Source organism: Thermaerobacter litoralis (assembly GCF_054654595.1).
The window spans coordinates 230687-287262 of the sequence record NZ_BAAIES010000008.1; the positions used below are offsets into that span (position 1 = coordinate 230687).

The window sequence follows — 56576 nt, forward strand, 5'->3', positions numbered from 1 at the left end:
CCGGGCGGCCTCTTCCAGGTCGACCACCGCGGGCAGCGGCTCATACTCCACGTCGATCAGATCCAGGGCATCCTCCGCCACGTACCGGCTCTCGGCCACCACCAGGGCCACCGGCTCGCCCACGTGGCGCACCACCCCCGGCGCCAGGGCGTACTGGGTGCGGGCCCGCAGGGCCGGGTGGGGGATCAACAGGGGCAGCGGTCCGGCGAGGGGCCCCAGGTCCTGGTTCGTCCAGACGGCGTGGACCCCCGGCAGCGCCCGCGCCCGGGCGGTGTCGATGCGCCGGATGCGGGCGTGGGCATGGGGGCTGCGCAGGACGGCGGCGTGGAGCATGCCGGGCAGGTGGACGTCGTCCACGTAGAGCCCGCGGCCCGTCAGCAGCCGCGGGTCTTCGTTGCGCGGGATGGACTGGCCGAAGGTGCGGGTCGCCATCTCAGGCCCCCTCCCCCGCCGCCGGCTCGTACCGGGGCACGGCGGGCACGCCGGTCTCGGCCAGGAGCCGGGCGGCCCGCTGCACCGCGGCCACGATGTGCTGGTAACCCGTGCAGCGGCACAGGTTGCCCGACAGGGCGTCGCGGATGGCCGCCTCGTCGGGTTCGGGGTCCGGGTGGTCGCGGAGGAACGCGGCCACCGTCAGCAAGAACCCCGGGGTGCAGAACCCGCATTGCAGGCCGTGGGCCTGGCGGAAGGCCTCCTGGACCGGGTGGAGGGGGCCGTCAGGCGGGGCCAGGCCCTCCACCGTGATCAGGTGGGCGCCGTCGGCCTGGACAGCCAAGAGCAGGCAGGACCGCACCGGCTCCCCGTCCCAGAGCACCGTGCAGGCGCCGCAGACGCCGTGCTCGCAGCCCACGTGGGTGCCCGTCAGCCCCAGCTCGTGGCGCAGGAAGTCGGCCAGCAGCATCCGCACGGGAACCTGCCGCCGGTAGGGCCGGCCGTTGACCCAGACGGTGATCGCCCGCTGGGGCTCGTCGCTCGCGCCGGCCGGGGGCCACCCCGCCCCAACGGCAGGCGCAGGTTCCGGTGCGGTCCCTGCGGGCTTCGGCCCCGGAAGTGCACCCGCAGCGCCCGTCCCGGGCGCCGGGCCCTGGACGGCGTCCAAGGTGTGGCCGTGTTCGTCCCCCGTCATCGCCCCTCACCTCCGCGGCCTGCCGGGGCCGCCCGCCGGGCCGCCTGCTCCAGGGCCCGGCGGACCAGCACCCCCGCCAGCTGGCGCCGGTAGGCGGCGCTGGCGTGCAGGTCCGATTCCGGCTCGATCTCGTCCTCGACCAAGGCGGCCGCCTCCCGCCACGCCTCCTCGCCGGGCAGGCGGCCCGCCAGGCAGGCCTCCGCCCGGGTCGCCCGGAAGGGGACCGGCCCCACGCCCGCCAGCCCCAGCCGCGCCCCGGCGATGCGGCCGTCGGCATCCAGCGCCACCGTCGCGGCCACGGCGGCCAGGGCGAAGTCGCCGTGCCGGCGGGCCACCTCGACGAAGGCCCAGCCGGCTCCGGGCGGCAGGACGGGCAGGGAGGCGCCGACCACCAGCTCCTCCGGCGCCAGGGTCGTCGTGAAGTAGGTCAGGAAGAAGGCGCCGGCCGGGATCTCTCGCTCCCCCGCAGGGCCCCGGACCCGTAGGGTGCCATCCAGGGCCACCCAGACCGCCGGCAGCTCGGCGGCGGGATCGGCGTGGGCCAGGCTGCCGCACAGGGTCCCCCGCTGGCGGATGGCCGGGTGGCCTACCCACTCCACCGCCTCGGCCAGCAGCGGGCAGTGGCGCCGCACCGCGGGGGATCGCTCCACCTGGCGGTGGCGGACCAGGGCCCCCACCTCCAGCCGGTCGCCGGCGACCTGGAGGCCGTCGAGCCCCGGGATGCGGTTGATGTCGATCAGGGCGGCGGGCCGGGCCAGGCGGAAGTTGAGCAGGGGGACCAGCGACTGGCCGCCGGCCAGTACCTTGGCGTCGCCCCCGTAGCGGCCGAGGAGGGCGACGGCTTCGTCCACCGACCGGGGGTCGTGGTAAGCAAACCGCGGCGGTTTCATGGCGTGTCCCTCTTTCCTGTGCGGCCCGTTTTCCGTGCGGCCCGGGACCGGGACGGGCGCCCGGTGACGTCGCCGAGGACCCATGGGGCCGCGGCGCGTTCCTGCCGGCCGGCCCCGGGGTGGGGGCCCGATTCCGGGGTGCGGATCGGCTCCCGGGGTGCGGGTCCGCTCCGGGACCAACAAGGTACCCCAGGGTTCGTCCCGGCCGGGTGCCGCCCCTTTGGTGGGTTTTCCTAAAGACCCTGCGGCCTGTTTAGCGATTTTTTACGAGGGTGCCGGCTCCCGCGGCAGGAACCGTCGCACCGGCACGCCAATGACCGTGTTCATATGGGGGTGCGATGGGGTGGACCCGCGGGAGGGATGGGGATGACGGGATCGGAGGGAACGGCGCCGGCCCGCAGCACGCGGGCGGTGCCCGGCCATAGCCGGAGCGGCCCGGACCGGGTGGGCAGCCGTCCCCCGGGCCCCGGCCCGCAAGGGACCGGTGGGCCGGAGGGCGGCCCGGCGGGAGGGGCGGCGGCTGCCCGGCCGCCGGCGGCCTCGCCCCCGGCTACGGCAGGGGCCGGCAACGGCGACCCCGCCCCCGGGCCCACGGCGCCGGATGGCGTCACCGTGGCCGATATCCTGGAGCTCGAGCCCTTGCGGGAGGTCCGGGTGTTAGCGGGCCACCGCGCCCTGGGGCGGCCTGTCCGGCTGGTCAACGTCATCGAGGTGCCCGACATCGTCGACTGGGTGCTGGAAGGCGAGCTGCTGCTGACCACCGGCTTCACCTTCCGCGACGACCCGGCCCAGCTGGCGGCCCTGATCCCGGGCCTGGCCGCCAAGGGGGCGGCCGGCCTGGGCATCAAGCCCCGGCGCTACGTGGCGGAGATCCCCGCCGAGGCGGTGGCCCAGGCCGAGCGCCATGGCCTGCCCCTGTTGGAGATCCCCTATCACCTGTCCTTTGCCGAGATCATCGGCCCGGTGATGCAGGCCATCGCCCACCGGCAGGCGGCGGCCACCCTGGTCGCCGACCGCCTTCAGCGGGAGCTTTTGGACCTGGTCCTGCGCGACGCGGGGCTCGAGGCCCTCTGCACCGCCGTCGCCCGCCACCTGTACCGCCCGGTGTGGATCGAAGACGCCACCGGCGCGGTGGTGGCCGCGGCGGCACCCCCGGCGCCCCCACCCGAGGCGGCAGCCGCGGGCGCACCCCCGGCGTCCCCACCCGAGGCGGCCGCCTCGGGTGCCCCGCCTGTGCCGCCGCCAGGGCCCGCCTGGCGTGTCCCCGTGGCTTCGGGCGGCCGTTTCTTCGGGTCCCTGTGCGCAGCGTCGCCGGGCCGGGCGCCCTTGCCCTCGGAGACGGGCCTTCTGGAGCGGGGCGCGGCGATCGTCGCCCTGGAGTGGGGTAAACAAGCGGCGGTGACGGAGGTGCAGCGGCGGTACCGGACGGAGTTCCTGGACCGGCTTCTCGGCGGAACCCTTCAGGATCCGGCCGAGATCCTGGAGCGGTCCCGCACCCTGGGCTGGGCCCTCGACCGGCCCCACACCGTGGTGGTCTTCGGCACCGTGGACCGGGGCGGCTGGGGGTCCCTTCCCCCTTCGCCCCCGTCGGGCCCTGTCGCTCCTGGCCGCGCTCTGTCTCCGGGCCCCGCCGCCCCCTCCGCCGGCAGCCCGCCGCCTTCCGGACGCCCGCTGCCGCTGCTGCTGCGGACGGTGGAGATGGTGCTCTCCATGGAGGGCGGCGAGCCCGTGGTCGGGGTCCGGGACGGCCTGGTCGTGGCCCTGATCCCCGGCGACCCGGCGGATCCCGCCGGCCGCCACCGCATCCTGACCGTCGCGAAGGCGGTCCTTCGCTCCTATGCCTCCAGCGCCGGCACCGGCCGGGGGACCCGGGGTCCCCTGGCCGCGGCCGGGTGGCCTGCCTCGGGCCCGCTCCCGCCGGGGCCGGAGCGGGCGCCCGGGGGGCCAGGATCCGGCCGCCGGGCCCCCAGCGGCCGGGCCGGTTCGTCCGACCACCGGGCAAGTCCATCCGGTGGCCGGGCGGCGGCGTCCCCCGAGCGAGCCCCTTGGTCCGGCGGGCGGGTCGAACCCGGCCCGGCCGCGACCCCACCCGCCCCGGCGGTCGCCGCCGGGGTGGGGCGCGTCGCCGCCGCTCCCACCGGCCTGGCCCGCAGCTACCGGGAAGCCTACACCGCCTGGCAGGCGGCCCGGGCCATGGCGGCCGCCCGGGCAGCCGGCACCTGGAGGGCGGGGGCCGGCAAGCCGGGGGATTCCGCGGCTTCCGCGGGTTCCGGGCGTTCCGCGAGTCCCCGGGATTCCGCGGGTTCCGGGGGTGCCGCGGGTGCCGGGGGTTCCAGGGGCGCCGCGGGTGGCACCGGTTCGCCGGCGCGGGCCGGGGGTCGCCCCACCGGCACCGCCGCCCTGGGCGAGCCGGTGCAGTTCTTCGCCGACCTGGGCGTGCTGCGGCTGCTGCACCACCAGCCGCCCGCGGAGCTGGCCGCCTTCGTCGACGACCACCTGGGGCCCCTGCTGGCCTACGACCGCCGTCACGACGGCAAGTTGCTGGAGACCCTGGAGGCGTTCTTCCGCTTCGGCGGCAACATGAAGCGGATGGCCCGGGCCCTCTACACCCACTACAACACGGTGGCCTACCGGCTCCAGCGGATCCGGCAGATCACCGGCCTCGACCTCAAGGACCCCGACCACCTGCTGAGCCTGCAGGTGGCCCTGTGCGCCCTGCCGCTCTTAGACGGCCTCCCGCCCCGGGACGAACCGGCCGCCGACCGGGCCGGCGCCCGGGGCGCCACCGGTGGGGGCTCCGGCCCCTGAGCCCGGTTCTTCCCGAACGCCGGGCTGGGCGCCGCGCCCGCCCCGGCCCGTTCATCCCCGCGATCCATCGCGGACCCTGCGGTCAACCCAGGGTTCAAGACCGGCGCCCGTCGCCGCCCGGCGCCGGCGCGGCATCCGGTGGGGTCGCCCGCCGGGGGCCGTCGCCCGCCGCCCCGGCGGGGGCGCCCGGTGGGGCGGGCCGGCGGAAGCGGGGGGCCCGCTTCTCCAGGAACGCCTGGACGCCCTCCCGGAAGTCCTCCTCGTCGATGTAGTAGGGCACGGGATCGCCGGCCGGATCGGGCGGCGGCGCCGGCTGGGAGAGCAGCACCGACCGCTTGGCCGCCCGGATCGACGAGGGCGAGAGGCCGGCCATGTGCTCGGCCAGCCGCCGGGCGAAGGGATCGACCTCCTCGTGGGGCACCACGTGGGTCACCAGGCCCACGGCCCGGGCCTCGGCGGCGTTGAGCAGCCGGCCGGTGAAGAGCAGGTCCTTCGCCTGGTTGGGACCCATCAAGGCCACCAGCCGCTTGCTGAACTCGGGGCTGAGCATGATGCCCAGCCGCGCCACCGGCATGCCCACCTGGGCCCGCTCCGACGCCACCTGCAGGTCGCAGGCGCAGGCCAGCTCGAAGGCCGACCCCAGGGCGTAGCCGCCGATGGCGGCGATCACCGGGTAGGGCAGGCGCTCCACCTTGCTGATGGTCTGTTCCATGGTGAGGAAGCACCGCCGCACCTCGTCGATGGTCATGGCGGCGAACTCCTTGAGGTCCGACCCCGCCGAGAAGGCCCGCCCGCCCTCGCCCCGCAGGATCACCACCCGCAGGCCGTCGTAGCGGCGGGCCTCCTGGGCCAGTTCGTCCAGGATGGCGCCCAGTTCCCGCCACATGGCGAAGCTGATGGCGTTGTGCTGGTCGGGGCGGTCGATGGTGATGGTGACCACGGCGCCCGCCTCCTCGACCCGCAGAAAGCCCATGCCCTCGCCCCCTCTTCCCTGCGCTGGTCGCCGGCCAGGCCCCGATCCGCGGTCCCGGCCCGGCGTGCTTTCGCAGTCTTCCACGACGCCGAAGCAAGACCCTTGTGAGCCGTTCACAACGACCGGGGGCTGCGCCTCGGTAGGCCGCGGCGTGGCAGGATCTGGGGGGCGGCGCCCCGAATGGGCGCCCCAGGACGTGCGGACTCTCGGGGGACCGGGACCACCCCTCGGCCGGCCGGCGGCCAAGAGGCGCCACGGCCGCCGTGCCCGGCGGCCGGGCCCAGCCGGCCGCCAGCGGCCGCCGGCGACCGACCACGGCCGCCCAGCCGGCCCAGCCGGCCTTCCGCCGGCCCCGGGCCCGCGGCGGCAGGGGGCGCGGGCCGGTCCTCCGGCAGGGGGGAGCGTCATGGACGGGATGCCGGCCGGCCCGGCGGCGGCCGGGCTTGCAGGGCTCAACCCGCTGGTGTGGCGGCGGGTCGAAGAAGGACGGGAGGACTGGGAGGGGTTCTGGGCCCGGGAGGCCCGCCGGTTGCCGTGGTTCCGCCTGTGGGACCGGGTCTTCCAGCCCGAGCCGCCTTCCTTCCGCTGGTTCGTCGGGGGGTTGACGAACCTGGCCTACAACGCCCTGGACGTCCACCTGGAGCGGGACTGGGGCGGCCACGCGGCCCTCATCGCCCTGAACGAGCGGGGCGAGCGGCAGGTCTTCACCTATGCCCAGCTGGCGCACCAGGTCCGGCGGGTGGCGGCGGCCTTGCGGGGGCTGGGCGTCCAGCGGGGGGACCGGGTGGCCATCTACATGCCCACGATCCCGGAGGCCATCGCCACCATGCTGGCCTGCGCGCGGATCGGCGCCATCCACCTGGTCGTCTTCGCCGGGTTCGGCAGCGCGGCCCTGGCCCAGCGCCTCCAGCTGGCGGGGGCCCGGGTCCTGGTGACGGCCGACGTGACCTGGCGCAAGGGCCGGGCAGTCGACCTCTGGCAGCTGGCCCAGGCCGCCCTGGAAAGCCCCGGCTGCCCGGTGGAGCGGGCCGTGGTGCTGGCCCGCAGCGGCCGCCCCCTGCCCTTGCGAGCCGGCCGGGACATGACCTGGGAGGCGTTCCTCGCCTTCGCCGCCGACGGCTCGCCCGACGTGGAGGTCATGGAGGCCAACGAGCCCGCCTTCATCCTGGCCACCTCGGGCACCACGGCCCAGCCCAAGCTGGTGGTCCACAGCCAGGGGGCTTACCAGGTGGGCGTCTACAACGCGGCCACCATGGCCTTCGGCCTGCGGCCCGGCGACGTGTGGTGGTCGACCTCCGACATCGGCTGGATCGTGGGCCACGGCTACATCGTCTACGCGCCGCTCCTGGTGGGGTGCACCACCATCGCCTATGAGGGCGCCCTGGACTACCCCGGCCCCGAGACCTTCTACCGGATCCTGGAGGAGAACCGGGTGACGGGCCTCTTCACCGCCCCCACGGCGGTGCGGATGCTGATGGCCTATGGCGCCGAGCCGGCCCGCCGGTTCGACCTGGACGCGGTGGAACGGGTCTTCTGCGCCGGCGAGGTGCTGAACCCGCCGGCCTGGGACTGGCTGCAGAATCAGGTCTTCGGCGGCCGGGTGCCGGTGATCGACCACTGGTGGCAGACGGAGACGGGCGCCCCGGTGATCGGCAACCCCTACGGCCTTGGCCTGCTGCCCATCAAGCCGGGATCGGGCGGCATCGCCCTGCCCGGCCGCCAGGTGGAGGTGCGAACCCCCGACGGCGCACCGTGCGGCCCGGGGGAGAAGGGCGTGCTGGTGATCACCCGCCCCTTCCCGGGGCTCACGGCCACCCTGTGGGGGGACCCGGAGCGCTACGCGGGCGACTACTGGGGCCGGATCCCCGGCGTCTACTTCACCGGCGACGCGGCCGCCATGGACGAGGACGGGTACGTTTGGTTCAGCGGCCGCTCCGACGAGTTGATCAAGATCGCGGGCCACCGCATCGGCACCATCGAGGTGGAGACGGCCTTCCTGCGGCACCCGGCCGTGGCCGAGGCCGGGGTGACCGCCCGGCCCGATCCCGTGCGGGGTGAGGTGATCGTCGCCTTCATCGTGCTGAAGAAGGGGCACGACCCGTCGCCGGCCCTGCGGGAGGAGCTGGTGGCCACGGTCCGCCGCCATCTGGGCCCGGTGGCCGTCATCGGGGACGTCCACTTCGTGCCCCTCTTGCCCAAGACCCGCAGCGGCAAGATCATGCGCCGGGTGCTCAAGGCGGTGGTCCTGGATCGCGACCCCGGCGACATCTCGACCATCGAGGATGAGGGGGCGGTGGAACAGGCCCGCCAGGCCTGGCAGGCCATGCGGGCCAGTCTGGGCGGCCCGGCCGGCGGCGAGGGCGTGGGGTCCTGAGCCCGTCCCCCGCCCCCCGCGCCCTACCGGGCCGCCGGTCCCGTCGACCCGGCCGGCGGGGCCGGCCCGGCCGGCGCCGCCGGGCCGGCAGGCCCCTGCGTTTCCGCCGGCCCCGGGGATCCCGCCGGCACCGGCGACCTCCCCGGCAGCGGGGTGGGAGCCGGCGGGCGCTGCAGGGCGGTGCGGCCCGCCGCTTTCCGGCCTTCGCCGGCGCCGGCCCCGGGCCCGCGGGCCCGGCCTGCGCCGGTCCCGGCACGGAGGGCCCCCGCCCCGAAGACCACGGCCGCCACCACGCCCAGGGCGGCCATGGCGGGCCAGAGGAGCCAGGGGCCGCCGTACCCCAGAAGGGCCCCGCCCACGGCCGGCCCCAGGGTCCAACCCATGCCGAAGAGCAGGCTAGCCGCCGCCTGGTACCGGCCGCCCTGGCCCGGCGGCGCCATGGCCGCCACCCCCGCCTGCAACAGCGGCGTGAACACGATCTCCCCCGCCGTCAGGACGGCGAAGGCCACCAGGAAGGGGACGACGGGCTTGGCCACCAGGATCAGCAGGACCGCCGCGGCGTAGAGCAGCGCCGCCGCCACCCGCCGCGGGCGGGGGTCGTACCGCTGCAGCCAGCGGGTGGCCGGGTACTGCAGCAGGGCGATCATCGCCCCGTTCAGCGTCCACAGCCAGCCGTACCAGCTCACCGGGCCGAAGCGCCGGTTCAGGTCCAGGGGCAGGTTCGACCCCATCTGGCTGTAGATCAGGTTCATCGCCAGGGCGCCGGCCGCCAGCTGCCAGAAAGCCCGGTGGGACAGGGGCGGGAAGAAGGCGAAAAAGCCCCTCAGCGCCGAGCGGAGCAGCCTGCCGCCGGCCCGGGCCGGGTTCGTCCGGCGGGCCGCACCCTCCCGCGCGCCCGCGCCGGGGGATGCCGCCGGCCCCGCCGCCGGCCCCGCCGCCCCTTCCGCCCCCGCCTCCCGCAAGGCCGGTACCCACCGGGCCACGATGGCCGCAAAGGCCAGGAAGGAGAGGCCGTCCAGGAGGAAGATCAGCTGGATGTCCCGTTCCACCACGTACGTCCCCAGCACCGGCCCGATGGCGATGCCCGCGTTGGAGAGCAGGTTCAGGATGCTGTAGGCTTCCTCCCGGCGCCGCGCCGGCACCATCAGCCCCGCCCCGTGGAGCAGGGCGGGGAAGGATCCCCAGACCATGGCGCTCATCAGGGCGTAGCACAGGGCGAAGGCCCAGGGCCCCGGCGCCCATCCCGCCAGGATCACCGCCACCCCGGCACCCGCCAGGCCCGTCACCACCACCGGCTTGAAGCCAAAGCGGTCGGCAAACCAGCCCGACGGCATCCGGGCCGCCAGGGAGAACAGGCCGGCGGTGCTCATGATGAGACCCACCTGTTCGGGCGGAAGGCCGTGCACCCGCTGGAGGAACACCGCGATGAAGGGGAAGAAGAAGCCGTCGCCCAGGGCGCTGATGAACCGCCCCGCGGCGAGGGCCCAGAAGGCCGGGGTCAACACCCGCTCCGTCTCCTCTCCGCCGGCCCTGCCGCAACCGGTTCCGCCACCGGCGCGGACCCGGCCGGCTGTCTCCACCCCATGGTAGCCGAAGGGTTCCCCAGGACCAATGGGAGGCCCCACCCAGGCGTCCCCCTGGCAACCGCGCCGTCCGGCAGCCCCCCTGACGCCGGCCCCGGCCCGGCAGCCCCCCTGGCGGCCACCCCGGCCCGGCGGCGCCGCCGCGGGTATAAACACCCCCCGTTTCGGCATCCTGACCATTGCCACCGCATTGGGGAGGGTTGCCCATGTCCGCCGGTCACGACCAATCCCAGCATAACGGCCACGCGCTGGCCCGCCGGGCCGGTGCCGCCCTGGCCGCGGCGCCCCGGGGCCACGCCACCGGCGCGCCGGGGGCCCGGACGCTGGACATCAGCATCACCATCGGCGGCGACGCCGGCCAGGGGGTGGAGTCCAGCGGCGCCGGTTTCACCAAGGCCCTGGCGCGCAGCGGCCTGCACGTCTTCAGCATCACGGACTACCGGTCGCGGATCCGCGGCGGGCACAACTTCTATCAGATCCGGGTGGCCGACCGCCCCCTCTACTCCCACGCCGACCCGGTCCACGTCCTGATCGGCCTGACGGAGGAGACGATCAAGATCCACCTGGACAACCTGGCGCCCCACGCCGCGGTGATCTACGACGAGGAGTTCCGCCACGTGGACGCCGAGGAGCTGCGCCGGCACCACGTCCGGCCCGTGCCCCTGCCCCTCGGCGAGGTCGCCAAGAAGCACGGCAGCAAGGTGATGATGAACACCGCCGCCCTGGGCGCCGCGGCGGGCCTGATGAACTACAACGTCGAGTACCTGGAGTCGGTGATCAAGGAGAACTTCGCCAGCAAGGGCGACCGGGTGGTGGAGGCCAACCTCAAGGTCGTGCGGGAAGGGTGGAAGCTGGCCCGGGACGCGGCGGGCGACTTCCCCTACACCCTGCCCGACCCGGGCGGCCGCCCCCAGCGCATGGTGTTGCACGGCAACCACGCCTTCGCCCTGGGGGCCGTGGCCGCCGGTTGCCGGTTCGTCGCCGCCTACCCCATGACCCCCGGCACCAGCCTGTTCGAATGGATGGTGGCCCACGCCGACGAGCTGGGCATCGTCACCAAGCACGCCGAGGATGAGATCGCCGCCATCTGCATGGCCATCGGGGCCGGCCACGTGGGCGCCCGCAGCATGATCACCACCTCCGGCGGCGGCTTCTCCCTGATGGTCGAGGCCCTGGGCATGGCCGGGATGGTGGAGGTGCCGGTGGTGCTGGTGGTCTCCCAGCGCGGCGGCCCGTCCACGGGCCTGCCGACCCGCACCGAGCAGGGCGATTTGCTCTTCGCCATCCATGCCTCCCAGGGCGAGTTCCCCCGGATCGTCCTGGCGCCGGGGACCGTCGACCAGTGCTTCGAGGCGGCGGTGCGGGCCTTCAACTTCGCCGAGCACTACCAGACGCCGGTCATCGTCCTGCTGGACCAGTTCCTGTCGAACCACCTGCGCTCGGTGGACCTGGACACCTTCCGCTGGGACGACGTCCGCCACGACCGGGCCACCACCCTGACCCACGAGCAGCTGGACCGGCTGGACGGCCCCTACCTGCGTTACAAGGACACCGACGACGGCATCTCGCCCCGGGCGATCCCGGGCCACCCCAAGGCCGTCTACGCCATCACCACCGACGAGCACGACGAGGAGGGCCACATCAGCGAGGAGATCCGCAACCGGCGCCAGCAGATGGAGAAGCGCATGCGCAAGCTGGACACGGCCCAGACGGAGATGCGCGGGCCCACCTGGTACGGTCCGGACGACGCCGACCTGACCCTGATCTGCTGGGGTTCCACCTACGGGCCGTGCCGGGAGGCGGTGGACCTGTTCAACCGCGACAAGGGCGAGGGGGCCCGCCTCAACCTCCTGCACTTCAGCGATCTCTGGCCCTTCCCGGTGGAGCAGACCCTGGCCGAGCTGCCCAAGATCCGCCGGGCCGTGGCGGTCGAGCAGAACTACACGAGCCAGTTCGCCCGCTTGCTGCGGATGATGACGGGCTTCGAGGTCCACGCCACGGTGAACAAGTTCGACGGGCGGCCCATCGCGCCCCAGGAGATCCTGACCCAAATCGAAGGGGAGGTGCCCGTCCATGCCTGAGGACAACCGCCCCCGGGCCGGCGCCACGGGCCCGGCCCAGAACGACTTCCACGGCGCCGTGAAGCGACCCGCCTCGCCCCATGGGGCCGGGATGGGCAAGACCCAGCGGGTCGACCCGGACCAGGGCACCGGCCGGGACGGCGCCGCCACCGTCCAGGTGAACGGCGAGGCGGTGCCGGCCCGTGCCTTCCGCGGCGGGGAGGCCGGGGGCACCGGCGCCGGCCTGGGCGGTGCCCGGCCGGCGGCCGGCGGCGGCCGCACGGCGGCCCGCGCGGCCGTGGCGGACCGGGCGGAGAAGCTCTCCGTCAAGGCCTACGCCAGCGACCACCGGCCCACCTGGTGCCCCGGCTGCGGGGACTTCGGCATCCTCACGGCCATCAAGAAGGCACTGGTCGACCTGGAGATCTGGCCCCACGAGGTGATGATCGTCTCCGGCATCGGCTGCGGCTCCAAGCTGCCCGACTACATCAACGCCAACGGCTTCATGACGATCCACGGCCGGCCGCTGGCGGTGGCCACGGGCATCAAGCTGGCCAACCCCAAGCTCCACGTCATCGTGGTCCACGGGGACGGCGACGGCTACGGCATCGGCGGCAACCACTGGCTGCACACCATGCGCCGCAACGTGGACCTGGTGGACATCGTCGAGAACAACCAGATCTACGCCCTCACCAAGGGCCAGTACTCGCCCACCAGCCACCGGGGCTTCAAGACGACCACCTCGCCCACGGGCGCCCCCGAGGACCCGGTGCTGCCGACGCGGGTGGCCTTTGCCGCCGGGGCCAGCTTCATCGCCCGCGGCTTCGCAGGGCAGCCCAACCAGCTGGCGGACATCATCGCCGCCGCCATCCGCCACCGCGGCTACGCCCTGGTCGACGTGCTCCAGCCCTGCGTCACCTTCAACAAGCTGAACACCTACGACTGGTACGCCGAGCGGGCCTACTCGGTGGACGAGGAGGGCCACGACCCCACGGACCCCGAAGCGGCGTGGGCCAAGTGCAACGAGTGGGGCGACCGGATCCCCATCGGGATCCTCTGGCGCAACGACAAGTCCGAGCCCTATGAGGAGCGGGTGCCCGGCCTGGCCGGCCGCCCGCCCATCGTCGAGCGGCCCCTGGACGAACTGGGCGCCGAGGGGCTGGAACGGCTCAAGCAGGCCTTCGTCTGACCCGCAGACCTGCGTTTGCAGGCCTGCGTTTCAAGGGAAGGAGGTCATGGCCGTGCCCGGCGAGGCCGAGGCCATCTACCGCGACGTGCAGCAGCGGGGCCGCCTGGGCTCCCTGGACGAGGCGGCGACGGTCACCCGCATGACGTTGCAGAGCCTGGCGGAGGTCCTCGGGCAGGAGGGCGCCCGCGCCCTGGCCCGCGCCCTGCCGCCCGAGCTGGCCGCCGAACTGGGCCGGGCCCCCCAGCAGCCCGACCCGTTGATCGACCGGGAGGTGTTCGTCGGCCGGCTGGTCAACCGGATGGACACCGAGTACGGTTACGACCAGACCGTGGGCGGCCTCGACCTGGTGGCCGCCTACATGGACGACGACGCCGCCACCCGCATGCAAGCGGTCTTCGGGGCCCTCAAACACCACCTGGACCCCGCCACCGCCCAGCAGGTGGCGGCGGCGCTGCCGCCGGAGATCCGCGACTGGTGGGAGGCCGGTTGAGCGGCCGGCCGATCTCCCAGGCCGCGCCGGCCGCCCGGCCCCGGCCGGTTCATCCGCAGAAGATCCGCATGAGCCACGAGAAGAGCTTGTACTTGCGCCGGTACGGGTACCAGAGCAGCCGGGAGACCAGCTTGCCCGGCAGCCAGCCGGGTTCCACCAGCACGGCCGAGGGATAGGTGAAGGCCTCCAGCCCGGCCCGGCCGTGGTAGGCCCCCCATCCGCTCTCCTTCACCCCGCCGAAGGGCAGGGCGGGATGGGCGAAGTGGATGATCACGTCGTTGATGCACACGCCGCCGGCTTGCAGCCGGGAGGCCATCTCCCGCGCCAGCCGGCCGTTGCGGGTCCAGACGCTGGCCCCCAGGCCGAAGGGCGAGTCGTTGGCCAGCCGCAGCGCCTCGTCGGGCGAGCGGAATTCGGCCACCGCGATGACCGGCCCGAAGGTCTCCTCCCGCATGACCCGGGCGTCGGGGTCCACGTCGACCAGCACGATGGGCGGGACGAACCGGCCCTCGAAGGCGGGCACGGGCGTCAGGGCCCGGGCGCCCCGGGCCAGGGCGTCCTGCACGTGCTCCCGGACGATCTGCACCTGGCGCGGCGTGGTCATCAGGCCCAGGTCCAGGTCGGGGTCCATCGCCACCCGGGCGGGATCGTCCCCCACCCCCTCGGGCTCGGCCCGGCGCAGGCGGGCCAGTTCGTCCAGGACCAGCTGGAGGAACCGGTCCTTCACCGCGGCATGGACGTAGATCCGCTCCACGCCGATGCAGGTCTGCCCGCAGTTGGCCAGCGAGCCCCAGACCGCCGCCTGGGCCGCCCGGCGCAGGTCCGCGTCGGGGAAGACGATCATCGGGTCCTTGCCGCCCAGCTCCAGGACGCTGGGGGTCAGGCGCTGGGCGGCGGCCGTGGCGATGCGCCGGCCCGTGGCGGTGCTGCCGGTGAAGAAGATGAAATCGGGCCCCTCGTCCAGGAGGGCCTGGCCCACCTCCGGCCCGCCGTGGACGACCTGGATCACCCCCGGCGGGAAGCCGGCCATGAAGAAGGCCTCCTCGATGGCCCGGCTGACCTCGGGGGTCACCTCCGAGGGCTTCAGGATCACCGTGTTCCCGGCCAGCAGGGCCGTCGCCGCCGGGACGACCGCCAGGTTGAAGGGATAGTTCCAGGGGGCGACCACCAGCACGCAGCCGTAGGGCTTCCGCTCGACGTAGGGCACCTTGCCGAACAACAGCAGCGACATGGGCTGGCGCTGGCGGCGCAGCACCCGCGGCGCCAGCTTCTCCGCCGACTTGAGGGCGTCGGCCGTGGTGAGCAGGTCGTGGGTCAGGGCCTCCACCAGCGGCTTGCCCGTCCCGGTGCTGATCACCCGGGCCAGTTCGTCCCGGTGGCGCACGATGTACCGCCGCAGCCGCGCCACGCAGGCGGCCCGCTCCCGCACCGGCAGCTGGGCCCAGGCGGGGAAGGCCGCCCGGGCGCGGGCCACCACGGCCGGGATCTCCGACACCGGCGTCCACCCGGACGAACCCGGCTGGGCGCCGGCCGGCCTTTCGTCCTGGGGCCGCCCGGCGCCTGCGGCGGGCAGGGCCGCCGCGGCCGCACCGGAGCCGGCCGCCGTCCCTTGGGCGGAGGGCACCGCCCGGGCGGTCAGCCCGGCGGGCCCCCCTTCCGGTCCCCTTGCCTGCATACGCATCCCCCCATGCCCATAGCTGTTCGTACGCCGCGCCGCGGGTGGAGGGTGGCCGTGCCGGAACCGGGGCCTGCCGCGCCCGGCGCCACACGGCTCAGCGGAGCACGTAGGTCGCCAGCAGGCGCTGAACGTAGTAGATGTCCAGATCGCGGTGGAAGGTCTTGACCAGCGGCTCGCGGCTCCCGGCCAGCCAGATCTTCAGCTCCGCCTCCAGGTCCAGATGGCCCGCCGTCTCCACCGCAAACCGGTTGATGCTCCGGTACGGGATGGAGAGGTACTCCACCTTCTTGCCCGTCAGCCCCTGCTTGTCGACCAGGATGAGCCGCTTGTTGGTGAATAGGAAGAGATCCCGGATCACCTGGTACGCCGCCTCGATCCGCTCGCCTTCGGCCAGCAGGATCTGGTACTCCCGCTGGACGCGCTCCAGGTCCGCCTCGCCGGCATGGCCCATCATGCGGCCGATCCAGCTCACGGGTCATCCCCCCTGGCGGCCATCCTCGACGGACGTCCTCCCCCGGCGGTGCGGCGGCCGCGGCTCCGCCCGCCACCCGGCAGGCCGGTGGGCCGGCCGGTTGACCGGGCCCGACCGGCCGCAACCCGCGCCAACCCGGCCTGGCCGGACCCGGGATGGGTCCCGCCGGCCGCCTCCCTCGTGCCGGCCGGCAGGGGGACGGGACCCCGCCGGCAAAAGGGTCCGGGGGCGACAAGGAACCGGAAGGAACCGGTGGACCCCTGCGCCCGCGCCCCGGGTAACACGGCCGGGCGCTCGTCACCAAGGCCTGCGCGGTGGGACCCGTGGGCTCCAGCACCCGCCCCCGGGCAACAGCCCGCGGTCCGGGCAACACCGCGCAGCGCCGGCGACCCCGGGCACGAAGCGGTCCCAACGGGTCGCCCTGGCCCGCTACCAAACCTTATACGGCCGGGCGCCGCCGATGACGGCCGGCGCAGCCCGCGCCCAGGGGGCCATTGCCGGCGGGCCCAGCCAGGCGGAGCCCAGCGGGCGGCGGTCATGAAAGGAGGTCCTGCCCGTGACGATCCGGCCGGGTCAACGGGTCGCCCACCCCGACGACCCCAACCGGCGCGGCCTGGTGCTGGCCGTCCGCACCAACCCCGCTTGCCTGATGCCGGTGGTCGTCGTCCGCTGGGACGACGGCACCGTGGAGGAACTGGACGCCCTGCGCTGGGGACCGCTGGACGACGACCCCGGCCCCACCGGGGACCCCGCCGGGGATTGACGCCCCTCCCTGTGACGGCCGTCACCGCCGGCCGGCGCCGCCGTCGCCTACCCTAGAGGCGAGGTCGCGCCACAACGGCGCCGCGAGGGGAGGCATTCCCGATGGGCGTGCGCGTCTCCCGTTGGACCCTGGCCTACTTCACGGCCGCCCTGATCTCCTTCGCGGCGGCTCAGGCCATCCTGGCCGTGGGGTGGGCCGATCCGGTGCGGGCCGTCGCCGGCCCCACCACCCTGGCCGTGGTCCACCTCCTGACCATCGGCTGGCTGAGCTTGCTCATCCTCGGCGCCCTGCAGCAATTCGTGCCGGTCATCACCGAGCGCTCCCTGGCCAGCGACACGGCGGCCGCCTGGGCCCTGGGGCTGATCGTCACCGGGCTTGTGGGCATGGTGACCGGGTTCCTCGCGCTGGCCGGCGGGCCCCTGGCCACCGCCCTGGCCGGTGCCGCGGGCGGGCCGGGCGGCAGCAATGGGCCCCTGGCCGCGGCCCTCCCCGCGGGAGGCACCCTGGTCCTGGCCGGTTTCGCCACGGCGGCGGTCAACCTGGCCATCGGCCTCTGGCGGGCGCGGCCGCTGGTGCTGCCGGCCCGTTTCGTCGCCGCCGGCCTGGTCTTCCTGCTCCTGACCGGGGCCCTGGGGGTCACCCTGGCCCTGCTCCTGGCCTTCCCCGAGGCCGCCGGACGCCTGCCGCGATCCCTGATGGCCCAACTGCTGGGCCGGGGCCTCCCGCTGCACATGGCGGCGGGGATCGGCGGCTGGTTCACCCTGACCGCCATGGGGGTCGCCTACAAGCTGCTCAGCATGTTCACCCTGGCGCCGGAGGAACGCGGCCCCGTGGGCCGCTGGGTCCTGCGCCTGAGCGCAACGGGCCTGATCCTGGCCTGGTTTGCGGGGCTCGCCCACCTGCTGGTGGAGGGCACGGCCCCGCCGGCCGGGCCGGTCGACCCGTTGGCGCCGGCGGCGCCCGCCGCCTTGGGGGCGGGGAGCCGCCCCGCCGCAGTCCTGGCCCAGGTGGCGGCGGTGGGCTGGATCGCCGCCGGGGCGGGCGTGTTCCTCTACCTCTGGGACATGACCCGGCTCTATCGGCAGCGCCGGCGCCAGGGTCTCGAGCTCAACGCCCGCTACGCGCCCCTGGCCTTTGTGGCGCTGGGTGCCGGTGTCCTGCTGATGGCCGCCGGGGCGCTGACCGGCCGCCTGGCCGGTCTGGCCCCCACCCTGGCCTACCTGCTGCTCTTCGGCTGGCTGTCCGGCCTGGGCCTGACCCAGCTCTACAAGATCGTCCCCTTCCTCACCTGGCTGGAGAAGTTCGGCCCGCGGCTCGGGCGCGGCCCGGCCGTCCGGGTGCAGGACCTGGTCCACGAGCCGCGGGCGCAGCCCTGGTTCTGGCTGTACTTCGCCGCGGTGGCGGTGGCCACCGGGGCGCTCCTGGCCCGGGCGGGCGACCTCTGGCGGCTGATGACCGCCCTGACCTTGTTGAGCACGCTGGCCATCGCCCTGGAACTCTGGCGGGCGCGCCGGGCCGAGCCGAAGCCCCAGGTGGCGCCGGTTCCTCCCCCGTGGCTCAAGGCCCGCATGGCAGCCGGCACCGTGGCCGGCACCCCGGCCGGCCCGGCGGCTGGCAGCGCCACCGGCCCGGCGCCCGTGCAGGGGCCGATCCCTGCCCCGCCGGCCGGAGGCCGGGGGTCCGTGCCGGCCGCCGGCGCGCCCCGGCCCGCGGGGAAGGCCGGCGAAGAGGAGCGATCCCGCTGAGGGAGCGATCCCGAGGGAGGTGAACACCATGGCGGATCCCGTGGTCACCGAAGAGGACATCCGCGAGGCGCTCATGGACGTGATCGACCCCGAGCTGGGGTTCAACATCGTCGATCTGGGCCTGATCTACGGCATCACCGTGGACGACGGCAAGGTCGACATCGTGATGACCATGACGACCCCGGGCTGCCCGGCCACCAACTACCTGCAGGAGGGGACGCGGGAACGGGCCCTGGCGGTCCCCGGGGTCAAGGAGGTCGACGTGACCGTGGTCTGGTCGCCGCCCTGGACGCCGGACATGATGAGCGACCGGGCCAAGCGCTTCTTCGGGCTCCTGGAGGGCTGACGGCAAGGCGGTGCGAAGGCCAACGGAACGGCGGGCGCCCTGGCCCTTCCGGCCAGGGCGCCTGGCTTGTTCGCGCCGCCCACCGCCCGCCCATCGCCATCACGCGGGGCCCGGCACCGCCACCGGCACCCGGCGGCCGCCCCGGGCTCCATCGGGCCGGTCACCGGCCGCCTTCGGGCCGCCAGAAGATCACCCGCCAGGCGCCGTCGGGGTCCCGCTCCGCCCGGTGCTCGAAGCCCTTGCGCTTCATCACCCAGTAGAGGGGCACCGGCTCGAAGCCCACGATCAGCACGAAGGGCTGGCCCGGCTTCAGGCGCGCCACGTTGGCCATGATGTCCCGGAAGGGCTCCTGCCGCCGGGCGAAATAGGGCCGCACGTCCATGACCAGGGGCTCGACCGCCGCCGGTCCGGGAGGCGCCGCCGCCGGATCGGCCGGGGGCCGGGCCGCCGCGGCCGCCGCCGGTTCCTCCGTCTCCGTTTCGACGGCCGTTGCACCGGCCACGCCCGGGTCGCCGTCCCCGGCGGCCGGCCCCGCCTTCCCCTCGCCGGCGGGGGCCGCGGGACCCGCGCCATCGGCCGGCTTCCAGATGCGGATGATCACCGAGCCGTCGTCCTGATCGGCCATGGCGTACTGGTAGCCGCGTTCGTCCAGGTGGGGCAGCAAGAACATGGGACGCCGGTCGTTGTGGGCCTCCAGCACCTGCCCCGGCTGCAGCTGGTCCAGGGCGGAGAGGATCCGCACCATGGGCTCGGGGGGCTGCAGCCCCCGGTTGTCCAGCCGCAGCGACGGCTCGGCCGGCGCCGGCGGCAGGCGCCGCCCGGCCTCCCCGGCGCCGGTCCCTGCAGGCCGCGCCCCGGCGGTGCCGGGCGCCTGGCGGGCGCCGCCGGTCCCATCGCCCGGCCCGGATCCTCGCCCCTTGCGGAAGAACATGATCCCCACCTCCTCAGGGCGATGGTGCCCGACATGGGGCACCTGCCGCTGTGACCCCCGTCACCCGCCGGCCAGCCGCCCGTCAGGGCACCGGCCGCCACTGGTGACGGCCGTCACAGCCCGGGGCGCGGGAATGGATCACGGTAGGGGTGCAAGGTGTTACGGAGGTGACGGACGATGCCGCTCCCCACCCAGATCCCCGGAGCCGTCCGGCGCTCCGTCGAACCGCCCCGTCCCCCCGAAGGGGCGGGGGTCCCTGCCGCCCAGACCATCGGGACCGGCACCGGGCCGGCCGGGACCGGTGCGGCCGGCGCCACCCGTCGGACGCAGGACGGCGCGGGCGGCGGGATTCAGGACGCCGCGGGCGGCCGCTTTCAGAACGGTTCGGACGGCCGGCTGCCGCAGGGCGCCACCGGGATCCCGCCTGCAACCGGACCGTCCTCCCCGGGCAGCCCCCAGCCGGGACGAACCGGCCAGCCCGCGGTGCCGGCGGGCGGGCCGGCCGCCGCTGCTCCCGCCGGTGCGGGCAGCCGGCCGGAGGCGGCGGCCTCCACCGCGACGCCGGCGGCGGGCGCCGAGACGGCCGATTCGCTGCTGGCCCGGTACGTCAACCGCCGCTATCTTTTGCCGCGCGTCGCCCTGACGGTGATCAGCCTGGCGTCCCTGGTCGGCGTCTACCTGACCCTGCGCATGCAAGGGGTTCCGCCGTGGCTCGTCGTCCCCCGCTGGAGCGGCCTGGTGGGGCTCGGGATCCTGGCCGGCGGCTGCATGTGGTGGTCCCGGTTCGTCGTCCCCCAGGACACCCAGCCCGCGGCCGTGGCCCGGCTGGCCGCCGCCCAGGCGCGCCACTACCGGCCCCTGGCCGCCGGCGGCCTGGCGGTGGCCCTGGCGGGCGGCGGCGTCTGGACCGCCTGGATGGGACCCCTGGCGGCCACCCGCGGCTGGCTGGGCTTGTGGCTGGTGGTCGTGGCGCTGCACGCCGGCCTGGTCACCGCGACCCTGGCCCTGTTGAGCCGGCCCGACGGCGAGGCCGTCGCCGCGCGGCGGCAGGCCCTGGCCGTCCTGGCCACCGCCACCGGGCTTCTCGCCGGCATGGCTCTGCTGGACGCCGCCCTGACCTTCGGCCCCTGGTGGCCCGCCTGGGTCCTGCGCCCCCTCCACCTGGGAGCCTTCGGCCTCTGGCTGGGCGGCGCCGTGTGGAACATCTTCGTCGCCGTGCCGGCCGCCCGGGACGAGCTGGCCTTCGCCACCGTGGCCGCCTCGGCGACCCAGCTGGAGCGCTTCCGCCAGCGGGTGCGGGTCTTCTTGCCGCTGCTGATGTTGACCGGTATCGCCCAGGCCGCCGCCTACGCCGGGTGGAACCCTCTGGCCTGGACCGTCAACTTCGTCGGCCGGCTGGCCCTGGTGAAGCTCGGCCTGGTGGCGGCCCTGTTCGTCATCTTCATCACCTGTCCCCTCTGGCGCGCCTGCTCTCCCATCAAGGGGATGTGTGACCTGGAAGAACTGGCCGGTCCCGCTGCGGCAGCGGGCGGCCGCAGCCGGCGCCGGCGCACCGAACCGGCCCCGGCAACGGCGGGCGGATGGTCGCCTGCCACCGTCCCGTCCCCTGCCCCCAACCCGGCGCGGACCGTCGCCGCGGGCCGGCGGGGTGAAGCCGGTTCGACCACCCCGGGGGCCGTGCGGCGGCTGGACCGGCGCGGCAGTGGCTGCGCCGGGTTCGTCCATGTGGATGAGGCCCTGGCCGCCATGGCACCGGGGGAAGTGCTGGAGCTGCTGAGCTCGGACCCCATCTCCTGGTGGGAGCTTCCCGGGTGGCTCGAGGTCCACGGCCACCGGCTGCTGTTCCGGGAACGGCGCCGGATCTGGCCCTGGCGGTACTTCCGGTTCCTCATCCAGCGGGGCGGCGCGGGCACCGCGGGTTGAAGGGAGCGGGATCGCCATGGGGAGCGGGTTCGATGTGGGGGTGGATCGGTTGTTCTTCCAGGCTGGCGGGAACCGGCCGGCGGCGCCCGCCCCGTCCGGCCGGGGTGTGGAGGGGCCAACCCGCGAGGTCGACCCTGCGGTGGTGCCGCCGCTGGTCCGCCTGTTCGTCCAAGCCCTGCGGGAACTGGCGGCGGCCGGCGAGACGGAGCGGGCTTGCATGATGGCCGCCCAGGGGTGGTCCCTGCTGCGCCACGGGTATCCCCGGGAAGCCCAGCGGCTCAACGGTCTGCTGCACGCGCTGACGGGCGCCACCCACCGGCATCGGGACGGCGATGGCTGATACGGGAGGAACCCCCATGGGTCCACATCAGGCGTGGCAACGGCTGGCCCGGCGGCTGCGCCGTGCGGGGCAGCGGCCCACGGTCCAGCGGGTTGCCATCTACGAGGCTTTGCTGCGGGCGGCCAAACAGGGCGTCCACCCCACGGCCGAAGAGGTGTACGCCTCGTTGAAGCCGGGCTTGCCGACCTTGAGCCCGGCCACGACGCGCCGGGTGCTGGCCCACCTGGTCGAGGCGGGCCTGGCCCGGCGGGTGGTGATGCCGGGGGAGCCCGACCGCTTCGACGGCGATCCCGCCCCCCATGCCCACCTCTCGTGCGTGCGCTGTCACCGGCTGCAGGACGTGGCCGTTCCCGAACTGGACGAGATCATCCGCCAGATTCAGGCGCAGACGGGGTTTCTCATCGTCGGGGAGGCGCTGGTCCTGGAAGGCGTGTGCGGGCGGTGCCGGGAGGACCGGGCCGGCGGTCGCCGCCGTAAGGGCCCCGAAGCCGGTCCCCTCTTGTGAGCCCCGCCCGCCATCCGTGCGCCCGCTCGGCGCGCGTGGAATCCGGCCCGCAGGCATGGCCGGGGTGGCGGCGGTGGCGCATACTGAAGCCATGGCGCATCCTTCCACCGTTCGTCGAGGAGGAGGATCGGTCATGGCCCGCGACATCCGCCCCGAGATCCAGGAGCCCGCCCCGGTGCGCTGGCTCCTGGCCCATCCCCAGGCCGGCTGGGTGTGGCTCCTGCCCCGGCTCTGGCTGGGGTGGCAATGGCTGCAGGCCGCCCTGGGCAAGCTGAACGACCCCGCCTGGACGGGGGCCCAGGCGGGCGTCGCCCTGCAGGGATTCATCCAGGGCGCCCTCCAGCGCGCCCAGGGCCCCCACGCCGAAGTGACGGGCTGGTACGCCCGGTTCCTCCGGGACGTGGTGCTGCCCAATGCCGCCGCCTGGGCCAAGCTGGTGGCCTACGGGGAATTCCTGGTTGGCGTGGCCCTGCTGGCGGGCATGCTGACCGGCATCGCCGCCTTCTTCGGCAGCTTCATGAACTTCAGCTTCATGCTGGCGGGAACGTCCAGCGCCAACCCCGTGATGTTCGCCGTGGCGACGGCCCTGGTCCTGGCCTGGCGGGTGGCGGGCTGGATCGGCCTGGACCGGTGGCTTTTGCCGCTGCTCGGCACGCCATGGCAACCGGGGCGCGCCTTCCGGCGGTCGTGAAACACGAAGAAGTCCATCGCAAGCTGGCTTTTCGTTCCTCCGCAGACCGGGGAGATCGGGCGAGCGGCCAACCCGCCGGACATCAGCATCCCGCGGGAATCAGGAGGTTGGGGCTGCATCGTTCGTGTGCCTATATTTGGTTTTAGAAGGAAGGAAATGCCACCCGCGCCACCGAAACCTTATGGCCGGGTGGTAGGATGAAGAAGGAAATTCGCGAACTCCTCCGAGAAGCAGCACGTCAGGGGTGGCATATCGAGGACGGGGGGAAGCACATTAAACTCTACCCCCCTGATCCACGGTTCCCGCCGGTCGTCATTGCGAAGACGCCCAGTGATTGGCGCGCCTGGAGAAACACCCTTTCGCGGCTGCGCAGGTTTGGCTTCCAGTGGCCACCAAGGAGGTGACCTGGAATGCGGGAGTTTGCCGTCGACTTGACGGCCCGTCTGCCGGTGCCGCCGGGGAACAGCAGGGAGGAGGCGGCGGAGCACGCCTCCGAGCTGTTGGAGGTCTTGGAGGCCAACAGCCGGGCCCTGGGTCCCGTGACGTGGGGACACTTTGACCCGCCGATTCTTGGAGCCCGGTTCAACGTACAGGCCCGCGATGCAGACAGCGCCCTCGAGAAGGCGAAGGACATTTTCGCCGCGGCACTGCGGTCCATTGGATATCCGGACCCGCCGGACCTTATCGAGATTCAGGTGGAGGAAGTTGCCCCGGACGAAGCGGCCGCCGCGGAACGGTGGACCCGGCCCGGGTCGGTGTAGACCTGGACGGCGGACATAAAGGGGTAAAGGGGCGCGTCGCGGAGACCTGCCCCTTTTTTGGTTTTGGGTTAGGGCCGCCGGACCCGCCGCCCCCAACGGGCCCCTGTGACCCCCATCACCGACCGCAGGGGCCTGGAGCGGTACGCTGGTACCGAACGGGCCAACGGCTCCGAAGGGCCCCCAAGGCTGCGAAGGAGCCCGCGGCCGGTGAACGGGAGGAACGCGGCCCATGAACAAGCGCGACGTCTTGCAGCAACTGGCCCGGGTGCGGCTCGAGGACGGCAGCCATCCCCTGGCCGACGGCCGCATCCAGGACGTGCTGGTGGAGATGCACGGCGAGCGGGCCCACGTGGCGATCCTGATCGACGAGAACTGGGACGGCGGCTCGCCGCCCGCCGCGGCGCAGGAGCGGATGCGCCAGGCCGTCCTGGCCATGCCGGGCGTGGCCTCCGTGCGCATCGTGCCGCGGCCCCGGCCCCGCGCCCGCGGGGTGACGGTTCCGGGCGCCGCGCCCGCGCCGGCGGGCGGGGACGCCCCGGCCCGCAAGCTGCCCGACGGCCTGGCCGGCGCCCGCTTCGTCGCCGTGGCCAGCGGCAAGGGCGGCGTGGGCAAGTCCAGCGTCAGCGTGAACCTGGCGGTGGCCCTGGCCCGGCGCGGCCTGCGGGTGGCCATCCTGGACTGCGACATCTACGGCTTCAGCGTGCCGGCCCTGATCGGCCTGGAGCGGGCGCCGGCCCTGGACGACGACCGCAAGGTCATCCCCGGCCACGGCCACGGCGTGGACGTCATGTCGATGGACTTCTTCGTCCAGAACAACAGCCCGGTCGTCTGGCGCGGCCCCATGCTGGGCAAGGCCCTGCGCCAGTTCCTGTTCGACACCCGGTGGAACCGGCCCGACGTGGTGGTCCTGGACCTGCCGCCGGGCACCGGCGACATGGCCCTGGACGTCCAGCAGCAGTTCCCGCCCATGGACGTGCTGATCGTCACCACCCCCGATCCCTTCGCCGCCCGGGTGGCGGAACGGGCCGGCTCCATGGCCCAGAAGATGGGCCACCGGGTGATGGGCGTGGTGGAGAACATGGCCTACCGCGAGTGCAGCGGCTGCGGGCAGCGGGAGTACCTGCTGGGGCGCGGGGGCGGCGACGCGGTGGCCGCCGCGCTCCAGACCCAGGTCCTGGCGCGCATCCCCATGGAGCCGCCGCCGCCCGGCCTGCGGCAAGATGGCCTGTTCCCGCCGGAGTCGGGGGCCGGCGCCGCCTTCGCAGCGCTCGCCGCCGCGGTCGCCGAGCGCCTGGGGGTAGCCGGCGCGGCGGTGGCCGAACCCGGTGGGGTGCGGTAAGGGCTTTCATCCCCACCGCCGGCCCCCGCGCCACCGGCCGCCAGGGCCATCGGGGGCATCCCCGCGCCCGTGATCCCCGGGCCCCATGACCACGGGCCCGGGATGACCGCCGTCCGCGGTCATCCCGGGCCCGTTTGCCCGTGCGCCGGGCCGGCCCTGGCGCCGAGCCGGCAGGACCCTCCGTCACCGGCCCAGCCACCCACCGGCCGCAGAGGGCGGCCGCAGGGGTCCCACCGCCGGCATCCCGAAAAGGCAGGGAACGGTTCCCGCCCGCACCATGCGTGCCAGGCCCCCGGGAAGGCCTCGCCTCGGGGCCCGCGGTGCCGGACGATCCCCGGGGTCCCCTCAGGCGTCCGGCCGTCCCCTCAGGCGCCCGACCGTCCGGAGCCGAGGCCCCGGGGCGGCACGCGGAAGCTGACGTTCAACCGGTTCCACCCGTTGATGGCCACCACGGCCATGGTCAAGGCAACCAGTTCGGCCTCGGTGAAGTAACGGCGCACCCGCTCGAACACCTCATCGGGCACCCGGGTCTCGGCGACCCGGGTGACGGCCTCTGTCCACTCCAGGGCCGCCCGCTCCCGCTCCGTGAAGACGGGTGCGTCCTGCCAGACGGCGACCAGGCCGAGCCGTTCCTCCGATTCCCCATCGGCCCGGGCTTCCCGGGCGTGCATGTCGACGCAGAAGGCGCAGCCGTTGATCTGGGACGCCCGGAGCTTGATCAGGTGCAAGAGCCTCCGCTCGAGCCCGCTCCGCGCCACATAGGACTCCAGGGCCCGCATCGCCTCCAGCGCCCCCGGCGACACCGTCGCGTAATCGACGCGCACTCCGCCTCACCCCTCCCGAGATCGATCCCCGCCCGCGGACCGCTGCCAACAAGGCGGGCCGCCCGGGGTTTCATCCCGGGCGGCCCGGACCGGCGTCGCCCGCGCGGGGCCGTCCCTCCGTCACTGCTCGAAGAACTTGCGGTTCTTCTCGATGTAGCTCTTCCACTGCTCGGGGACCTCGTCCTCGTCGTAGATCGCCTCGACGGGGCAGACGGCCGCGCAGGCGCTGCAGCCGATGCACTCGTCGGGGTTGATGTACAGCTGGTCTTCCCCTTCGTAGATGCAGTCGACCGGGCAGACTTCCTGACAGGACTTGTCCTTGACGCCGATGCAGGGCTCGCAGATCACGTAGATCACGGCGCTCACCTCCCACCTCGACGGTAGAACCGGCGGCCGCCGGCCGTCCGTGACGGCGATCACCGGAAGCCGGACCAGACCGCAGGCCGGCCCGAACGCCCGCGCCGTGGGCCCTTCGGCCCCCCGCTCCGGCCGGCACGGGCAGCCGACCCGTCACACCTTGCCGATGCGAACGCGCCAGGCGATGGGACCTTGTTCGAGATATTGCCATTCGAACTCGCCGGGATGCTCGGCGGCGAACTGGTAGTACAGCGGCTTGGGGTCGTGGTCGTTGACCAGGATGAAGGCCTGTCCCGGCCGCATCGCCTCATAGGTGGCGAAGATCAGCTGGTGGCGCTGGAAGGGCGGCAGTTCCCGCACGTCCAGCTCCGGCGCCTCCTCACCGGCCCCCTCGGGATCCGCCCCGGCAGCACCGGAACCGGAGTCGCCCAGCAGCCGCTCGTGCATGCCCTCCAGCAGCGCCTCCAGGTCCTCCGCCGGTTCCTCCATGAGGACCGGCAGGAGGGCGTCGTTCTCCTCGGCGGCGTGGCTGATGAACAGGGCCGTCAAGGCCGCCCCCAGGGCAATGGCCTCCAGGGCGTCGCCCGCCCCTTCCAGCCGCCGCAGCGCCTCCTGGATCGTGCCGTGCTCGGCCGTCAGGCCCTTCACCAGGGCACCGCCGGCGGGGCGGCGGGCCGCCGCCGCATAGAGGGTCTCCTCCTCCGCGGCGGCGTGGGGCAGGATCTCAGCGTGGACGTAGCGGACCAGGTCGTCCAGGGCGGGCCGGTAGGGCTCGCCCCGGCGCACGGCGCCGACCAGGACGTCCAGGCGCCGGTCCAGCTCCCGGGCCATGGCGTCATGGTGGGCGCGGATGCGCGCGGCGACCTGCTCGTTCCTCGTGGTCACGGGGACCCCTCCTTCGTCGTTGCGACCCTGCGGGTCGATGCCAGCGTACCCCCGCCGGCCCGCAGCGGCTGTGATAGCCGTCACAGAGCGGCCGCCGCCGCATGGTAACGTGTTGGCGGGAGGGACCGGCATGACGGGCTACGAGATCGTCGTCTTCATCCACATCCTGGCCGCCATGACGTGGGTCGGCGGCATCCTCTTCTTGAGCCTGGTGGTGGTCCCCGCGTCCCGCCGCTACCCCCAGGACGTCCGGGCGCGGCTCTTCACCGACGTGGGCCGCCGCTTCCGGGCGGTGGGGTGGACGGCCCTGGGCATCTTAGTGGTCACCGGCTCGATCCAGATGGCCGCCCGCGGGGCCACCCTGGCCAACGTGCTGGACGGCAGCTTCTTCGCCACCCCCTGGGGCCGGGTCATGGGCGCCAAGCTGCTGGCGGTGTTCGTCATGATGCTGCTCACGGCCGTCCACGACTTCGTGGCCGGCCCCGCGGCGGAGCGGGCGGCCCAGACCGGCGGCGACGCAGCGGCCCTGCGCCGGCGCTCGGGCCACCTGGCGCGCCTGACCGCCCTGCTGGCCCTGATCGTGGTGTTCCTGGCGGTGCAGTTGGTCCGCTGACGGGCGGTGCCCGGGGGCGGCGCCGCGGCGGCGCAGGCGGGCGGGGCCCTCGATCCTCAGGTGCCGTTCATAGCGGCCTCAGCCCACCCTCAGGTTTCTCCCCCAGCATCGGAAGTGAGCACCGCAGCGCGCTCCGGGCGCAACAAGGAACGGGGCGCACCAGCGGCGGGGATGCCGGCGAGGGGGAGCGGTGCGGAACTTCCACAGGGGAGGGACCTCCCATGACAGGTCTCGTGAAGGTCCTCAGCGGCGCAACCCGGTCGGCGAGCACCGGTGCCGGGACGAACCGGCCCCGGGCCGGCCGGCGCGGGCGGGCCTGGATCGCCCTGCTGCTGGGGCTCAGCGTCATCGCGGTGACGGCCTGCGGCAGCACGGCCGCCGGCCAGGGCGACACGGGGAAGGCGGGTTCGTCCGGATCGGGCCAGCAGGCGACCAAGCAGGTGGAACCGGCCCGGGCCGATGCCAAGGTGGTGGCGGCCGACCCGACGGCGGTGCCCGAGCCCGTCGGCCAGCGGCCGCCCAAGACGGTGCGCATCGACCTGGAGACCGTGGAGCTGGACGGCCAGCTGGCCGACGGCACCACCTACACCTACTGGACCTATAACGGCCAGGTGCCCGGCCCGATGCTGCGGGTGCGGGTCGGCGACACGGTGGAGTTGCACCTGAAGAACGCGCCCGACAGCGGCCAGATCCACTCCATCGACCTGCACTCGGTCAACGGGCCTGGCGGCGGAGCGGTGGCGACCCAGGTCAAGCCCGGCGAGGAGAAGGTCTTCACCTGGAAGGCGCTCAACCCGGGGCTCTACGTCTACCACTGCGCGTCGCCCCACATCCCCAGCCACATCGCCAACGGGATGTACGGGCTGATCCTGGTGGAGCCTGAGGGCGGCCTGCCGCCGGTCGATAAGGAGTTCTACATCGTCCAGGGCGAGATCTACAGCGATCTGAAGCACGGCGAGAAGGGCCACGCCGGCTACGACTACGAGGCGCTGCTGGCTGAGGAGCCCAACTACGTGGTCTTCAACGGCGCCAGCGCCTACTGGACCGGCGAGCGGGCGATGAAGGCCAAGGTCGGCGACCGCATCCGGATCTTCGTCGGCAACGGCGGGCCGAACCTGATCTCCAGCTTCCACGTGATCGGCGAGGTCTTCGACGCGGTCCACGACCAGGGCGCCACCGAGGCCCTGCACAACATCCAGACCACCCTGATCCCGGCGGGCGGCGCGGCCTGGGTGGAGTTCACGGTGGACGTCCCGGGCACCTACACCCTGGTCGACCACTCCATCAGCCGGTCCATCGACAAGGGCGCCCTGGCCCAGATCGTGGTGGAGGGCGAGCCCAACCCCGAGGTCTTCGACGCGCCGGAGATGGGGGCGGACACCCACTGAGGTGAGGCCACCCCACGCCGGTGGAACCCGGCCGGGCGATCCGGCGGCCCCGCAGCCGCCGGATCGCCCTTTGGCCGGCGGCGTGCAGGCGACGTCAGGGAGGTGCACCGCGATGCGCATCGTTCCGGAACCCGCCGCCGCGGAGGCCCGCGGTGGCCCGCAGCCCGCGCGGTCCGGCGCCGCCGTCCCGGCCGGCGCGCCGGCGCCGCGGCCCCGGCCGGCCATCGACTTTGACCGCGCGCCGGTCGTCCTGATCTGGGAGACGACCCAGGCCTGCGATCTGGTCTGCGCCCACTGCCGGGCCTCCGCCCAGCCCCACCGCCACCCCCTGGAGCTGACCACCGGCGAGGCGCGCCGGCTCATCGACGAGGCGGCGGACATGGGGACGCGCCTCTTCGTCTTCACCGGCGGCGATCCCTTGAAGCGGCCGGACCTCAACGACCTGATCCGCCACGCGGCCGGCCGCGGCCTGCACCCGTCGGTCACGCCCAGCGCCACGCCCCTCCTGACCGCCGAGCGCATCCGGGCCATGGCGGAGGCGGGCGCCGAGGCCGTCGCCCTGAGCCTGGACGGGGACGAACCCGGCCTTCACGACCGCTTCCGCGGCTGGTCGGGCTCCTTCGCCCGCACGCTGGAGGCGGCCCGGGCCGTGCGGGAGGCCGGCCTGCGGCTCCAGATCAACACCACCGTCACGCGCCTCAACTGGCGGCGCCTGGATCGCATCGCCCGCCTGGTGGCGGAACTGGGAGCCGGCCGGTGGAGCGTGTTCTTCCTGGTCCCGACGGGCCGGGGCGCCACCTTGGAGCCCCTGGACGCGGACGAACACGAGGCGGTCTACCGCTGGCTGGCCGGCCTGGAGGGCCAGGTCCCCTTCGCCATCAAGACCACGGAAGCGCCGGCCTACCGCCGGGTCCTGGTGGAACGGGGCCGGCCGCCGCGGCCGGCCATCGGCGACGGCAAGGGCTTCTGCTTCGTCGCCCACACGGGTGCCGTCTACCCCAGCGGCTTCCTGCCGCTGGCGGCCGGCAACATCCGCACCGCCTCCCTGGCCCGCATCTACCGGGACAGCCCCCTCTTCCGCGCCCTGCGCGACCCCGCCCAGCTCAAGGGCAAGTGCGGCCGCTGCCCCTATCGCCAGCTCTGCGGCGGCTCCCGCGCCCGGGCCTACGCGATGACGGGTGACCCCCTGGCCGAGGAGCCGACCTGCGCCTTCGATCCCGACGCGGTCTCCGGCGCGCCGGAGCCGGCCGGTGGGCGGCCGGCCGGCTGAGCCGCGCCGGCCGCCCGGCCACGAAACGGACATGGGCGGCCAACCTGGCGCCATGGGCCGCCTGGCCGTGTCCCCTCCACCTCTCTGCGCCGCTGCCCCGGCCGTGGCCCCGCCACCCGCCCGCGCCGCTGCTTCCCCTGCTGGGGTGCACGCGACTCTTTGTTGCAACGCCCGTCGCCTCCTCTCAGCCGGCCCTCAGCTTTGCCTCAAGCGGACCTCAGGATCCTCTGCGACGATGGCCTTGTGAGAGGCGCGGACGCAAAGGTCGCAGGAGGTGCGGGATGCCATGACGACGGGCGCGATGAACCACCAGGGAACGGGCAGGGACGGGCGGCCGGCCAGGGGACGCCGGCGCTGGTGGATGCTGGCGGGCGTGGTCGTCCTGGGGCTGCTGCTCTGGGCCATCTACCCCATGGCCGGCGCGTCGGGTTCGGGCAATTCGACGCCGGCGCCGGCCGGTGCCGGTTCGTCCGGGTCCGGCGGCCACGGCGGAGCGGGTGCAGCGGCGGACGGCCAGGCGGCCGCGTACGAGATCTACCCGGCAGGCACGGGTTCCGAAGGCCAGAAGGCGTTGCCGGAGGGCCAGCAGCTGGCCAAGTACCGGGTGGAAGACGGGGTCAAGGTCTTCGAGCTGACGGCGCTGCCGGTCAAGTGGTCGGTGGGTGAGAAGGAGTACGAGGCCTGGACCTTCAACGGCACGGTGCCCGGCCCCCAGATCCGCGTCAAGGAGGGCGACCGGGTCCGGATCATCGTGAAGAACCAGCTTCCCGAGCCCACCGTCGTCCACTGGCACGGGCTGGCGGTGCCCAACGCCATGGACGGCGTGCCCATGGTGACCCAGGACCCCATCCCGCCCGGGGGCCAGTTCGTCTACGAGTTCGTGGCCCGGCCGGCCGGCACCCACATGTACCACACCCACCACAACACGATGAAGCAGAAGGGGATGGGGCTTTACGGGACGTTCATCGTCGAGCCCCGGGAGCCCGAACCCTGGACGTATGACGGCGACTACAGCCTGATGATCTCCGACGGGCAGCTGGGCTTCGTGATCAACGGCAAGTCCTTCCCCCACACGGCGCCCATCAAGCTCAAGGTTGGGCAGACCGCCCGCTTCCGGCTGATGAACATCGGGGACCAGGTCCACCCGATGCACCTGCACGGCGGCGACTTCACCATCATCGCCAAGGACGGCCAGCCGCTGCCCCAGCCGATGAAGGCCAACACCCTGGACATGATGCCCGGCGACACCTACGACGTGCTGGTGAAGCTGGATGAACCCGGCACCTGGGTCTGGCACTGCCACATCATCTCCCACGTGGAGGACTCCCACGGGAACATGCTGGGCCTGATCCAGGTCCTCCAGGTGGAGGAGTAGGGCGAATAGGGCCAGGATCCGGGCGGTCAAGGACCCGGCGGGATACGGCAAGAGGAACGGGTCGCTGCAGCGGTACGGGCTGGGCCCGGCAGGGTGTGAGGGTAGGGGGATGGGCGGAGCGCGCCGGCTCTTCGGGCCGGCGCGCCGCCTTTGGGAAGGGAGACGGCCGGCGGTCCTAGCGTCCCTTCACTTCCCGTCCCGGGGCCGGGTCCGGACCCGCCAGTGCCCCTTGGGGTCCTGGGTCACCAGCCCCTGGCGCTTGAACTCGCTGATGACCCGGCTGACGCTCTCCCGGGCCGCCCCCACCAGGGCGGCGATCTCCTGGTGGGTCAGCTGGTCGCCCATGTGTTTGACCAGCACCTCCAGCACCCGGGTCCGCAGGTCGCGCCAGACCAGGCTGCGGATGCGGTCCTGGAGGTAGCGGATGCGCTCCTCCTGCGCCATCAGCAGGGCCATGGCCAGGTCGCCGTGCTCCCGCACCAGGTTCAGGATGACCTCCCGGGTGACGATGCCGATCACGCCGTCCTGGATCACCTCGGCGGTGGCCGGATACCCTCCGCCGGTGAAGAGGCCGACGGCGGGGAAGAGGTCGCCCGGGCCCAGGAGGTGCATGATGTACTCGCGCCCGTCGTCATCGACGGCCACGATCTTGACGCGTCCCGCCCGCAGGAGGAACACGGCCTGGACGGGCTCGCCCTCCCGGAACAGCACGTCCCCGGCGTGGCAGGGGCGCCAGCGCACCTTCTCCGCCACGCGGGCCACCAGGTCGGCCGGCACCTGGTCGAAGGGGTGGATCCGGCGGAGGGCGGCCACCACCGCCTCCCGGGTGTCGAAGGCGCCGCGCCCTCCTTGCGGCTCGGCATCGTCCATGGCGATCCCCCCGGGGTTCCCCCCTTGAGTTTTCTCCCGCGAGGGCCATTCCTGCTGGGTGGTGGCATCCCCTGCCGGCGCGCCGGCGGCCGCCGCCCAGGGGCGCGTCCCTCAGAGCCCCGGCGGCAGGCCCCGGCAAAGGAGGCGCCCTGTGATCCCGGGCACATGCAGCCCCGGCGGGGATGGACGATAATGGCGTCGAACCCGCACCCCGCGGCTCCATCCCCGGCACGAACGACCGGCGAAGACGAGGTGGGCTCCATGACCCGTCGACTCAAGACGCCCCAAGCCGCCGCGCCGGCCCCCGATCCTCAGCGGGGCCGGCCCGACCGGCATTGGCCCTGGTTGCCCTTCTTCGACCTGGCGGTGACCGCGGCCCTGGTCCCCGGCTTCCTGTTGGGCGGGTTGCTGGCCGCCGCAGCGTGGCAAGGTTGGAGCTGGGCCGCCGCCTACCCCGCCCTGGCCCAGGCCCACGGCCACGCCCAGCTCGTCGGCTGGGGTGGCGCCCTCATCCTGGGCGTGGCCCTGCAGTTCTTGCCCCGGCTGCGGGGAAGCACCCTGGCAACGCCGCAGCGGGTGCCCCTCTGGTTCCTCCTCCTGGCCACCGGCCTGGGCGCCCGCCTGGCCGGCCAGGCCATCGCCGCCCTGACGCCCGTGCCCGCCGCCCGAGGAGCGGCCCTGGGACTGATGGCGGCCGGAGCCGTCCTGGAACTGGTGGCGGGGGCGGGCCTGGTGGCCCTGCTGGCCCGGACCCTGCGAGCCGGTCCGCCCATCGGGCAAAAGAAGGCCTTCGGCCAGGTGGCCCCCCTCTTCGCCCTCTCCGGAACCGCCCTGCTGCTGGGCCTGGCCTTGTGGGCGGCCGGGACCCTGCAGGCCGCCGCCACCGCCCTGACGGCCCTAGGCACCGCCGGCGCCGCCCCGGGCACCGGCGCTCCGCCGGCCACCCTGCCCGGCCCGGTGGATGCCGCCGCCCTGCGCCTCGTCCTGTTCGGCTTCATCGGCGCCATCTCGGTGGCCATGTCGGCCCGCGTCTTCAGCCTGTTCTTCCGCATCCGGCCGGCCCGGCCCGGCGGGCTGGCCGCCGCAGCCGCCGCCTTCGGGGCGGGGGTGCTCCTGGACGGGGCTGCAGGATCCGTCGCCCTGTTCACGGGGCGGGCGGCGTCCCCCGCCCTCGGGGCCGTCGCCGACCTGGCCTGGGGTCTGGCCCTGGGCCTGGGCACGGTGGCTGTCCGGGTGTTCGAGCCGCGGCTGGTCTTTCCGGGCGACAAGGGCGGCTACCGCGTCTGGCGTGACCCGGCGGGGGTGGCGGCCCTGCTGGCCTACGTCTGGGCGGGCGTGGCCGCCCTGCTGCTCCTGCTGCGGGGCCTGGGGAACCTGGGGCTGGCCCTGACACCGGCCGCCCCGCCGGCCGACGCGCCCCTGCATGCCGTGGGCGCGGGTTTCATGACGTTGCTCATCATGGCCGTTGCGCCCACCATGTTGCCGGGCTTCGGCGGCGGCCGGCTGCAAGGCCGCGCCGGGGTGGCGGCCGCCGTGGTCCTGGCCGCCCTGGCGGCCCTGCTGCGGGTCTTGCCCGGCCTCGCCCAGATGCTGGCGGGCCGTCCCGGCCCGTGGGCGACGGCCGTCATGGCCGCCGCCGGCATGGCGGGTGTGGCCGCGGTCATCGCCCTGGTCCTGACCCTCCGGGCCAGCTGGCGGGCGGCCGGCCAGGCTGCCCCCCGGCGCGGCGGGAAACCCGGAACCCCCTAAGGGGCCCGGTGCCCGTTCGACGGGAGGGGCCGGCTCCCCAGGGAGCCGGCCCCGGTGTGTCCGGCGCGGGCGCCGGTGGGGGCCGGACCGCCCCGGCCCGGACGGCCCAACCCGCCCCGAACCCCACCTCCCCGTCCCTACCGCGCCGCCTCGGCCTCGGCGCCGCCCGTTCCGCCGCGCAGGCCGGCCGCGGCGGCGTCCAGCACGGGACCCCAGCGCAGGGCGACCAGCAAGGTGAGGGCCGCCAGGATTAGGGCCACCGCCTCGGCCGCCACCGCCTGCCCCATCTGGGCCAGGGTCACGGCCGCCGCGTTGGCGGCGAAATGGATCCCCACCGCGGCCAGCCACAGGACCGCTCGTCCCCTCACCCATGCCGCGGCGACCAGCACGCTCAGGCCGATGTGGAGGCCCAGGGCGCCGATACGCTCCACCAGGGCGAGGACCGGCGTCCCGATGCCTCCCGCCAGGATCGCCTGTTGCGCCTGCCGCAGGGCGGCCTCCGCCTCGGCCGGCAGCGCTCCGGGGATCCCCCAAACCCCGCTCCCCCCGCTGGCGGCGCCGGCCGGCGGCAGGGCCAGCAGGGTGACCCCGGTCACCACCAGGCTCAGCCCCACCATCACCGCCTCGAACCCGCCGTGGCCGAGCCCCATGGCCGTCGCCTCCGCGAGCCGGGGCCGCCGCACCACCAGCCGGTAGGCCACGTACCGTCCCGTCTCCTCCCACAGGCCCGCGGACAGCGAGGCCAGCAAAGCGGCCGCGGCCGTGCCCCAGCGATCGGTCGCCCACTGGTTGAAGGCGGGCAGCCAGGGCAGGCGCAGCAGTCCCTGAAAGATCAGGAAGGTCGCCGCGCCGGTCAGGGCGATTCGCCCCCGCCAGCCCCAGCGCCGGTAGCCGGCCAGGAACAAAAGGGCGGGAAGCAGGATGGCTCCCGCCCCCGCCGCCCCATAGGCCAGCGCAATCCCCCGCAGTTGCTCCTCCACCCCGGTTCCCCCCGTCCAGGAGGCCGGGCCGGGCAGCCCCCTCTACCGCCCGGCCCACGGTGGCCGCCCGGCGCCGCCCCCGGGTCCGATCGCCCTGCCCCCTCCGGAGGCGGCGCCGCTGGAGCCGGATCATCCGGTCAGCCCAGGTTGATCCAGACGCTCTTGACCTCGGTGTAGTGCTCCAGGGCGTAGCGCCCCATCTCCCGGCCGATGCCGCTTTGCTTGAACCCGCCCCAGGGGCTGGTGGCGTCCAGCAGGTTGTAGCCGTTGACCCACACGGTGCCCGCCTTGAGCCGGTGGGCCACCTTGATCGCCTTGGCCACGTCCCGCGTCCAGATCCCCGCCGCCAGGCCGTAGGGCGTGTCGTTGGCCCGCCGCACCACCTCGTCCAGGCTCTCGAAGGGCAGCACCGTCAGCACCGGCCCGAAGATCTCCTCCCGGGCGATGGTCATGTCATCCCGCCCGACGAACACGGTGGGCTTGACGAAATAGCCCGGTCCCGCCTCGGCGTTGGGCTCGCCGCCCACCAGGAGCTCGGCCCCTTCCTCCCGGCCCCGCTGGATGTAGCCCAACACCCGTTCCATGTGGGTCCGGCTGATCAGGGGGCCCATCTGGGTCATGGGGTTGATCCCCGGCCCCTGGCGCAACCGGCCCGCCCGCTCGGCGATGGCCTGGACCATCGGCTCGAAATGGTCCTTGTGGACGAACAGGCGGGAGCCGGCGCAGCACACCTCGCCCTGGTTGAAGAAGATCCCCATCATCGCCCCGGCCACGGCGCTGTCCAGGTCCGCGTCGGGGAAGACGATGTTGGGCGACTTGCCCCCCAGCTCCAGGGTGACCCGCTTGAAGTCCCGGGCCGCCGCCGTCATGATCTTGCGCCCAACCCCCGGCGAGCCCGTGAAGGAGATCTTGTCGACGCCGGGGTGCTCGACCAGGGCCCGGCCCGCCGGTTCGCCGTACCCCGGCAGCACGTTGACCGTGCCCGGCGGGAAGCCCGCCTGGCGCACCAGTTCCGCCAGGCGCAAGGCGGTCAGGGGCGTCAGCTCGCTGGGCTTGAGGACCACGGTGTTGCCCGTGGCCAGGGCCGGCGCCAGCTTCCAGGAGGCGATCATCAGGGGGAAGTTCCAGGGCACGATGGCCCCAACGACCCCCACCGGCTCCCGGCGGGTATAGGCCAGGTACTCCCCCGGGAAGGAGACGGGCAAGGTCTCGCCGGTCCACTTGGTCGCCCAGCCCGCGAAGTAGCGGAAGTGCTCGACGGCCAGGGGCACGTCGGCCATACTGGTCTCGGTCACCGGCTTGCCCGTGTTCAGCGACTCCAGCTGGGCGAACTCCTGGGCGTGCTCCTCCAGGAGGTCGGCCAGCTTCCACAGCAGCCGGCCCCGCTCCGCCGGGGGCAGCTTCCCCCAGGAGCCCTCCAGGGCCCGCCGGGCCGCCTGGACCGCCAGGTCCACGTCGGCCTCCCCGGCCTCGGCCACCTCGGCCAGGGGCTCCCCGGTGGCCGGATCGGTCACCGTCAGGAACCGCTCCGACCGCGGTTCCTGCCACCGCCCCCCGATGAAGAGGAGCTTGCGACCCTCCAGCCACTGGCGGACGGCGGGGGCCACGAAGGGAAGGGCCAGGGTGCCGGTCCGGGCGCCGGACGAACCCGGCCCGGCGGCGGCCGCCGGGTCCGCGGCGGCGGCCGCCTCCCGGGCGGTGCCGCCGCCGGGCGGCACCGCCCCCATGCCGTCATGCGCCGTCATGCCGCCGACCCTCCTCCATCGCCGCCTTCCGGCCCCGCTCCGCCGGTCACGGGCCACCCATGGCCCGCGGTCCCCGCACCGCCCGCCGGCCCCGCACCGGGGGCCGCCATCGGGCTGCCCGCCCCGGCGACCGTACCCGCTGCCTGGGCCGGGCCGGCCGGTTCGTCCGGATCCGGGGCCGCCTCCTCGACCTGGTCGGCGGCCAGCCGGTAGACCTCGGCCAGGGACTTGCCCCGGGCCTGTTCGATCCGCTGGGCCCGGAGGCTGAACTGCTTGATGGCGTAGTCGATGAACTCCTGCTGATCGACTTCAAAGGGGTGGTCGCCGCCGTAGGAGGCGTAGATCTCGTGGGTGACGCCCAGGGCATAGGGCAGCAGCTCGTTCAGCCGCCGGTCGATGACGCCCCAGATGGCGTCGTCCGCCGCCACCAGCCGCTGGAGCAGGAAGACCCCGTAGGCCAGGTGGCGGGATTCGTCCCGCTGGAAGTTGCGGATGCCCTGGATGAAGCCCGGCATGACCCCCTGACGCTGCAGGGTCCGGTAGAAGGCGTAGTACCCCGTCTCGGCCAGCACGCCTTCCACGATGAGGTTGTAGGTGACCGACGCCTCGGCCTGGGCTGCCGGCGAGGGATCCTCCAGCAGGCGGTGCATCGCCCGGGGCAGCTCCTCGTAGAAGATCTTCTTGTAGCTGGGCGTGTGGTAGTGGTGCAGGTCCCGGTCGGACACCCCCGCCACCTCGTCCAGGAAGCGGCGCATGAACTCGGTGTGCTTCGCCTCCTCCCAGAGGAAGGTGGTGAGGAACATCTCCTCCTCCAGCCGGCCCTCCCGGGCGATCACCATGATGAGGGGGAGGAGATCCAGGGTGACCGACTCCTCACCCGCGGCGAACAGCGACACCAGCCGCAGAAGGGCGTCCTTCTGGGCGTCGTTGAGCAGGTGCCAGTCCTCCCGGTCCTGGCGGAGGTCGATGGCCCGCGGGTCCCAGGTGCCGAACTTCTTCGCCTTGTGGTAGAGCCGCATGGGCGGCAGGTCGTGGTTCAGGCCGCGGCGGCTCGTGGTGGTGAAGGCGTCGTGCCGGGCCACCGTCACCGCCGGGCGGCCGCCCGGCTGGGGCGCTGCTCCCGCCGCGCCCGGCGCCGCTGCACCGGACATGCGCATCCCCGTCCTTTCCTGGCGGCTTGCCGCACCGGTCAGCGGCCCGGCGGCCCGGCCGCCGGCGCCGCCCGGTGCGGCGCGGTGGGCCCACCCCCCAAGGCCCCCCGGCCGCTCACTCGCCAGGGATCAGGACCACCTTCGTCGCCTCCCGGCTGTCGAAGAGCCGGTACCCCTCGACGGCCTCCGTCAGGGGCAGGCGATGGCTGATGATGATCTCAGGGTCGATCCGGCCCCCCGCCACCAGGGCCAGGGTGGCGTCGATGTCCCGGTGGATGTTGGCCAGCCCGATCCGGAAGCTGATGTCCCGGGTCAGGCTGGTGGCCAGGGGGAAGGGGAAGCTCTCGGCCGTGGTCACCCCCACGGCGGAGATCCGCCCGCCGCCCCGCACCAGCTCGAAGGCCAGGGCCACCGTCTTGGGGCCGCCCACCGCCTCAATCACCACGTCGGCGCCCATGCCCCCGGTCAGCTTGTTGACCTGGGCCACGGGGTTCGTCTCGCTGGCGACGATGGGCACCGCCCCCAGCCGCTCCGCCAGTTCCGCCCGGTCCCGCACCAGGTCGATGGCCAGCACCCGGGCTGCCCCCTGGGCGAAGGCGCTCTGGATCGCCATGAGCCCGACGGGCCCGCAGCCGATCACCGCCACCGTCTCGCCCGGCTGCAGGTGGGCGTTCCGCACGGCCCCATAGGCGGTGGTGAGGATGTCGCCGCAGAACAGGGCCTGCTCGTCACCGATTTCCTTGGGGATCCGGCGCAGGTTGACGTCGGCGTGGGGGACCCGGACGAACTCGGCCTGGGAGCCCGGCAGGTTGCCGAAGGCCACGCCGTAGCCGAAGACCCTGTACTCCTGGCACTGGTTGAAGGCCCCTTTGCGGCACATGGCGCAGTGGCCGCAGGCGGTGTGGAACGTCCCGACCACCCGGTCCCCCTTGCGGAAGGCCTGGACGCCGGCCCCCACCTCCTCCACCACGCCGGTGAACTCGTGGCCGCAGACGAACCCCGGGACCATGCCGGGGATGTGGCCGTGGTAGATGTGCAGGTCCGAGCCGCAGATGGCGCAGCGGGTGATGCGGACGATGGCGTCGCCGGGCTGCTGGATCTTTGGCTCGGGGACGTCTTCGATGGCCACCTGGCCCACGCCGCGATAGGTGACCGCCTTCATCGAGGCCACCCCTCCCTCGCTCCGGCCGCACCGCCGGCCCTCGTAAACCGCCCCCGGGGCACCGGCCGGGTCACGCCACGCCCTCGGGGAACTCCGTCTCCACCTGCTGGGCCGAGGTCACCAGCTCCTTGGCCGCGATGACGTACCCCGACAGCACCCCCATGTCGCCCTTGAGGATCTTGAGCTTGCCCCGCATCATGGCCGCCAGCGGGTCCAGCTGGCCGTCCATCACCTGCTTCCACGTGTAGGCATCGGCGCTGATCACGTAGGGGACGTTCTCCAGGTCCTCCTTGCCGCCGATCCGCGCGTCCCGGCACTCCCCCTGGTAGAGGTCCAGGATGATCGCCCGCTCCTCCTCGATCCCCAGGGACGGGTCCGCCTCCAGGACGAAGGCCAGCGGCCACTCCCAGGTCCGGGACGCCTCCCGGTAGTTGGCGTTGGCGTTGATCTGCTCCTTGTAAGCCTTGGCCCACTCCTCGGAGAAGGCCTGGTATGCCATGGGTTCATCCCCTCCCGTCGGTCTTGTGACGGCTCCCGTTGGAACTTGGCGGGCACCCTGCTAACCTGCTTCAGGGCGGATCCCTTCTTCACCGCTCCGCCCCGCACCGCGGCGCTGGGCCGGTTCCACCGCGACGGCTTAGGCCGCCGGTGGCGGCGCCCTCGTGGTACCCCGCGCCGAAGCCTGGCGTTGTGCCGTTGGAATTGGCCAGTGCCGGCCCGGCCGCGAGTCTCCGTGGGCCTCGACGGGCCAGCGAGCCCCCGCGGGCCGCGGCCGTTCACCCGCCCGCAGGTCGCCTGTCCCTGGCGCCCCCAGGTCTTGCGGACGAACCCGCCCGCGGCGGGCAGCCGGCCGTCGCCGCCACCTGGGCGATCAGCTCGCCGGCCACCTCCGGCCGTAACACCCCCTTTGCCATGTAGAGGAGGAAGGCGTCGGCGATGGCCTCCGGGCTCTGGGGACCGTCGGGGCGGTACCACACCGTCACCCAGTTCATGGCCCCGAAACCGAAGAGCCGCAGGAGCCGCAGGTCGACCCCCGCCTGAAACAATCCCGCCGCCGCACCCTCTTCCAGCGTACGAGCCCACAGCGCCTCGTAGGCATCCCTCGCGGCCACCACCTGTTGGGCGGCCTCCGGGCTCAGGTAGCGGCTCTCCTGGAGGATCACCGCCACGAAGTCCTGGTGCTCCAAGCAGGCCAGCAGGTGGGCCCGCATGCCGGCCCAGATCCGCTCGGCCAGCCCGGGTCCTGCGGCGGCCATGGCGGCCTCCACCCGCCGGTGGACCACCCGGATGCCGTGCAACATCACTTCGAGCAGCAGCTGGTCCTTGTTGGCGAAGTGGTAATAGAGGGCCGCGGGAGTCACCCCCAGCGCCGCCGCCAGGTCCCGCATGGTGGTGGCCGGATACCCCTGCCGCGCGAACAGGCCGGCCGCCTGTTGCAAGATGGTGTCCTGCTGCGGAGCCAGAATCTTGCCCTGGGCCAAGGTCGTCCCTCCACCGGCGGACCGCCGCGAACCGCCTCTAGCGGGTTACTGAACGTTCATTAAGGCCGGCCAGGGTTTCCTTTTCGCCGCCCTGCCGCGGACTCCTTCCGGATTCCGTCGCCCCGGGCCCTCCCCGTCCCCCGGCGAGAAGGCCTCCCAGAGGGCGAGAAGGCCTCCCAGAGCACGGGGGACGGGATGCTGGCGGGACGGCGTGACAGGACACGCCCCAGGACGGACAATGGCCCAGAGCGGAGAATATCCCCAGGGGCAGGGGGTGGTCCGGCTGGAGGTCCGAGGACAACGCCCATTCCCCACTGGCGTCGTCGTGCTGGCGGCGGGACAGGCCCGGCGGATGGGACGGCTCAAGCAGCTGCTGCCCCTGGGCGGCCGGCCCCTGGTGGAGTGGACCCTGGATACGGCCGCCGGCGCCGGGGTCGGGCCGGTGGTCGCCGTCCTCCATCCCGCGGTGGCGGCGGCCGGCATCCCCCGGCGGCCCCTCCCGGGGCTGCACCCCGTGGTCAACCCCTGGCCCGAACGGGGACAGGCCCGCTCGCTGCGCCTGGGCCTGCGCACCTTGCTTCAGGTCGAACCGGCCCTGGCCGCGGTCCTGGTGGTGCTGGCCGACCAGCCCTTCATCCCCGCCCCGGTGCTGGCCGGGCTGGTCGAAGCCCTGAGGGATGCCGTGGCTGGCTCCTCCACCGCCGGACCCGACGGGGTCTCCGGCGGGCCGCCGCCCTCACCCTGGCCGGCGACGGCCCCCGTGGCCGCTCGGCCCGTCTGGCAGGGCCAGCCCGGCCACCCGGTTCTCCTCGGCCGCCCGCTCTTTCCCGAGGTGCTCTCCCTGACGGGCGATGAGGGGGCGCGACCCTTGTTGCGTCGCCATCGGAACCGGTTGCTCCACTGGCCGGCGCCCGGTCCGGAGGTGACGCTGGACCTCGACACCTGGGCCGACTATGAGGCCGCCTGCCGGCGCCTCGGCTTCCCCGTACCGGCGCCGGTGGCGGGGCCGCCGTCGACCGCCCCGACCGGCGACGGCCCCCGTCACCGCAGCAGGTTTGCATCCCATGGGCAAGCGCCCGGCGATGAACGCGAGCACGTGTCGAAGGAGGAACGCCCGTGACCCCGCCCCCGGCGCATCCCCAAAAGCCGCAGCCCTCGCCCTGGCGTACCCTGGCTCCCACCCCCGCCCGGGACGAGGGCCTGTGGACCGCCCTCATCCTGCTGCTCTTCGGCCTGGCCGCATGGGGCACCCGCATCCTCTGGCTCTTTGCCTTGGGTCCCGCGCTGATCTTCGCCGGCTACCTGGCCCGGGCCCGGCTGACCTACCTGGCCGGCCCCGACCGGCTGCTCGTCCAGACCCTGGCCGGGCGCCGGGTGATCCCGTACGCCGCCATCCAGCGGGCCGAGTACCTGGAACTGGGCGGGGGGCTCCGCTTGCTAGCCACCTTCGCCCCCGGGTACGCGGTGGGCTGGTTCTACCTCAGCGGACTGGGCCGGCAACTGCTGCTGGGCAGCACCGACCGCGGTCCCGCCGTCCGCTTGCACCTGCACCGGGGCGCGGTGATCTTGACGCCCCAGGATCCCGTGGCCGTTCTGGCGCTCCTGGACGAACGCGGCGTCCCCCTCGACGTCCCCCGCTGGGTCCTCAAGGAGGTGCGTCGCCGCAGGAAGGGCGAGCCCGGTTAGCGAACCCGGTTCGCAAACCCCGGGCAGCAACAACGCCCGATTGGGTCTGTCGTGGAGCAACGTTCCCATCCTGTGCCCCGGCGGCTGTTCGGCCAGGCGAACGGAGGGCGGCCCATGTTCCGGCATAGTCGACACTCGGTCGCCTCTCAAAACATCCGGATCGGGATCGGAATCCTGGTCCTGCTTCTGCTTACGAGTTGCACAGCAGGAAGCGGGGGCGACTCGAACGAGGGCGACGATCGACCGGCAGGTGAGGGTCGTCAGGGGCAGCTACAGCAGTTGCCCCTGGCGCCCTTGGACGTCGACTTCGTGGATCCGGACACGGGTTTTGTCCTCGACGAGGACGGCCGGCTGGCCAGGACGGAAGACGGCGGGACGTCCTGGCACGTGATCCACGAATTCGATGAGCCGATCACCCGCATCGATTTCGTCTCCGCGAGCGTGGGCTGGGCAATGGCCCGGGACGGCATCTGGTCGACGACCGATTCGGGAGCGTCGTGGACCAAGGTCCAGACGCCGTTCCCGCCGGGATTCGTCGACCTGGTTGATGAGGGCGTCGCCTGGGCGACCGACGACCGGTTCCGGTTGTACCTCACGACCGACGGAGGCAACCGTTGGGAGCCGAAGACCAACCCGTGCCTTTCGGTCGAGAATCCGGCAGCTTGGGCGGCCTCCTTCATCAGTTCCAATGACGGCTGGTTCATTTGTGGGAGCGATGAAGGAATGGGTGGCGAGACCAAGGTGCTGCGGAGAACGGCGGACGCCGCCGGCACGTGGGAAGAGACCGCGGCGGTCCAGCGCGATGGCGAGGAGGTGCCGGGCGGCCTCCCCGCGGGTGGCTACGTAGGCGACCTGTTCTTCCTTGACCCGAAGACGGGCTGGTTTGGAACCACCCGGTATGGCGAAGTATGGCATACGCAGGACGGCGGGAAGTCCTGGCAAAAGGTAAGCCAGGGGCCGTCCGGCGTGCGGGCCTTCACCGGGCTGGATTTCGTCACCCCGGAACTCGGCTGGAGCCTCCTCTTCGTCCAGGGCGACGACGGCTGGCGCCTGGCCCGGACGCGGGACGGCGGCGCCAACTGGGAAATCATCGACGTCGTGGTCCCGGGGCCGGCCGGGACGAGCCCATCCTCGGCCGAAACCACCGGGCCATAGCCCCGGGGAGACCCCTGGACCGTGCCCGACCCCTGCGCCGTGCGTGACCCCTCGTGACCCCTATACCGGGTGCGGCCCCTGCACCGTGGGTGAAGCCGGCAACTGCGGGCCCCCGGGACCGGCCGGCCCGCCGGCAGGGGCCGCTCCCACCCGTGACGCAAACCACCACCGACCTCGCGAATATCCTTTGCCGAAACGAGCCTGCCGGCGGAAGACCGGCACGGGGGCGGCCCCGAGCCGGCGGGCTCCTGGGGGATGCCCGTTCCTCCCACCATCGCACCCGTTTCCTTAACGACCGTTCGGTGGAACCGGCCCCGGGCCCGCAAGCCGGGCCGCGGGCAAACCGGCGGCAGCGCAGCACGGGACGGCGGCGGCGGCGCGGCAGCCCGGACCACAGCATGGCAAAGCGCTCCGGGTCGCAGCCCGGCGGCCCATCCGCCGCCACCGCACCCGTACCCGGCCCCGCCGGTACCCGCCGCGGCTCCTCGGCACGCCGCCCCGAAAGCGAGGGGGGTTCCCATGGCCATGGCCACCCTGCCCCCGCGGCAGGCGGCCACCCCGGCCGGCCGGCGGGTCGACCTGTCGGCCGCCTGGTGGACGTCGCCCCGGTGGGCGGAAGAGAAGCGGCGCATCAAGGCGGAGCTGGCCGCGCTGGAAGCCGGCATCACGCCCCGCAAGCGCTTGCGGGCCGTCGTCCGCACCCTGGCCCGCCACGGCCTGCTCCACCTGCTCAAGGACCGGCGGGCGGTCCGCACGCTGGGCGGCCCCTCCGGGACGCCGGGTCCCCACGACGAGCGCCTGCGCCAGATCGGCCGGCGGGTGCGGCTGGCCTTTCAGGAGCTGGGGCCGACCTTCATCAAGCTGGGGCAGGTGCTGGTGACCCGCCAGGAACTGCTGCCCGAGCCCATCACCATGGAGCTGGCCCAGCTCTTGGACCAGGTCCCGCCCATGCCCTTCCCCTACATGGCGGTGGTGCTGGACGACGAGCTGCCCGAGGGGCTGCAGACCTTCGCCTGGATCGACCCGGACCCCATCGGCTCGGCCTCCCTGGCCCAGGTCTACCGCGCCCAGCTCCGGGACGGCCGCCTCTGCGCGGTCAAGGTGGTCCGCCCCCTGGTCGACAAGCTGTTCCAGACGGACATCGCCAACATCGCCAAGCTGGCCAAGCGGCTGCAGAAGCTGCTGCCGCCCCCCATGGCGGCCTCCTCCGACCTGCCCGGCGTGATCCGCGACTACTACAGCAGCGTGCAGAGCGAGATCGACATGCGGATCGAGGCCCGCAACACCAACGAAGGGCGCGAGCTGGTGGAGGAGTTCGCCACGGTGGCGGTGCCCGAGGTCTACCTGGCGACCCGCCGCGTCCTGATCACCGAGTACATCGACGGGTGGAACATCAAGGACTTCCCCGTCGACTTCTTCACCTTCGAAGAGCGCTTCGAGCGGATGATCGACCTGGCCCACCTCTACATCAAGGAGTTCCTCAACGGTCGCTACCACGCCGACCCCCACGGGTCGAACCTGATGGTCTGCCGGCATTCGAAGAAGATCTACGTCATCGACTGGGGTATGGTGGGCCGGATGGACGCCCTGCACACCGAGGCCATCTTCCGCCACCTGCTCCACATCCGGTTGAACCAGGCGGAGGACGCCGCCGAAGTGATGCTGGACGTGTTCGAACCCACGGCCTACACCGACGTGGGGCGGCTCAAGGACCAGCTGCGTTCCCTCTACATCCAGTACGTCGACACCGAGCAGGCCGGCAGCCACAACTGGGGTCACCTGCTGGTGGAAGAGATCCGCATCGCCATGGAGAACCATTGCCGCATCCCGACCGGCCTCTCCCTCTGGGCCAAGGGCTGGTCGGCGGCGGAGGGCACGGCCCGCTGGCTCTGCCCGGAGATCACCTACCACACGGTGGTCGAGTCGGCGGACGTCCAGATCCTGCGCCGGCTGCTGACCCGGCGCTTCAACTACCGGGCCAACGCCGCCTGGATCGCCGAGGCGTCGGAGCTGGTCGCCACCTTGCCGCGGCGCCTCAACAAGATCCTGGAGCGGGCGGCCTGGAACGACTTCAAGCTGCCGGTGGAAGGGAGGCTGAACGAGCACACCACCCGGACCCTCAACCGCATGGTGAACCGGGCCACCCTGGGCCTGCTGTCGGGCACGTTCTTCCTGGGCGCGGCCCTGCTGGCTGCCCAGGGCGGGGCCGCCCTGAACCAGATCCCGGGCCTGGCGGCGGTGACCACCGCGGCCCTGTGGGGGTCCCTGGGCGTCGGCATCTACACCGTCTGGCGGGTGTTGCGGTCGAACAAGGCCTAACCCAAGGCGAGCGGGAGGGGTGAAACCGCATGTCCACGCATCCTGCCACCGCCCAACCGGCGGGAGGAACCGGCGGCGCCGGTGCGGTGGGCGCCGGCCCCGGCGGGTCGCCGGGAGCCGTGCCCGCGGCCCGGCCCGGCGGCTTCCGGGCCTGGAAGGCAAGCCGGCCCTTCTGGGGGGCCACCATCAGCCTGATCGCGGGCTTCCTGATCCTGTGGATGCCCCTCAACCTGTTTCCCTTTGCCTTCCTGCCCGACACGCTGATCTTCCTGGGGTACCTGTTCTCGGGCCTGGTCATCGCCACGGCCATCGCGGGATACCTGCTGCCCGCGGCGTCGACCTACCTGGGCATCCTGGTCATCCTGTTCTCCATCGTCTCGATCTTCGGCGCCCTGGGCGGGCTGTTCGTCGGGGCGATCCTGGGGATCCTCGGCGGGTCGCTGATGGTCGCCTGGCAACCGGCGCCCCTGACCCCGGCGATGTTGAACGGCCAGGCCCACGGCACCGGAGGAACCGGCCCCGGGACGGGGGCCGCCGGGCCGGCTTCGTCCGCCGCCGCCCGCCGCCGGCGGGGCCGGCGCCATCCGGCCGCCCCGGCCGCCGAGGCCAGCTTCCACGCCACGGAGCTGGTCTCCGAGGAGGAGATCCGGCAGCGGCCCTGGCTGCGGTACTACCCCGCGGGGGTCCGGCCCCACCTCAACTACCCGGACATCCCCCTCCACCGCCTGCTGGAGCGGGCGGCGGAGATGCGGCCCCGGCACCCGGTGATCCACTTCTTCGGCCGGACCATGCGCTACGGGGAGCTCAACCAGCTGGCCAACCGCTTCGCCCGGGTCTTGGCCAACCTGGGGATCCGGCCGGGGGACCGGGTCGCCCTGATGATGCCCAACTGCCCCCAGTTCGTCATCGCCTACTACGGTGCGCTGAAGGCGGGGGCCGTGGTCGTCAACTGCAACCCCCTCTACAGCCCCCGGGAGCTGGAGTTCCAGCTCAACGACAGCGGCGCCCGGGTCATCGTCGCCCTGGACCTGATGTACCCCACGGTGCGGCAGGTGGTCCATGCCACGCCCGTCGAGCGGGTGCTGGTCACCCGGATCAACGAGTTCATGTCGCCCCTGCTGCGGCGGCTCTATCCCCTCAAGGCGAAGCGGGACGGCAGCTGGGTCACCATCGGCCGGGAGGAAGGTGTCCTCTGGTTCACCCGCCTCCTCAAGGAGGCACCGGCGGTGCCCCCGCCCGTGCAGGTGGGCCCCGAAGACCTGGCGCTGCTCCAGTACACCGGCGGCACCACCGGCACGGCCAAGGGCGCCATGCTGACCCACCGCAACCTGGTGGCCAACGTGCTGCAGACGGCGGAGTGGACCCTGCGGGGCCGCTGGGATGAGGCCCACCAGCAGGTGATCCTGGGCGTCATGCCCTTCTTCCACTCGTACGGCATGACCACGGTGATGAACCTGGCCATCGCCCTGCAGTGCACCATGGTTCCCCTGCCCCGGTTCGAGGCGGAGATGGTGATCAAGGCCATCGCCAAGTACCGGCCCACCATGGTGCCCGGCGTGCCCACCATGTACGTGGCGCTGATGAACCATCCCAAGTTCCACAAGATCGACGTCTCGTCCATCGAGGCCTGCGTCAGCGGCGCCGCGCCCCTGCCCCTGGAGGTCCAGGAGCGGTTCGAGGCCAGCACCGGCGGCCAGCTGGTCGAGGGGTACGGGCTAACCGAGGCGTCGCCGGTCACCCACGCCAACCCGCCCGATGCCAACAAGCGCAACGGGACCATCGGGCTGCCGGTGCCCGACACCGAGGCCCGCATCGTCGACATCGAGACGGGGACGCAGGTGCTGGGCCCCGGCGAGGTGGGTGAGCTGATCATCCGCGGTCCCCAGGTGATGAAGGGCTACTGGAACCGCCCGGAGGAGACGGCCCGCACCCTGCGGGACGGCTGGCTCTACACCGGCGACATCGCCACCATGGATGAGGACGGCTTCTTCCGGATCGTCGACCGGAAGAAGGAGATGATCATCAGCGGCGGCTACAACGTCTACCCCCGCGAGGTGGAAGAGGTCCTCTACGAGCACCCCAAGGTGCTGGAAGCGGCCGTCATCGGCGCACCCGACCCCTACCGGGGGGAGATGGTCAAGGCCTTCGTCGTCCTCAAGCCCGGGCAGACGGCGACGGAGCAGGAGATCATCGAGTTCTGCCGCCAGCGCCTGGCCAAGTACAAGGTCCCCCGGGCCGTGGAGTTCCGCAGCGAGCTGCCCAAGACGTTGATCGGCAAGGTGCTGCGCCGGGCCCTGCTGGAAGAGGAGCGCAAGAAGCAGGCGGCGGGGGCGACGGCGGCTCCGGCCGGCGCCTCCCGGGCCCCCGGCGGAGGGGCTACGGCGGCGGCCGAGCCGGAGGACGCCCCGGAGGCGGAGCCGGCCGGCGAAGCGGTCAGAGCGGCCGGGGCGGCCGGGGTGGCCGGGGCGACCGGGAACCCCAAGGGCGCCACGGGGGCCGGGACGGCCGGCTCGTCCCGGGCATCCGGCGCGGACGAACCGGCCGGCGGAACCGGCGGTGGGGCCCCTTCCGGCCTGCAGCCGCCGGCTCTGGAGCCGGCGGCCGGGCCCCATGGGGGTGAGACGGCCGGGCGTGCCGGCGCCGCCCCCCGGGCCGGCGACCCGCCGGCCCGGGTCGTCACGCCCCAGGAGCTCTGGCAGACCGGGGGCCCCGGCCGCGATGGCGAGGACGGCGGCGAAGGCGATTGGCGCAAGTGGTTCCGCTAGCGACGGTCGCCGCCCGGCACCGGGCAGGGCCGGCCGGGCCGGCCGGGAGGTGAGATCATGCGGTCCAGCAACGGGGCAAGCAACGGCCGCCGCATGACCATGGAGGAACGGATCCAGGCCTTCTTCCGCCAGAGCGGCGGCCCCAACAACCCCCAGATCCCCAAGCTGGTCGAGAAGCACCTGCTCTACGGGAAGGACCACGGCATCCCGGGCTACCGGGAGACCTTCGCCGACGCCTTCATCGACGCCGTGGTGGGCGATCCGTCGTTGCTCCTGATCTACGAGCGGGTCCAGCGCTGGCGCTCTCAGCGGCAGCGGGAGCGCCAGCAGGCCACCGCCACGGGGACCGACCCCGAGCTCTTGCGGCGGCTCGAGCGGCTGGAGCGAGAGGTGGCCCGGTTGCGGGAAGCCGTGGAACGGCTTGGTTAGCCCCGCCGGGGGCCCGTAAAAGGGGCAGGGTCGACGGGCCAGAGCCGCGCCGGCTTGAGCCGGTGCGGCTCTGGCGGGTGCCCCGGCCGCTGGGGGAGGGTCGGGGCCTGGGAGGGTGGACCGGGTCATCTCGCGTCACGGGGAGGGATCGCAGGATGCGATCCGCACGAGAGCTGGCCGCTGCCGCCGGCCCGCAGGACGGTGGCGGGCGGGCGGGTGGGAGCCGGTTCGTCCGGTTCGTCCCGGCACGGGCTGCGGTGGCCGCGGAGCGCTCCGAGGGGGAGGGCATGCCGGCCCGCCCCGGCGCCGCCACCCAGGGTGGCCCCGGGACCCCCGGGGCGATCGGACGCCGGCCCGCCTTGGGTCGCTGGGCTTTGACCCGCACTGGCTCGGGGAGCGGCCCCAGCGGCCGGACCCCCCTCGCGGCTCGGGCCGGCCGCCGTCGCCGGGCCGGCACCGCCGTCGCCCTGCTGGCCTGGCTGGCCTCCGTGCTGGTCCCTGCCGGCCCGGTCCTCCCGGCGGCGAGGAACCTGGCGACCCTGACGGCACCGGCGGCCGCCCTGGGCCTGGCGGCCGCGGCCACCCTCCTTCCCCGGCCCCGGCCGGCGGAAGCCGCGCCCACCGGGTATGTGCGGATGAGCGACGGCGTGCTCATCGCCGTCAACGTGCGGATGCCCGACCGCTACGTGCCCGGGCGCAAGTACCCCGCCATCTTCCTCATGGACGGCTACGACGGCGGTTCGTCCAGCGGGACCACCATCGCCGGGGTGGCCGACAGCCGCACCCAGCTGACCTGGATGTTCAACGAGCACTACGTGACGGTCCACGCCTCCATCCGGGGCACCGGTTGCTCGGGGGGCGAGTTCGACCTCTTCAGCTGGCGCACCGCCCTGGACGGTCGCGAGCTGATCGAGTGGATCGCCCGCCAGCCCTGGTCCAATGGCAAGGTGGGGATCATGGGCCACTCCTACAGCGGGCTGACGGGCTTCATGGTCGCCGCCACCCAGCCGCCCCACCTGGTGGCCGTCACGGTCTCCGGCCTGATCGACGACCTGTACCGGGGCATCGTCTACCCCGGCGGCGTCTCCAACTACGGCTTCCCGCTGCTGTGGACGGGCATCATCCGGCCGGCCTACGAGCTGGGCGGCGGCGTGGCGCCGGGCGTGCTGGCCGCCGACCCCGTCTGCGCCCAGAACGTGGCCTCCCACCGGCGCAACCTGGCCGACGACCCGATCCTCCAGGGGCTGGCCGCCGATACCGACAACGACTGGTACCGGTCCCGCTCCCTGATCACCTACGCCGACCGCATCCGGGTGCCGATCCACATCACCGGCGCCTACCAGGACGAGCAGACGGGTCCCCGGGGCCCCGCCCACCTGTGGGAGAAGGTCCAGGGCGTGCCCAAGCGCCTGGTGCTGACCAACGGCGTCCACGGCACCCAGATGGACCCGCCGGAAGTGTGGAAGGATCGCCTGGCCTGGATGGACCACTGGCTGCGGGGCATCGACGGCGGCTTCGGCACCTTGAGCCAGGACCGCACCTCCGTGGTCACGCTGCTGGAGATGCACCGGCAGGGTGACACCCTGGTCTCCAACGGCCGGAAGGTCTCCCGCACCTTCCCCCTGGAGGACACCCGCTGGACCCCCTGGTACCTCCGCGGGGATGGCCGCCTCTCCACCGACCCGCCCACCCGGCCGGAAGAACCGGCCCGCTACCTGTCCGGGCCCGGCCGCCAGTCGTGGAGCTACCAGCTGGGGCCGTCGGTGGGGCCGCCGCTGACCACCGCCCACCTGCCCGACGAGGTGGAGTACCGCAGCGCGCCCTTCACCCGGCCGACGCTGGTGGCAGGCCCCATCACCGCCACCCTCTACCTCTCCACCACGGCGCCGGACACCGAGCTGTTCGTCCAGTTGATCGACGAGGGGCCCGACGGCAGCCGCAGCTACCTGCAGCGGGGCCTTCTGCGGGCGGCCCACCGGGCGGTGGACTACAGCCAGAGCGACTACGCCGGCGGGGTCCTGTACCGGCCCCATCACCCCCACACCAACGCCGAGCTGGTGACGCCCGGCCAGATCGAGGAGTACCTGATCGAGGTCTTCCCCGTCGGGCACGTCTTCCGGCCCGGGCACCGGCTGGTCGTCAAGGTCCACGCGCCGCCCCTGCTGGACAGCTACTATCTCTACGTGCCGCGGCGGGTGCCGTCCATCAACACCATCTACCACGACCCCCAGCACCCGTCGCGGATCCTGCTGCCCGTGGTGCCGCTGACGGGCGTCAAGCTGGGGCCGGAGCTGCCGTGCGGGGCCCAGGTGGGCGTCCGGTGCATCCCCGGCGGGACCGGGGCCCCGTGACGGAGCGGGGCCAGAGCCGCGGGCGAGGGCCGGCCCATCAGGCCCGCGGGCGCCGCTGGCGCGGCCCGTAGGGTGCTACGGGCGGCGGGCCGCTGTGGGCCGTGAAGACACGCCGGATCCGGGGAAGCCGCCGGTGCCTCCCGTACCGGGGCCACCAGCGACAGGCGGCGGAGGGCACGCCGGACGCCCTCCGCCGCCTTCTTTAACGTGGGCTGCAAGCAGCGGCTGCCGGGGGCGGCCCGCCACCCCCGTTCACCCCTCGAGGGCGTCGACCTCCGCCCGGACCGGCATGGACGGCTGGGCGCCCGGCCGGGTGACCGCGAGCCCCGCCGCCCGGGTGGCAAACCCCAGCGCCCAGGAGACCGGGCGGCCTTCTCCCAGGGCCACGGCCAGGGCGCCGGCGAAGGTGTCCCCCGCCGCCGTGGTGTCGACGGCCTGCACGGCCAGGGCGGGTACGGCCCGCGCCGGCCCCGCCGGGGGCACGTAGAGGCAGCCCCGCTCGCCCAGGGTGACGGCCACGTGGATCCGCCCGCCTCCCAGCCGCCGGGCCGCCTGCTCGATGGCCTCCGGATCCCGCCGGCTGCCGAGCCCCGTCAGGGCTTGCAGTTCCTGCTCGTTGGGCAAAAGCCAGTCCACCGCCTCCAGGAGCCCCGGGGGCAGCGGCCCGTCGGGCACCGGGGCCGGCGTCAGGATCACCGTCGCCCCCGCCGCCCGGGCTACCTGGGCGGCCTGTTCCACCACCTCGAAGGGCGACTCCAGCTGGAGCAGAAGGACCCGGGCCGCGGCGATCCGCTCCCGGTCGGACTCGTCAAGCCGGCGGAACTGGGCGTTGGCCCCGGGGACCACCACGATCCGGTTGGACCCGCCTTCCTCCACGGTGATGGCGGCGATGCCGCTGGGACCCGGCACCCGGCGCACGCCGGACGTATCGATGCCCTCGGCGGCCAGGGCACCCCGCAGCTGGTCCCCGAAGGCGTCGTCGCCGACGCAGCCCAGCATCGCCACCGCCGCCCCCAGCCGGGCGGCGGCCACGGCCTGGTTCGCCCCCTTGCCGCCGCAGGCGGTGAAGAACCGCTCTCCCGCCACCGTCTCCCCCTGCCGCGGCGCCCGCCGGCAGACCACCACCAGGTCCATGTTGAGGCTGCCGGCCACCGCCACCGTCGCCTTGCCCGCACCCTTCGCCGTGCTCACGCCCATGCCCCCACGGATTCCCCACGGATTCGAGATCCCGGCTGCTCAACGATCCGCCCTGCTGGCAGGCCCACCCGGCGGACGACGGGCCCACCCGGCGGGGGGCCGGCCCAGCCGGCGGAGATCACCGGCTCCCCTGCGACCCACCCGCGCCTTTGCCGCCGGCGTCCCCGGCAGGGCGAAGGCCGCCGTCTCCCGCCGGGCTCCCCCGTCCCGCCAGGCCTTGCGCGGCGTCCCAGGCGTAGGCCCAGGCCGCCCGCCGGTCAGCTTCCGTCCAGCCCGGCGGCACGGCCCCCGGCCGCGCCGCCACCCAGGCGGCGACGAAACCGCCCAGCCGGGCCGCGGCCTCCGCCGGCAACCCCGCCTGCAAGCCGGCCAGCATCCCCGCGTTCCAGGCATCCCCGCACCCCGTGGTGTCGACGACCTGGGCCAGCGGCAGGGCGTCCACCTGCCACGGGCGGCCCCAGGCCCGGCCGTAGGCGCCCCGGGCGCCGGCCTTCACCCCCACCACGGGGACGAACCGGCCCAGCCGGGCCGCAGCCTCCGGCCCTGCTACGCCGGCCAGCACCCGGGCCTCCTCCTCGTTGGCAAAGAGGCAGTGGACCCCCTGCCACCGGCCGGCCAGCTCGGCCGGCCCTTCCCGGGCCAGCAGGGCCGCCGACGAGGCATCGACGGCCACCGGCACCCCCGCCCGCCGGGCCCGGGCCAGGGCGGCGCCCGCCCCCTCCCGGGCCTGGGGCCAGACGAAGGAATAGGCCGTCAGGTAGAGGAAGCCGGCCTCTTCGATGAGCCCCTCGGGCAGATCCGCCGGGTCCAGGCGGTGGTTGGCGCCCGGCCCGATCACCATGGACCGCTCCCCGTCCGGCTCCACCAGCGCCAGGATCACGCCCGTGGGCAGCTGGGGGTCCTCCACCACCCGCACGACCACGCCCTCCGCCGCCAGGGACGACGCCAGCGCCCGCCCCAGGGGATCCCGGCCCACCCGGCCGGCGAACACCACCTCCAGCCCCAGGCGGGCCAGCCAGGCGGCGGTGTTGGCCGCGGATCCGCCCTGGCGGGGATGGAGGGCGCCCCAGGTGTCGCTGCCGCGGTGCAAGGTCTCGGGAACCCGCACCACCAGGTCGAGGACCAGATCCCCGGCCACCACCACCGGCCCGTGCCGGCGGGGACCACCGGCCGGGCCCGCACCCGCCACCCGGGCCCCCGGCTGGCCCGCCTCCCGCTGTGGCCCGGCGGGGCGGGCTCGGTCCCCGCCGGGCCCCGTCCCCGCACCGGTCGCGGTCCCCGCGGCCGCCGCCCCCTCCGGCCCGGCGCCGGATTCGGGGCTTCGATCCGGCTTCCACCCCACGCCGCTCACCGGACCGCGGGCCGCCCTCCCGGGCGGCCGCCCGCCCGGCCGCCGGCCGGCACCGCCTTCTCGCCGGCCGCCGGCCCCCCGTTGGCCGTGCCCGCCAGCGCCGCCGCGATGGCGGCGCCCAGGCGGGCGTTGTTGAGCACCAGGGCGCGGTTCGCCGCCACCGTCCGGCCGCCGCTCAGCCCGTGGAGCCGGGCCAGCAGGAAGGGCGTCACCGCTTTGCCCTTGACCCCTTCGGCGGCCAGGTCCGCCTCGGCCTGGGCCAACCAGCCGGCGAAGGCCTCGGGATCCAGGGCATCCTCCGGCGGGATCGGGTTGGCCACCAGCACGGCGCCCGGCAGCCCCAGGGCCCGCCGGGCCCGCAGCACCGCCGCCGCCTCGGCGGCCGACTCGATCCGGGCATCCACCGGCAACCCCGTCGAGCGCAGGTAGAAGCCGGGGAACTCGCCGGTCCGGTAGCCCAGCACCGTCACCCCATGGGTCTCCAGGTACTCCAGGGTGGCCGCCACGTCGAGCACCGTCTTGGCACCCGCCGAGACGACGACCAGGGAGAGCCTCGCCAGGGCCGGCAGGTCGGCCGAGATGTCGAAGGTCTGGCCCCAGCCCCGGTGCACCCCCCCGATGCCCCCGGTGACGAACACGTCGATGCCCGCCCAGGCCGCCACCTGGGCCGTCGACGCCACGGTGGTCGCCGCGCTGCGGCCCAGGGCGCAAAGCACCGGCAGGTCCCGGATGGAGGCTTTGGGCAGATCCGGGCTCTTGGCCACCCGCTCCAGCTCTGCCCGGTTCAACCCGACCCGCAGGCAGCCGTCCAGCACCGCCACGGTGGCCGGGACGGCCCCCGCTCGCCGCACCTCCTCCTCGACGGCCAGGGCCATGTCCAGGTTGTCGGGGTAGGGAAAGCCGTGGGCGATGATGGTGGACTCCAGGGCCACCACGGGCCGTCCCCCGCGCAGGGCCTCCCGCACCTCATCGCCCAGTTCGAACTGGGGCGTCGCCGTCGTCATCGTCGCAGTCGCTCCTCCTCGGTCGGGGCCGCCTCACCGTCGGTCGGGGCCGCCTCACCCTCGCGCGGATGGATGGGGCCCTGGCGGTCGCGGAGGAACCCGGCCGGGCGGCCGTACCGCACCGCCTGGATCTCCGCCAGCAGGCTGCAGGCGATCTCCTCTGGCGACTCGCCGCCGATGTCCAGGCCCACGGGGGCGTGAAGGCGGGCCCGCTCTTCCGCCGCCAGTTCGATTCCCCGCTGGCGGAGTTCGTCCAGCAACCGTTCCGCCCGGCGCCGGGGGCCCAGCAGCCCGATGTACCGCACGGGACTGCGGGCGACGGCCGCCAGAAACCCCGCGTCCTGCAGGAAGTTGTGGGTCATGATGACCACGAAGGTGCGGTCGTCCAGGGTCACCGCCTGGTTCAGGTCCTCCGGGTGGCAGCGGACCACCCTCCGGGCCTTCGGGAACCGCTCGGCCCGGGCGAAGGCCGGCCGGCTGTCGACCACCACCACCTCGTAACCCAACGGCGCCGCGGCCTCCACCACGGGCAGGGCGTCGTGCCCGGCCCCGCAGACCAGCAGCACCGGCGGCGGCAGCACGGCCTCGATGAAGAACTCGCCCGCCCCCTCGAGGGCCACGGTACCCGTGCGGCCGGCGGCCAGCCACTCCCGGGCCAGCTCCGCCAGCCGGGCATCCAGCGCCGGATCTCCCAGGGAGCCCTCGGTGCCGCCGCCGGCCGCCACCACCAGCGACCGGCCGCCGCCGTCCCCGTCTCGGGCCGCGGCGGCCGGCGGCGCCGCCCCGCCGCCCAGTTCCACCGGGGGCCCGGCGCCCGGCCACCCCGTGCCGCAGCCCGACGCCGGGCCGGGGCCGGGTTCGTCCGTCCGGGAACCGGCACCGGGCCCGCCCGCCTCGCCACCGCCCGCCGGCCCCGGGCCCGCCCCCATCGGGTCCCGCGGTTCCAGGGGCGGCAGGGGCACCACCAGCGCCAGGCGCTCTCCCGCCTCCCGCCGCGCGAGGATGGATCCGAGCCCGGGTTGCAACGGCTCGATCAGCACCTCGACCGCCCCGTTGCAGCCCAGGCCCAAACCCCACAGCGCGTCGTCGTCCGCCGTCATATCGTATCCCACCCGCCGGGGGCGGCCGGTGGCGAGGACCTCCGCCGCCACCGCCACCACGTCACCCTCCAGGCAGCCGCCGCTCAGGCTGCCCACCGGATCGCCGGCGGCGGGGATCCACATCCGGGCGCCCGCCTTGCGGTAGGTCGAGCCCCGGGTGCGGGTGATGGTGGCCACCGCCCCGGCCCGCCCCTCCCGCAGGGCCGCGGCGATGGCGGCCGTCACGGCATCCATGATCCCACCCCTCTCCCTTTGCCGGGCCGGCCCCGGCCCTTCGCTGCCGCCGGAGCGGTGCCGAACCGGAGCGATGCCGCGCGCACCGGCCCTCTGGCGACCCCATGGCCGTCCTGCGGTCGCAGGCCCGGGGGGCGGGGTCGGGTTC

General features: G+C 74.0%; 48 protein-coding genes (1 of these 48 cut by a window edge). 26 read left to right on the top strand and 22 right to left on the bottom strand.

Going from position 1 to position 56576, the window contains the following annotated elements; genetic code table 11:
• The 3 genes in view from ACYQ02_RS06275 to ACYQ02_RS06285 are tightly spaced (at most 1 nt apart) and all read right to left on the bottom strand, a layout consistent with a single transcriptional unit that may run on beyond the window.
• Positions 1–432: the 5' portion of a molybdopterin cofactor-binding domain-containing protein gene (locus ACYQ02_RS06275; RefSeq protein ID WP_460039587.1), read on the bottom strand. It extends 1920 nt beyond the left edge of the window; 432 of the gene's 2352 nt are visible here — the first part of the coding sequence; the start codon lies at positions 430–432; its stop codon lies off the left edge, out of view.
• Position 433: 1 nt separating this feature from the next.
• Positions 434–1126, bottom strand: coding sequence for a (2Fe-2S)-binding protein (locus ACYQ02_RS06280; protein WP_460039588.1), 693 nt, complete (start codon positions 1124–1126; stop codon positions 434–436).
• The gene (locus ACYQ02_RS06285) at positions 1123–2016 is read right to left on the bottom strand and encodes an FAD binding domain-containing protein (RefSeq protein WP_460039589.1); all 894 of its coding nucleotides are present in this window, start codon (positions 2014–2016) and stop codon (positions 1123–1125) included. Before ACYQ02_RS06285 ends, ACYQ02_RS06280 begins: the two co-directional genes overlap by 4 nt.
• A 366-nt stretch (positions 2017–2382) precedes the next feature.
• On the opposite strand from ACYQ02_RS06285, the gene ACYQ02_RS06290 reads away from it, so the two are divergent.
• Positions 2383–4824, top strand: a complete 2442-nt coding sequence (locus ACYQ02_RS06290) for a PucR family transcriptional regulator (protein WP_460039590.1) — start codon at positions 2383–2385, stop codon at positions 4822–4824.
• 94 nt (positions 4825–4918) lie between these two features.
• Here ACYQ02_RS06290 and ACYQ02_RS06295 read toward each other — a convergent pair whose 3' ends face one another.
• The gene (locus tag ACYQ02_RS06295; protein ID WP_460039591.1) at positions 4919–5797 is read right to left on the bottom strand and encodes an enoyl-CoA hydratase/isomerase family protein; all 879 of its coding nucleotides are present in this window, start codon (positions 5795–5797) and stop codon (positions 4919–4921) included.
• A gap of 406 nt (positions 5798–6203) precedes the next feature.
• On the opposite strand from ACYQ02_RS06295, the gene ACYQ02_RS06300 reads away from it, so the two are divergent.
• Positions 6204–8171: an acetate--CoA ligase gene (locus tag ACYQ02_RS06300; protein WP_460039592.1), complete on the top strand. Its 1968-nt coding sequence runs from the start codon at positions 6204–6206 to the stop codon at positions 8169–8171.
• 23 nt (positions 8172–8194) lie between these two features.
• Here the strand turns inward: ACYQ02_RS06300 and ACYQ02_RS06305 are convergent, their stop codons facing one another.
• Positions 8195–9796 carry an MDR family MFS transporter gene (locus ACYQ02_RS06305; protein ID WP_460039593.1) on the bottom strand — a complete coding sequence of 534 codons (1602 nt, stop codon included), beginning with the start codon at positions 9794–9796 and terminating at the stop codon, positions 8195–8197.
• A 164-nt stretch (positions 9797–9960) separates the two neighbouring features.
• Between ACYQ02_RS06305 and ACYQ02_RS06310 the strand changes: the two genes are divergently transcribed.
• From ACYQ02_RS06310 to ACYQ02_RS06320, 3 genes are read left to right on the top strand one after another with little or no spacing between them, the layout of a single operon-like run.
• Complete coding sequence (locus ACYQ02_RS06310; protein WP_460039594.1) at positions 9961–11835, top strand: 2-oxoacid:acceptor oxidoreductase subunit alpha; 1875 nt, start codon at positions 9961–9963, stop codon at positions 11833–11835.
• Positions 11828–13003, top strand: a complete 1176-nt coding sequence (locus tag ACYQ02_RS06315) for a 2-oxoacid:ferredoxin oxidoreductase subunit beta (protein WP_460039595.1) — start codon at positions 11828–11830, stop codon at positions 13001–13003. Before ACYQ02_RS06310 ends, ACYQ02_RS06315 begins: the two co-directional genes overlap by 8 nt.
• Positions 13004–13055: 52 nt before the next feature.
• Positions 13056–13493, top strand: coding sequence for a DUF2267 domain-containing protein (locus ACYQ02_RS06320; protein ID WP_460039596.1), 438 nt, complete (start codon positions 13056–13058; stop codon positions 13491–13493).
• A 49-nt stretch (positions 13494–13542) separates the two neighbouring features.
• Here the strand turns inward: ACYQ02_RS06320 and ACYQ02_RS06325 are convergent, their stop codons facing one another.
• Positions 13543–15168 (bottom strand): aldehyde dehydrogenase family protein, encoded by a 1626-nt coding sequence (locus ACYQ02_RS06325; protein WP_460039597.1) that lies wholly within the window; start codon positions 15166–15168, stop codon positions 13543–13545.
• 97 nt (positions 15169–15265) lie between these two features.
• Positions 15266–15643: a PH domain-containing protein gene (locus tag ACYQ02_RS06330; protein WP_460039598.1), complete on the bottom strand. Its 378-nt coding sequence runs from the start codon at positions 15641–15643 to the stop codon at positions 15266–15268.
• A 556-nt stretch (positions 15644–16199) separates the two neighbouring features.
• Between ACYQ02_RS06330 and ACYQ02_RS06335 the strand changes: the two genes are divergently transcribed.
• The 3 genes from ACYQ02_RS06335 (at position 16200) to ACYQ02_RS06345 (ending at position 18497) form a co-directional block, all read left to right on the top strand.
• Positions 16200–16406, top strand: coding sequence for a hypothetical protein (locus ACYQ02_RS06335; protein WP_460039599.1), 207 nt, complete (start codon positions 16200–16202; stop codon positions 16404–16406).
• A gap of 101 nt (positions 16407–16507) precedes the next feature.
• Positions 16508–18151: a hypothetical protein gene (locus ACYQ02_RS06340; protein WP_460039600.1), complete on the top strand. Its 1644-nt coding sequence runs from the start codon at positions 16508–16510 to the stop codon at positions 18149–18151.
• 28 nt (positions 18152–18179) lie between these two features.
• Complete coding sequence (locus ACYQ02_RS06345; RefSeq protein ID WP_460039601.1) at positions 18180–18497, top strand: metal-sulfur cluster assembly factor; 318 nt, start codon at positions 18180–18182, stop codon at positions 18495–18497.
• 160 nt (positions 18498–18657) lie between these two features.
• On the opposite strand, the gene ACYQ02_RS06350 is transcribed toward ACYQ02_RS06345, so the two are convergent.
• Complete coding sequence (locus ACYQ02_RS06350) at positions 18658–19428, bottom strand: DUF2249 domain-containing protein (RefSeq protein WP_460039602.1); 771 nt, start codon at positions 19426–19428, stop codon at positions 18658–18660.
• Positions 19429–19605: 177 nt separating this feature from the next.
• On the opposite strand from ACYQ02_RS06350, the gene ACYQ02_RS06355 reads away from it, so the two are divergent.
• The 6 genes from ACYQ02_RS06355 to ACYQ02_RS06380 all read left to right on the top strand — a co-directional run bounded on the left by ACYQ02_RS06355 (position 19606) and on the right by ACYQ02_RS06380 (position 24987).
• Positions 19606–21351 carry a hypothetical protein gene (locus ACYQ02_RS06355; RefSeq protein ID WP_460039603.1) on the top strand — a complete coding sequence of 582 codons (1746 nt, stop codon included), beginning with the start codon at positions 19606–19608 and terminating at the stop codon, positions 21349–21351.
• A 16-nt stretch (positions 21352–21367) separates the two neighbouring features.
• The gene (locus ACYQ02_RS06360; protein ID WP_460039604.1) at positions 21368–21691 is read left to right on the top strand and encodes a hypothetical protein; all 324 of its coding nucleotides are present in this window, start codon (positions 21368–21370) and stop codon (positions 21689–21691) included.
• A gap of 16 nt (positions 21692–21707) precedes the next feature.
• Entirely contained in the window at positions 21708–22196 is a 489-nt protein-coding gene (locus ACYQ02_RS06365; protein ID WP_460039605.1) for a Fur family transcriptional regulator, read from the top strand.
• Positions 22197–22329: 133 nt separating this feature from the next.
• Complete coding sequence (locus ACYQ02_RS06370; protein ID WP_460039606.1) at positions 22330–22887, top strand: DoxX family membrane protein; 558 nt, start codon at positions 22330–22332, stop codon at positions 22885–22887.
• Positions 22888–23297: 410 nt separating this feature from the next.
• Positions 23298–23648, top strand: a complete 351-nt coding sequence (locus ACYQ02_RS06375; protein WP_460039607.1) for a hypothetical protein — start codon at positions 23298–23300, stop codon at positions 23646–23648.
• Positions 23649–23877: 229 nt separating this feature from the next.
• Positions 23878–24987, top strand: coding sequence for an Mrp/NBP35 family ATP-binding protein (locus tag ACYQ02_RS06380; RefSeq protein WP_460039608.1), 1110 nt, complete (start codon positions 23878–23880; stop codon positions 24985–24987).
• Positions 24988–25352: 365 nt separating this feature from the next.
• Here ACYQ02_RS06380 and ACYQ02_RS06385 read toward each other — a convergent pair whose 3' ends face one another.
• The 3 genes from ACYQ02_RS06385 to ACYQ02_RS06395 form a co-directional block, all read right to left on the bottom strand.
• The gene (locus tag ACYQ02_RS06385; RefSeq protein WP_460039609.1) at positions 25353–25811 is read right to left on the bottom strand and encodes a carboxymuconolactone decarboxylase family protein; all 459 of its coding nucleotides are present in this window, start codon (positions 25809–25811) and stop codon (positions 25353–25355) included.
• Positions 25812–25931: 120 nt separating this feature from the next.
• Positions 25932–26168 (bottom strand): ferredoxin, encoded by a 237-nt coding sequence (locus ACYQ02_RS06390; protein WP_460039610.1) that lies wholly within the window; start codon positions 26166–26168, stop codon positions 25932–25934.
• Between the two features lie 153 nt (positions 26169–26321).
• On the bottom strand, positions 26322–27053 hold the full coding sequence (locus ACYQ02_RS06395; protein WP_460039611.1) for a DUF2249 domain-containing protein: 732 nt from the start codon (positions 27051–27053) through the stop codon (positions 26322–26324).
• 130 nt (positions 27054–27183) lie between these two features.
• On the opposite strand from ACYQ02_RS06395, the gene ACYQ02_RS06400 reads away from it, so the two are divergent.
• The 4 genes from ACYQ02_RS06400 to ACYQ02_RS06415 all read left to right on the top strand — a co-directional run bounded on the left by ACYQ02_RS06400 (position 27184) and on the right by ACYQ02_RS06415 (position 31699).
• Positions 27184–27666, top strand: coding sequence for a DUF4149 domain-containing protein (locus tag ACYQ02_RS06400; RefSeq protein WP_460039612.1), 483 nt, complete (start codon positions 27184–27186; stop codon positions 27664–27666).
• A gap of 221 nt (positions 27667–27887) precedes the next feature.
• On the top strand, positions 27888–29054 hold the full coding sequence (gene nirK / locus ACYQ02_RS06405; protein WP_460039613.1) for a copper-containing nitrite reductase: 1167 nt from the start codon (positions 27888–27890) through the stop codon (positions 29052–29054).
• Between the two features lie 112 nt (positions 29055–29166).
• On the top strand, positions 29167–30324 hold the full coding sequence (locus ACYQ02_RS06410; RefSeq protein ID WP_460039614.1) for a radical SAM protein: 1158 nt from the start codon (positions 29167–29169) through the stop codon (positions 30322–30324).
• A 286-nt stretch (positions 30325–30610) separates the two neighbouring features.
• Positions 30611–31699: a multicopper oxidase family protein gene (locus ACYQ02_RS06415; RefSeq protein ID WP_460039615.1), complete on the top strand. Its 1089-nt coding sequence runs from the start codon at positions 30611–30613 to the stop codon at positions 31697–31699.
• 186 nt (positions 31700–31885) lie between these two features.
• On the opposite strand, the gene ACYQ02_RS06420 is transcribed toward ACYQ02_RS06415, so the two are convergent.
• Positions 31886–32569, bottom strand: coding sequence for a Crp/Fnr family transcriptional regulator (locus ACYQ02_RS06420; protein ID WP_460039616.1), 684 nt, complete (start codon positions 32567–32569; stop codon positions 31886–31888).
• 261 nt (positions 32570–32830) lie between these two features.
• Here ACYQ02_RS06420 and ACYQ02_RS06425 point away from each other — a divergent pair, with 261 nt between their 5' ends.
• Positions 32831–34318 carry a hypothetical protein gene (locus tag ACYQ02_RS06425; RefSeq protein ID WP_460039617.1) on the top strand — a complete coding sequence of 496 codons (1488 nt, stop codon included), beginning with the start codon at positions 32831–32833 and terminating at the stop codon, positions 34316–34318.
• A gap of 137 nt (positions 34319–34455) precedes the next feature.
• Here the strand turns inward: ACYQ02_RS06425 and ACYQ02_RS06430 are convergent, their stop codons facing one another.
• From ACYQ02_RS06430 to ACYQ02_RS06455, 6 genes are all read right to left on the bottom strand, one after another.
• Positions 34456–35298, bottom strand: coding sequence for a YhfC family glutamic-type intramembrane protease (locus ACYQ02_RS06430; RefSeq protein WP_460039618.1), 843 nt, complete (start codon positions 35296–35298; stop codon positions 34456–34458).
• Positions 35299–35435: 137 nt separating this feature from the next.
• Positions 35436–37043, bottom strand: a complete 1608-nt coding sequence (locus tag ACYQ02_RS06435; RefSeq protein WP_460039619.1) for an aldehyde dehydrogenase family protein — start codon at positions 37041–37043, stop codon at positions 35436–35438.
• Positions 37040–38194: a R2-like ligand-binding oxidase gene (locus ACYQ02_RS06440; protein WP_460039620.1), complete on the bottom strand. Its 1155-nt coding sequence runs from the start codon at positions 38192–38194 to the stop codon at positions 37040–37042. The genes ACYQ02_RS06435 and ACYQ02_RS06440 overlap by 4 nt, the downstream gene beginning before the upstream one ends.
• Positions 38195–38309: 115 nt before the next feature.
• The gene (locus ACYQ02_RS06445) at positions 38310–39356 is read right to left on the bottom strand and encodes an alcohol dehydrogenase family protein (protein WP_460039621.1); all 1047 of its coding nucleotides are present in this window, start codon (positions 39354–39356) and stop codon (positions 38310–38312) included.
• A 70-nt stretch (positions 39357–39426) separates the two neighbouring features.
• Positions 39427–39855, bottom strand: a complete 429-nt coding sequence (locus tag ACYQ02_RS06450) for an SCP2 sterol-binding domain-containing protein (protein WP_460039622.1) — start codon at positions 39853–39855, stop codon at positions 39427–39429.
• A 277-nt stretch (positions 39856–40132) separates the two neighbouring features.
• Entirely contained in the window at positions 40133–40837 is a 705-nt protein-coding gene (locus ACYQ02_RS06455; protein ID WP_460039623.1) for a TetR/AcrR family transcriptional regulator, read from the bottom strand.
• Positions 40838–41075: 238 nt separating this feature from the next.
• On the opposite strand from ACYQ02_RS06455, the gene ACYQ02_RS06460 reads away from it, so the two are divergent.
• From ACYQ02_RS06460 to ACYQ02_RS06490, 7 genes are all read left to right on the top strand, one after another.
• A complete protein-coding gene (locus ACYQ02_RS06460; protein WP_460039624.1) occupies positions 41076–41957 on the top strand; it encodes a nucleotidyltransferase family protein in 882 nt (293 codons plus the stop codon).
• Complete coding sequence (locus ACYQ02_RS06465) at positions 41954–42523, top strand: PH domain-containing protein (protein WP_460039625.1); 570 nt, start codon at positions 41954–41956, stop codon at positions 42521–42523. The genes ACYQ02_RS06460 and ACYQ02_RS06465 overlap by 4 nt, the downstream gene beginning before the upstream one ends.
• A 294-nt stretch (positions 42524–42817) precedes the next feature.
• Positions 42818–43678: a WD40/YVTN/BNR-like repeat-containing protein gene (locus tag ACYQ02_RS06470; protein WP_460039626.1), complete on the top strand. Its 861-nt coding sequence runs from the start codon at positions 42818–42820 to the stop codon at positions 43676–43678.
• Between the two features lie 519 nt (positions 43679–44197).
• Positions 44198–45997, top strand: a complete 1800-nt coding sequence (locus tag ACYQ02_RS06475; RefSeq protein WP_460039627.1) for an ABC1 kinase family protein — start codon at positions 44198–44200, stop codon at positions 45995–45997.
• Between the two features lie 29 nt (positions 45998–46026).
• Positions 46027–48762, top strand: a complete 2736-nt coding sequence (locus ACYQ02_RS06480; RefSeq protein ID WP_460039628.1) for a long-chain-fatty-acid--CoA ligase — start codon at positions 46027–46029, stop codon at positions 48760–48762.
• 57 nt (positions 48763–48819) lie between these two features.
• Positions 48820–49191 (top strand): hypothetical protein, encoded by a 372-nt coding sequence (locus ACYQ02_RS06485; RefSeq protein WP_460039629.1) that lies wholly within the window; start codon positions 48820–48822, stop codon positions 49189–49191.
• A gap of 155 nt (positions 49192–49346) precedes the next feature.
• Positions 49347–51542 carry a CocE/NonD family hydrolase gene (locus tag ACYQ02_RS06490; protein ID WP_460039630.1) on the top strand — a complete coding sequence of 732 codons (2196 nt, stop codon included), beginning with the start codon at positions 49347–49349 and terminating at the stop codon, positions 51540–51542.
• 252 nt (positions 51543–51794) lie between these two features.
• Here the strand turns inward: ACYQ02_RS06490 and rbsK are convergent, their stop codons facing one another.
• The 4 genes from rbsK to ACYQ02_RS06510 form a co-directional block, all read right to left on the bottom strand.
• Complete coding sequence (rbsK, locus tag ACYQ02_RS06495; protein WP_460039631.1) at positions 51795–52733, bottom strand: ribokinase; 939 nt, start codon at positions 52731–52733, stop codon at positions 51795–51797.
• A 124-nt stretch (positions 52734–52857) separates the two neighbouring features.
• Complete coding sequence (locus tag ACYQ02_RS06500) at positions 52858–53928, bottom strand: carbohydrate kinase family protein (protein WP_460039632.1); 1071 nt, start codon at positions 53926–53928, stop codon at positions 52858–52860.
• A gap of 158 nt (positions 53929–54086) precedes the next feature.
• Positions 54087–55094: a pseudouridine-5'-phosphate glycosidase gene (locus ACYQ02_RS06505; protein WP_460039633.1), complete on the bottom strand. Its 1008-nt coding sequence runs from the start codon at positions 55092–55094 to the stop codon at positions 54087–54089.
• Entirely contained in the window at positions 55091–56428 is a 1338-nt protein-coding gene (locus ACYQ02_RS06510; protein WP_460039634.1) for an XdhC family protein, read from the bottom strand. Before ACYQ02_RS06510 ends, ACYQ02_RS06505 begins: the two co-directional genes overlap by 4 nt.
• Positions 56429–56576 lie beyond the last annotated feature (148 nt).

Bases quoted from the DNA above. Each gene is read 5' to 3' on its own strand.
- ACYQ02_RS06410 (WP_460039614.1), top strand. From the start codon at position 29,167: ATGCGCATCGTTCCGGAACCCGCCGCCGCGGAGGCCCGCGGTGGCCCG.
- ACYQ02_RS06355 (WP_460039603.1), top strand. From the start codon at position 19,606: ATGCCGCTCCCCACCCAGATCCCCGGAGCCGTCCGGCGCTCCGTCGAA.
- ACYQ02_RS06485 (WP_460039629.1), top strand. From the start codon at position 48,820: ATGCGGTCCAGCAACGGGGCAAGCAACGGCCGCCGCATGACCATGGAG.
- ACYQ02_RS06290 (WP_460039590.1), top strand. From the start codon at position 2,383: ATGACGGGATCGGAGGGAACGGCGCCGGCCCGCAGCACGCGGGCGGTG.
- ACYQ02_RS06420 (WP_460039616.1), bottom strand. From the start codon at position 32,569: ATGGACGATGCCGAGCCGCAAGGAGGGCGCGGCGCCTTCGACACCCGG.
- nirK (WP_460039613.1), top strand. From the start codon at position 27,888: ATGACAGGTCTCGTGAAGGTCCTCAGCGGCGCAACCCGGTCGGCGAGC.
- ACYQ02_RS06440 (WP_460039620.1), bottom strand. From the start codon at position 38,194: ATGTCCGGTGCAGCGGCGCCGGGCGCGGCGGGAGCAGCGCCCCAGCCG.
- ACYQ02_RS06300 (WP_460039592.1), top strand. From the start codon at position 6,204: ATGGACGGGATGCCGGCCGGCCCGGCGGCGGCCGGGCTTGCAGGGCTC.
- ACYQ02_RS06445 (WP_460039621.1), bottom strand. From the start codon at position 39,356: ATGAAGGCGGTCACCTATCGCGGCGTGGGCCAGGTGGCCATCGAAGAC.
- ACYQ02_RS06360 (WP_460039604.1), top strand. From the start codon at position 21,368: ATGGGGAGCGGGTTCGATGTGGGGGTGGATCGGTTGTTCTTCCAGGCT.
- ACYQ02_RS06350 (WP_460039602.1), bottom strand. From the start codon at position 19,428: ATGTTCTTCCGCAAGGGGCGAGGATCCGGGCCGGGCGATGGGACCGGC.
- ACYQ02_RS06460 (WP_460039624.1), top strand. From the start codon at position 41,076: ATGGCCCAGAGCGGAGAATATCCCCAGGGGCAGGGGGTGGTCCGGCTG.
- ACYQ02_RS06400 (WP_460039612.1), top strand. From the start codon at position 27,184: ATGACGGGCTACGAGATCGTCGTCTTCATCCACATCCTGGCCGCCATG.
- ACYQ02_RS06510 (WP_460039634.1), bottom strand. From the start codon at position 56,428: ATGGATGCCGTGACGGCCGCCATCGCCGCGGCCCTGCGGGAGGGGCGG.
- ACYQ02_RS06285 (WP_460039589.1), bottom strand. From the start codon at position 2,016: ATGAAACCGCCGCGGTTTGCTTACCACGACCCCCGGTCGGTGGACGAA.
- ACYQ02_RS06325 (WP_460039597.1), bottom strand. From the start codon at position 15,168: ATGCAGGCAAGGGGACCGGAAGGGGGGCCCGCCGGGCTGACCGCCCGG.
- ACYQ02_RS06415 (WP_460039615.1), top strand. From the start codon at position 30,611: ATGACGACGGGCGCGATGAACCACCAGGGAACGGGCAGGGACGGGCGG.
- ACYQ02_RS06375 (WP_460039607.1), top strand. From the start codon at position 23,298: ATGCGGGAGTTTGCCGTCGACTTGACGGCCCGTCTGCCGGTGCCGCCG.
- ACYQ02_RS06295 (WP_460039591.1), bottom strand. From the start codon at position 5,797: ATGGGCTTTCTGCGGGTCGAGGAGGCGGGCGCCGTGGTCACCATCACC.
- ACYQ02_RS06315 (WP_460039595.1), top strand. From the start codon at position 11,828: ATGCCTGAGGACAACCGCCCCCGGGCCGGCGCCACGGGCCCGGCCCAG.
- ACYQ02_RS06280 (WP_460039588.1), bottom strand. From the start codon at position 1,126: ATGACGGGGGACGAACACGGCCACACCTTGGACGCCGTCCAGGGCCCG.
- ACYQ02_RS06310 (WP_460039594.1), top strand. From the start codon at position 9,961: ATGTCCGCCGGTCACGACCAATCCCAGCATAACGGCCACGCGCTGGCC.
- ACYQ02_RS06365 (WP_460039605.1), top strand. From the start codon at position 21,708: ATGGGTCCACATCAGGCGTGGCAACGGCTGGCCCGGCGGCTGCGCCGT.
- ACYQ02_RS06435 (WP_460039619.1), bottom strand. From the start codon at position 37,043: ATGACGGCGCATGACGGCATGGGGGCGGTGCCGCCCGGCGGCGGCACC.
- ACYQ02_RS06490 (WP_460039630.1), top strand. From the start codon at position 49,347: ATGCGATCCGCACGAGAGCTGGCCGCTGCCGCCGGCCCGCAGGACGGT.
- ACYQ02_RS06425 (WP_460039617.1), top strand. From the start codon at position 32,831: ATGACCCGTCGACTCAAGACGCCCCAAGCCGCCGCGCCGGCCCCCGAT.
- ACYQ02_RS06450 (WP_460039622.1), bottom strand. From the start codon at position 39,855: ATGGCATACCAGGCCTTCTCCGAGGAGTGGGCCAAGGCTTACAAGGAG.
- ACYQ02_RS06475 (WP_460039627.1), top strand. From the start codon at position 44,198: ATGGCCATGGCCACCCTGCCCCCGCGGCAGGCGGCCACCCCGGCCGGC.
- ACYQ02_RS06480 (WP_460039628.1), top strand. From the start codon at position 46,027: ATGTCCACGCATCCTGCCACCGCCCAACCGGCGGGAGGAACCGGCGGC.
- ACYQ02_RS06345 (WP_460039601.1), top strand. From the start codon at position 18,180: ATGGCGGATCCCGTGGTCACCGAAGAGGACATCCGCGAGGCGCTCATG.
- ACYQ02_RS06340 (WP_460039600.1), top strand. From the start codon at position 16,508: ATGGGCGTGCGCGTCTCCCGTTGGACCCTGGCCTACTTCACGGCCGCC.
- ACYQ02_RS06370 (WP_460039606.1), top strand. From the start codon at position 22,330: ATGGCCCGCGACATCCGCCCCGAGATCCAGGAGCCCGCCCCGGTGCGC.
- ACYQ02_RS06380 (WP_460039608.1), top strand. From the start codon at position 23,878: ATGAACAAGCGCGACGTCTTGCAGCAACTGGCCCGGGTGCGGCTCGAG.
- ACYQ02_RS06505 (WP_460039633.1), bottom strand. From the start codon at position 55,094: ATGACGACGGCGACGCCCCAGTTCGAACTGGGCGATGAGGTGCGGGAG.